The organism is Asaia bogorensis (assembly GCF_900465345.1).
Lineage (GTDB): Bacteria > Pseudomonadota > Alphaproteobacteria > Acetobacterales > Acetobacteraceae > Asaia > Asaia bogorensis_A.
Genome location: NZ_UEGO01000016.1, coordinates 1 through 57,671, shown reverse-complemented (window position 1 = coordinate 57,671; position 57,671 = coordinate 1). Strand labels below are relative to the sequence as shown.

Below are 57,671 nucleotides of genomic sequence, written 5' to 3'. Positions count from 1 at the left end.
GCGAAAGAACCCGCAATAGCCAGAGGCAGCGCCGATATCGGTCCGGCCGGCAGCGCACAGACCCAGATCCACACTGCCGGGCAGGGCGAGTTTCTGTCGTGGCGCGGCAAGGGCCTCGTATTGATGATCGGTGAAAAGCGGTGGTCGCCCCTCTGCATCGACCGTGCTGAGATGACAGGCGGCACAATTTCCCTTTTGCGGATCATTGAAGAGCGTCAGACCCTCGGCTTCATGGGGTGTCAGACGCGCCTTGCCCTCAAGCCAGGCATCATAGCGGCTGGAGTAAGGGTGAAAGCCGGGCGATTCGATCTGGTATCGTGCAAGGGCAAAGAGTGCCTCTGCGACCAGCATATCATCGGAGGCTGAGCCACCGACCAGCGCCATCAATGAATTCGTGTACGGTGCATGACGCAGGCGCTGCACGACATCAGCCTGCGTGGCGGCCATTTCGCGCGGATCGAAAAGGGGCCCCGCTGCCTGCGCCTGTAGCGTATCGGCCCGGCCGTCCCAGAACAATCCGCCCTGAGGCACGAGGGCCAGGGCAGAGGCCGCCGTGTTGCCTGCAGATTTGGCTGCGCGCGGCGTCTCTGGGCCTGCCTGCGCAGGAGCAGGGGGTGCGGCCTCGCTGGTGGCATCATCCGGCCCGACACTGAAGGGCGGCTGGCGCTCCCGATAGGTGAGAGACGGCACCGCCCTCACGCCCGCAGCCTGCATCGTCCGTCCACCGCGGGCAAATACACGGTCATCATCGGGCGCGTAATGAGCCTTTGGCACATGGCAGGAAGCGCAGGAAAGCTGCCCCGACCCCGAAAGTTTGGGGTCGTTGAACAGATCGCGGCCCAGTCGGGCCATCGCGGAAAGGGGCGCTGTCACCGGACGCAGAAGCGTGACAGGGCAGGGATTGCTGCCATCGGCACGTATGCTGCATTCAGGCGCGGCGCTTTGCGGGGCGGACAGGGCCAGACCGGGATGACAGCCCAGCATCCAGACGGCCCCGATCCAAAGCGGGAATACTCGCTGGATCAGACGGGCACGCCAGCCTTGCACAGGCCTTGGTGCGTCAATGCGGGATGCAGTGGGTGCAGGCGATTTTTCAGAAGACCGTCGGCGCATCATGTAGGATCGAGCCGTCTCTGGGGGCAAGATAGAGCGGCGACAGGTCAGGCTGTCCCTTGAAGTCGAACAGCGTATCGAGGTCGTTCGCGTCCTGATCGAATGATCCGCCACCAAGGCGCGCCCCGGCAAGCCAGTTATTCTCGATGAAGCGCAGGACTGAACTCTGGGTCAGCAGGGTATGGTCAATTGCATTGTGGCGTGCCCAGGGGGAAAGAACCAGAAGCGGCGTCCTCGTGCCCGGACCGCATCGCCCGTTGACCGGTTTGCCCTTCACCCCGGCAGGGGCAGGCGCGTTGCCACACTGGCCAGGGCCATCCAGCTGATCGGCCTGCAGGTCATGAGAGCTGTGCTGGGGTTTGACGAAGGCATGGTCATACCAGCCATCGGAGTCATCATAGGCGATGATGATGGCCGTGTCCTTCCATTCAGGACGGGACTGGATGAAATTGACCAGACGTACCACACCTTCCTGCTCGTCCAGCGGGTTGGAATAGCCCGCATGGGCATCCTGAAAGGCGGGAAGTTTGAGGAACGACACCGCAGGCATATGACCGGCGCGTGTGGCGGTGATGAAATCCTCGAGATCATACTGGTGGTTGGCGGGGTCTTTCGTCCTGCCATCCATGCCAAGCGTCTGACCAATGGCCGCAACACCCGAAGGGCGCAAATGTTTGGGATTGGCGGTGGAGGGATAATACTGGAACCAGTTGTGATGAGGAATGTAATCCACCACTGTCTGGGCGACGATGCTTGAATAGGTGGCGCGCTGGCACCCGGTTGTTCCGTTGCGGTTGCGGGCAGACAGGTCGAACCCGGCCATGAAGCCGCCCCAGCTTACACCTTTTGCCGTCAACAGATCACCGATATTGCGGCCTTCCATCCAGACCTGCTCACCGGGAAGCGAACAGACGTCTCCGCTGGGGTCGATATCGTTGATCATGGTCATACGCCCCTGATCATCCGCTTCCGTCCCGCCATTGCCTGACCCATCGGGGATAAAGGGCGAGGGATGCTCGCGTGTGCTTCGTTTCTCGGCCGAGGCAGTGATATGCAGACCGTTGGTCTGACCCGAAACGATTTCGAGCGCACCGGGTGTGGAGGGACCATAGGTATCGGTGAAGGCATTGTCGCTCATGGCGAAACGCTGTGCGTAGCGCCAGAGGGCGGTAACCGTGTTGCCATCAAAATAGCCCATGACCTGACCGCGCGTGGCGAAAGCCCCGACACCGCCGGGTGAGGCCCTACCAGTGTGAAGCGGAAACAGATCGGCCTTGCCGCCATTATAGGCCATCTGTTCGGCCGTGTAGCCATGATTCTGGTCGGCCGTGCTGGCCTGCGTCCGGTCCAGCCGGAAGGGCAGCGCTGCGTCCGCACCATTCGCCGGGTTGGTGTTGGGGTTATGGGTCAGAAGATTGGCGCGCAGAAGGGTATTAGCGGGCGGTGTGCCAAGCTGCGGCAGGAAAATCGGCTCACCTTCGAGATTGGCTGCCTGGGGATAGGTGGCGAAATAATGATCGAAGGAAACGTTTTCATCGAAAATGACGACCACATGCTTGATGGGTGTCCTGGTCTGGAATCCCTCCGCCGCATCGCGGACAGTCTGCGCCTGTGCCGGTTTCGCAACAAGGCTCGGGCTCAGGCAGGTCAGGGCAAGGAGGGCGGCGGCGAGAGAACGTGTCGGACGAGTCATGATCAACGGCGATAACATCTGTTCAGCGAGGAGAGAAGCGGCCTTTTGTCTGAAGCGTGGGGCCGGATGTAAAGCGGGTCACGCCTCAGGTCTGGTCATCCTCACGCAGGGGCTCTTCATCAAGAGCCATGAGCGCGCTGCGACGCGATTGCAGGGAAATGGCTGTCAGACGGTGCTCCCGCCATGCCGCAACAAGCGTCTGGCGCCAGCGATCTGAAGGGGCTGAGGATCTGTCGTGCTGAAGCTGAAGTTCCATTGACCTGCTCCTTTTCCAGAAGAGTGCCGGGTTACGGCGCCTCGATAAAGGATTCCCGAGAGCCGGTGTGTGACCGTTCCATGAATTCGCCGCGTCGGAATGTTGCAGGCATTCGAGGCCGGCCTCTGGAGATTTCCCGGTTGGGAGACGGGCGCTCCTCCCAACCTGAAAATGTCACATTGGAAAAGGTAAAAACCGTGTTGAAACCTAGTTAAATCCTGCCGAAACACCGGCGAAAACGCCAAAGCCGTCGCCGGGTTGAAACACCGCGAGCTGCTTGCCTGCGGCGATGTAGCCCGGCACGACGATCGAGGCGTAATGCGTGTTGGCGAGGTTGTTGAAGGACAGAAAGACCTGACGATGCTTGTGCGGCCATTCATATCCAATGGTGGTATTGAAGATGTGGTAGGACGGTGCGTAATAGGTGTCGTCATAGGAGCCTGAGACTTTTGACGAGACCTGCGTGTTGAAATTGGCATAAAGCCCGTTCCTCAGGTCGAGGCGTATTTCCCCCTGGTAGAAGTGCGCCGGGATACCGGGTAGGGCGTTATGGCCGAACACTGCGTCATGCCTGAAGTGGAAATCCTGCCAGGTATAGGACTGGCGCAGGCCGAGCTTGCCACCTGACCATTTGATGAGATCGGTTTCCAGCGAGGCCTCGACACCCTGATGCGTCGTCGGGCTGGCATTGGAGTAGGTCGCCGCACCGTAAAGCTGGGAGAGCGGCGTCATGACAGAAAGCAGCTCATTGCGTACGTCTGAATAGTAATAGGAGACGCTCCAGCGATTGTTTTTCCACTCTCCCCGTGTGCCGACTTCATAGGTCGTGGCGGTCTGGTTATCGAGCTTCACCCCTGACGCATTGAGGCCCTGCGCCGGGCCGGAGGTGTAGAGCGCACCCGACAGAAGCTGCCAGTCATTGGGCGGCTGGAAGCTGCGGCTGACATTGCCGTAAATCGAGGCATGGGGCGAAATCACGTAGCGAAAACCGCCACGCGGCGTAAAGCCGAGCCCGGAGGTCCCAACAGAGCTCTGCGTGGGATAGGTCACCTCGGTCGAACGCTGCACGAAATCAAGCGCACCGGCCGCCGTCAGCCAGAAATTATGGAAAAGCTCAAAATTGTTCCGTATGTGAAAGTAATTATCGGTGCCACCATAATTCGAATGGCGCAGCACGGTGCCGAAGGGGATTTTGGCATAAATGCCCGTATTGGTGCGCGACCGGTTGGTCTGCCACGCTTCCAGATCGGTATAGGTATCGATGCCGAACAGCGTTTCGCTCTTGTGGCCCCATGCAGTGTCGTTGCGGCTGTAACGCAGCACGCCCGCGACTGTCTTGTAGCCCCAGCGCTGGGCGGTCGCCGTATTTTGGATATCGATCGGCGCATCCTGATAATCGAAACCGAGTTCGAGCTTCGAGCGGTCATCGATACGGATCGTGGTCATGTCGCCATAGAACTTGCTGCCGGGCTGGATGCGATGCCCGTGCAGCGAGGCATAAAGCGCCTGTGCCTGTTTGGGGTTGGTTTCGATCTGGTCGCGGGTCAGATACCCCGGATAGCCGTTCTGCGTCTGGCGGTAGCGAAAGAAGAGACGTGTCGAGACATTGTCATTGAAGCGATAGCCGTAATTGGCATTGACGCCGAAGCTGCTCGCTGCTGTCTGGGCCTGATACCCGCCGCGATAGGATTTGGTGAGGCTGATATAATAATCGGACTTGCCGATCACGGCGCCAGAACTGATTTGCTGCTTGTTGTAATTGAAGCTGCCCGCCTCGACACGCGCCTGGAAATGATCGGCCGTATAGCCCGTGGGCGCCACGTAATTGATGGCACCCCCAAGCTGCAACCCGCCATAATCGAACGCATTCGCGCCGCGCAGAACCTCGGTGTACTGGATGCCCAGCGTCTCGAAAAGCTCATAGGGCGTGCCGGCAGGGGTGGTGACGGGCAGCCCGTCGAACATCAGCAGAATACCGGAGCGGAAGTAGTTGGTGCCCGTCTGGATGCCGGAGCCACGAATGGAGAGGCGCAACCCGTCGCCGCCGCCAGAGCTTTGGGCAAAGACGCCGGGCTGGAAGGCCAGCAGATCGGCATTGGTCAGATTGCGGCTGCGAAGGACTTCCTTCGAACTGATAACGGATACCCCACCCGGCACGGTTTCGAGCTGGCGGCTTGCTGCTGCGGCCGGGGAGAGACGATGCTGTGAAACGGTAATCGATTCCGCTTTGCCGCTGACAGCCTTGGCACCCTGGCGTCGGTCGGGCGTCTGGACGCCCCTTTTGGCTCGATCAGTGGTTTTTGCCGAAGCTGCGTGTGCTGAAGCTGACGGCGACTCAGCGCTTGAGCCAGGCTGAGTGGCCGTGTGACCGGGCTGCACGGGAGCAGGGTTGCGGCTCGGTGAGACGGCGGCAAATGCCGTCGAGACGGGAACAAGGCTCACCCCGGCCAGAAGGGCGAGGGAATGAGTGCCAAGCGTGTTGCGACGCAGGAGGGGCAATTCAGATCGGTGGCGGTGTTTCATAAGGGCGATATCCGGGGAGGGTGATGAATGAACTGGAGGGCGTGCGAGAAGGCGGACATCGGTCGCGTGAGGGAATAAACGGCATATTTTCGTTGTTCATTATTTCACTCATTTAGAATCGTTGAATTTGGTCGCGGATCGTCCGGGCGCAGAGGGAGAAGCCCTTCATGCCCGGAGGATGAAAGAGGGAGCGATCAGGGGGCCTGGTTTGAGTGGCAGAGCGTCTGCCCCCTGTTTTCGTCGCGTGTGCGATACAGGGCATGACGCAGGGTCGGGTCAGCATCGGCGTCATAGCCGAACACCTCCCATCGCAGCGCCATGTGCAGCGCAATGCCGAACAAGGGGGCAATCAGGATGACCCAGAAGATCTGCATACCGAGTGCTGTATAGAGCGTGGGCAGGGCCCACATGCTCAGTGTGCCACTGAAGCCTGCCACGAAATTGGTGAAGCCAATGCCTGTGCCGCGCAATTCGGTCGGGTAGCTGAGCGTCGGATAGACCATCTGCTGGCATCCTGGCCCGAAACCCTGAGCGAACAGGAAGAGGGCAAAACCGCTCATCACCGACACGATGCCCAGGCTGCTATGCGGCGTACCGGTTAGGGCAAGCAACAGGATGCCCGCCACCTGCATGGCATAACCGGCAAGTGTGATCGGTCGCGATCCGAAGCTGCGGGTCAGCCTGACGCCAAGCAGGCCGCCACTGAAGGCAAAGACCAGATTGAGCAGGATCGACACACCCAGCACTTCGGTGCGTTGCAGGTGCAACATGGACGACAGGAGCCCCGGCAGACCAAAGGCAATCGCTGCATAGGAGGTGGCGCTCACGATCTTCATGCCAATGACAAGCGTGGTGCGCTTGAGCAGGGGTTTGCGCAGCAGGGCAAACAGGCTGGGCGGCGTCTGGCGCGGCGGCGCTACCGTGATATGCAGAACTGGGTCCACCCCATGTGTGGCGCGCAGGATGGCGGCGGCTTTTTCCAGATCACCGTGGCGGGCAATCCAGAGCGGCGATTCACTCATGTAGCGGCTGCGCACCAGAATGATGATCAGGGCAGGGACCGCGCCAAAGCCGAGCGAGGCACGCCATAGCCAGTCCGGGTGGCTGGCGGGCACAATGGCGTTGAGCGCAAACACGAGTATGAAGCAGGCTGAGGAGGCCGCATACCAGGTCGGGCACCATGCGGCAGCTCGCCCGGCCTTGCTTCCCTTGCCTGAGAGTTTCGAGAACTCGGAGAGAAACGCCATGGCAACGGGCAGATCCATACCAACGCCAAACCCCATGGCAAAACGGGCCAGGATGAGAATGCTCGCGGTTGGTGCGGCGGCGGCAACAAGGGCCGCAATAACGAAGCATGCCATGTCGGCCATGAACACGGCGTAGCGGCCGATACGGTCGGTCAACCATCCGCCCATGATACTGCCAATAATCGTCCCTGCGCTCATGGCGGCCGCGACCATCCCGGTTTGTGAGCCGGTCAGGCCGAAATGCTTCTGCACATCGCCAATGCCATAGGAGAGGGTCGTCAGGTCATAGGCGTCAAGAAACACGCCGCCCAAAGCCAACAGCACGATGATATTGGCATGACCCTTGCCGCTCGGCCCGCGATTGATCAGGGCCGCAATATCATCGGCCGAGCGGATGATCGGGCGTTCGGGCGCATGAGAGGGGGCGGCACTCATGATCGGACCTCATCGGGCAGACGTTGCGTTGCAGGAGAGAGGAGGGCTGCGAGATGGCGGGCCACCGCTTGCGCGTTTTCGGTCACTTCGGGCAGGCCCATCAATTCGCCGAACGTGCCGCGTGACAACGGTCCCGCAATAAAGACAGAGTCCACCTTGTGGCCATCAGACAGCGCGTGATGATCAAGGCTGGTGTGCAGTCCAAGGCCAGTCGGGTCCGGGGCAAGGGCACCCTGTGCTGCGAGCGAGCGCAGCACAGGCATGTGTGCGACAATGCTTGCATGGTCGGGGCCGGTAGTATTGATCACGTGATCCACCACAAGGGGAAAGGAGGGCTCCCCCAGCTTTGTTCCGTCCCGGGGCTGGATGCGCAGGCGCACACCACCTTCCGAAATTTCTGCACTCACGAGGCGTGCAGCACGCAGGCTGAGCGTTTTATCGGCCAGACGCTGTGTGAGGATGGTGTCGATCTGCGGGGCAATGCGGAAGCGATGCACATCCCAGAAGGGGCGCAGGTGACGTATCAGTCGTCGACGCTCTGGAAGAGAAAGTGCCGACCACAGAACAAATCCTTGCTTGCGCGCGGCATCAATCACTTCGTGCCATGACAGATCGGCATGATCGCGTAGTGCCTGTCGCACATGGCGCAGCAGGCCCCTTGCGGTCGGGGCCGGCGCAATGGGGAGAAGTTCAGAGAGCGCCGAGGCCTCGGCAGCATGAGCGCGCGGTCGTAGCCCACGCCGCGAGAAGGCGACGATGGGTCCTTGATGGCCGCGTGCGGTCAGGCTGGCCACGACATCGGCCATGGTAAGGCCCGTTCCGATAATGGCCACGCGATCCTGCACCCCGATGCGCGACAGCGCGTCGTCACGCCACGGGTTGGCAATCACGCGTCGGTCGTGGGCGAGTGCCCTGAGTGGCACCGGCAGGGCGGGTGAGGGATGGGTCAGGGCGATGACAAGCCGTTCCGCCAGAATGGGCGGCCCATCGCTGAGAGCGATACGCCAAAGCCTGTCGCGCGTGATATCGAGCGCCTCGGCGCGGATATGCCGCAACCGCCCCGAAGTGATCTCGGGGGCAAGGCGTGCCGCGACATAACGGCCAAACTGCGCCCGTGAGGGGTAGAGATCGCCAGAGGGTAGAAAGGCGTCAGGATCGGTGGCGGACAGGGCATCGAGATCGAGCCATGCGCGGAAATCTCCCGGCACGCTGGTATCGAGACTCATGCGCGACGCGGGCACATTAATCCGGCGCTGCGGGTCCTGCGTGCCATAAGCGAGCCCCGCGCCAAGCTGGGCACGCGGCTCGATAATCGCCACCTGGCCGGCGGCGAGGTCAGGGCGCAGCCGGAGCAGGTGATAGGCCACCATCGCACCTGAGGCGCCGCCGCCAATAATGGCGACCGGGTAGGAGGGGGATGCGCTGCCCATTATGACGCCGCGACCCGTCCGGGCCTGTGGCTTCCGGCAATGGTTTCGCCAAACGGGCCCATATTGCTGCTGGCCTGCTTCGTACGCACGGGATGGGCGGTTGGCAGGAGCGGCAGCACAAGTTCACCGAAGCGATAGGCTTCCTCCAGATGCGGATAACCCGAAAGAATGAAGCTGTCGCACCCTGCGCGACGGTATTCGTCCATACGCTCGGCAATGGTGGCCGGATCGCCAACGAGCGCCGTTCCCGCGCCGCCGCGAACCAGCCCGACACCGGCCCAGAGGTTCGGGCTGATCTCAAGCTTGTCACGCCGGCCGCCATGCAGGGCGCTCATGCGTGACTGTCCCACGGAATCAAGCCGCGAAAAAACAGATTGCGCCTCGGCAATGGTGGCATCATCGAGTTTCGAAATCAGCCGGTCTGCCTCTGCCCAGGCCTCTGCCGTCGTTTCGCGGGCAATGACGTGAAAGCGTATGCCAAAGCTGACCTCGCGACCCGCTTTCGCAGCAGCCTCGCGCACACGGGCGATCTTCTCGCGCACAAGGGCGGGCGGCTCGCCCCAGGTCAGGTATTTCTGTACCCGTCTTGCCGCAATATCGATCCCGACATCGGAAGAGCCGCCGAAATAGAGCGGCGGGCCGTTTTCCTGATGGGGCGGAAAGAGCAGCCGACCATCCTCGATGCGGAAATGCGGCCCTTCATGGGCGATCGTCTCGCCACGCAGCAGGCGCGAATAGATATCCAGAAATTCGTCGGTAATGGCGTAGCGCGTGGCATGGTCGTGAAACAGCCCATCGCCGCCATTCTCGCGCGGGTCACCCCCTGTTACGACGTTGATCAGCAGACGCCCCCCGGACAGGCGGTCGAGCGTTGAGGTCATGCGTGCGGCGAGCGTGGGTGACTGAAGCCCCGGACGCACAGCCACAAGGAATTTCAGACGCTCGGTCGAGGTGACCAGCGCGGAGGCAACAACCCAGGAATCCTCGCAGCTGCGCCCGGTGGGCAGAAGCACGCCATAATAACCCAGCGAATCAGCAGCGCGGGCAATCTGTTGCAAATAGGGCAGATCGACCGCACGACCGCCCTCGCTGGTGCCAAGATAACGGCTGTCACCATGCGTGGGGAGGAACCACAGGACGTTGATCTTGTCCGGGGTCGTGTGGGCTGCACCACCATCGCCTGAACGCCCCCCGAAAGAGGTGCTGTCTGCCGGTGCGAACGGGAGGGAGAAAGGGGGGCGGGTCATGGCAGGGCGCTTTCTTTCTGCACGGTCTCTTGCCGTGGACTGGTCTGTGGTCCCGATGCGGATTCTGGCGTGCGCCGAGCTGGCTGGGACGGGCTGATGGGATGTGCGTCGGGCGCTGGCGGGGTGGCCCAGAAGGCCGGGGGCTTGCGATAGGCGGCGGCGGGATGGGTGTCGGGCAGGCGGTCACGCCCTGTCAGGCGATGGCGCAGCGTTTCACCCTCTGTCGGGGCAGGCGGCAGCCTTCCGCGGCGGCGCAATTCGGGCGCGATCAGGGTGGCGTAATCGTCCAGCGTTTCGTGGCTGTGATATTGCCGCAGATTGATGCCATCGATGCCGTCCTCATCGAGCCAGGTCTCGATGGCATCGGCAATCTGCTCTGGCGTGCCGGCGATGAAAAAGCGCCCCTCGTCAAAGCTTGCGATCTGCGCGAGCGCCGCGCCAACTGTCTGATCGGCACCAAAGCGACGCCCCATATTGCCCAACTCACGCCCGCTTTGAGAAAGGGCCTGACCGATGGTGAGCGCCGGGTCGAACTGCCGCAGGTCGATTTCAGCCTGAGCATGGACCAGTGCGCCCTCCACGGAATACAGAGCCCGGTAGCGCGCCAGTTTGGCCTCGGCTTCTTCGGTTGTGCGGCCTGCAATGAGACCGGCCATCACATAGAATTTCAGCTCTAAGGGATCGCGCCCCTCTGCTGCGGCCGCTGCGCGGGTGCGGGCGATATGGTTGCGCACCTCATCCTGTGTGCGACCGCCAATGAATACGGCCTCGGCATGGCGTGATGCCGTTTTCAGCCCGCGTGGCGAGCCGGTGGCCTGAAACAGAACCGGTGTGCGCTGCGGTGTGGGCTGCACAAGATGCGGCCCCTCGACACGGAAATGCGTGCCGTCATGATTGATGTGGCGCACACGACCGGGATCGCTGAAGCGATCACCTTCGCGATCCGCAATGACAGCCTCCTCCTCCCAGCTGCCTTCCCAAAGCTTGTAGAGCACTTCGAGATATTCATCGGCGCGGTCGTAGCGGCTGTCATGTTCCAGCTCGCCATCCAGGCCGAAATTGCGTGCGGCGTTGGGCAGGTAGGAGGTGACGACGTTCCAGCCCACGCGGCCATTCGTGAGCAGGTCGAGCGTGCTCATGCGCCGCGCAAAGGCAAAAGGTGGTTCGTAGGTGGTGGAAAATGTCGCGGCAAAGCCGAGCGTGGTGGTAACGGCGGCCATTGCCGGGATGAGCGAAAGCGGATCGAGATTCGGAATCTGCAAACCAAGACGCAATGACGCATCGAGCCCGCCAAACCGGTCATAAATGCCGATCACGTCCGCCAGAAAGATGGCATCCATCCCCGCAGCCTCGGCCTTGCGGGCTGTCTCAAGCCAGAACGCCATCTCGCCGAAACGATGGCGCTGGTTGCCTTCCTCGCGCCACATGCCGTGGACGATGTGACTGACGCAGGCCATTTCGAACAGATTGACGTGAAGGGTCTTGCATTTGCCGGACGGTACCGCGCCCTGCCGATCGGGGTGAGGTGCAGGGCTCATGCTGCGTTCTCCCGGTTTTTGTCTGCTGCAAGGCGGCGCAGCCCGTCGCGATAGGGCGTCCATAATCTGGTGCCGTTGAGCGCCACATCGCCCAGTTCGCGCTGACGCTGTGCGGCGGGATTATGCGAGGCCAGCGTGCGGGCATTGCGCCAATGCCGATCGAGACGCCGTGTTTCGGAAGTGGCCGAAGCACCGCCAACCTCGAACAGGGTCGTGGCAGCTTCCAGCGTCTGCTGCGCGATGATCTGCTGCGCCTTGAAGATTTCCTCCTGGGCCTTTTCGATGGCATCGTCGTCATGCTGGCCCGCAAGGAAGAGCGGCTCGATCTCCTCAAGCGCCTGTGCCCCGCGATCGGCAAGCACAGCAGTCGAGAAGGCAAGAGAAGACAGACGCCCCACGACGCTCTGCACGATTGGATCGTTTCTCTGGATCACCTTACCCGGTACGCCGAATACCCTCTCGCGCGGGCGGACAAAATCCAGCGCATCGCGCAGCACGGCCTGGGCGATGCCTGCGAGGGTCGTGTTGTGGAATTGCTGGTAATATGCCCCAAGGAAAGGCTGGCTCGGCGGGGCGTCAGATGGTGAGCGTTCCACAATCTGCCAGGGCTGCAGCGGAACCTGCTCGAAAATCGTGGTGCCGCTGCCGGTCAGGCGTTGGCCAAACCCGTCCCAGTCGTCCAGTCGGGTAACGCCGGGGGCGTCTGCAGGCACGAGCACGCGCACCCTGTCGTTACCGAAAGCCGCCCAGACAATAATCCAGTCAGCATAGAGCGTTCCGGTCGAGTAGTATTTGCGTCCGTTCAGCCGCAGTCCTTCATGGGCCTCGGTAACCTGGGTGGTGACGCTCGTCTCGTTGTTGCGCTCGGCCATGGCCGCGCCCAGAACCCGGTTTTCGCGTATCAGGCCGCGCCACCGTTCGGCATCCGGCAATCCGGCGCGCAGTGTTTCAACAAAGGCAAAATGCGCCCGGAAAATCTGTGGAATATTGGAGTCCGCGCTGGCGAGGTCACGCAGGACCCTGAAGCTTTGAGACAGGCTCAAACCTGCCCCGCCTGCCGCCTTGTCCAGACGCAACCGACCAAATCCGGCCTGAGCCAGAGTGGCAACAGCGTCGTGCGCAGGGGCTCTTTCACAGTCGTGCTGCGCAGCATCTCGAGCAATAACGCGAAAAACTTCTGTGAAAATCATGACAAAATCCCTACGTCAGGACTGAATTTCTTGAATTCAACAACCGAAAATAGTTGTTATATCGACATAACAGAATGGAATGATATTTTTTGTCAACGGTGAATCACGTTAAATGCGTTAATCACTATTATATATCGTTATAATACACAGCCGACGGTCAGGCGTCCTGCCGAGTCTGGCTGACCCGTTCCATGCACCTGTCGGCTCTTCCTGCGCTGTCGCGTGAGGGGTAGAAACGGGTCCAGTTGATGCAGCATGGCGAATAGCGGGGCAGGGGTGGTAAATGGCAGGCGAAGCTTATCTCGATGAATGGAAAGCAGCGCTCAGCCGGGCGACGGGTGCGCTCTATCTCGTCATGGTCGAATGTATTGCCCATGCGATCCGCAAGGGGGATTTGCAGGAGGGTGAGAGACTCCCCCCTCAGCGCGAGATGGCTGCCCGACTTGGCACCAATCTCAGCACGGTGACCCGCGCCATTGGTGAGGCGCAAAAGCGCGGCCTGCTCGATGCAACGGTCGGACGCGGTACATTCGTCAGGATCAACGCAGGCGATGGTTCGTGGCGTCAGACCGGCGCCAGCGTGATCGATCTCACCATGAACTCACCGCCTCTTCCCCGCGACCCGTCACTACAGGCCATGATACAGGGCGAAATCGCCTCCATATTTCGCCATCAGGATGTGCAGTCCCTGATGTCGTACCGCGTGACTGGCGGAACGCAGCAGGATCGCCAGCTTGGAATCAACTGGCTGGCCCCTGTTCTGGGGCGCAGGCGGGCAGGTGAATTGCTGATTGTGCCGGGCGCCCAGGTTGCGCTGTCGGCCATCATGAGTTCCCTCGTCAGGCCGGGTGAGGCGATTGTCACGGATTATCTGACCTATCCGGGCATGAGGTCGATTGCCGCCCAGTTTGGCTATGTGCTGCTTGGGGTCGATCATGATGAGGAGGGCATGAACCCCGAGGCGCTGGAGGAACTCTGCGCGCAGCACAGGCCCCGGGTTCTTTATTGCACCCCGACCCTGCACAATCCGACCACTGCCACATGGTCAGTCGCCCGGCGTGAGGCCATACTTGGCATCGCTAGACGTTATCAGGTGCAGATTGTCGAGGACGATCCCTATAGTCTCCTCCTCAAGGCGCCCCCACCGACGCTGGCGATGCTCGATCCGACGCGTGTCATCTATGTCGCCACCTTGTCCAAAGTACTCAGCCCCGGTTTGCGCACGGCTTATATCGTCTTGCCAGGAGCCGAGATGACGCGGCGCATCACTTCCGGTGTGAGGGCGATCTGTCAGGCCAAGGCCGGCTTACTCGACGCGCTTGTGTCGCGCTGGATCGAATCAGGTCTCGCCATGACCTGCCTGCGTAACATCCGGGAGGAGCTTACTCAGCGGCATCAGGTACTCAGGCAGGTCATGGGACATCATCTTCAGGACCGTTCGCCCAGCCCGCATGTCTGGCTGCCATTACCCGAATGGTGGACCAATGCGGATTTTGTCGCCTTTGCCCGGCGGCAGGGGCTCGCGCTGGTTTCCAGTTCGGTCTTCGCTGTTACGGGTCATTCTCCCCCGGCCGTGCGAATTGCACTTGGCAGCGCGCCTGACCTGTCCGGATTGAGAGACTCTCTCATTAACCTGCGGTCCGTGCTCGATTACAGGCCTGCGGCAGGATTTTCGGACATCGTCTGAAGGGAAACAGGAGCATCCGGACATCACGAAAAAGAGAGAAAAAGTTCTATATTTGTCAGATGCTTATGCTGAGCAGCGCAATTTGTCCTGCACGGTGCGCTGCATTGTATGGTGCAATATGGCCATATTTGGCGCTGGATTAGAAATTGTCTTTATTGTCCCGATATATGGGCCATACAATATTTTGCATTCCCGGTCAGTTTCCGCCATTGTTTCTGTAGGGCTTGCCTGACCGCGAAGGTTCCAGCACTTAGAGCGGCGAAAGGTAGGCTATGTTGAAGTCAGTTACGGAATGGCGCCGGAGATCCTAGGTTCTACCGTCCACGCTTCTCCGTCAGGAGAGAGAGAATGACAACAGAAGTCGCCAATATGTCGCTGGAAGTGAATGAACAGAAGGCGCAGCGTCGCCTGCGTTACCGCATGATCGCCATGGTCGTTGGCGTTTTCATGTTCCATGTCTGCCTGGCATGGGCCATCGCAGGAACGTCGGTCGATATGCAGGACCACTTCCACACGAATTACTGGGCTTTGGGGGCGACGCTATTTTGGGCGATCTATGCTGTCTACAATATGAGCGTTTCCTGAGGAGATCGAACTGCGTGGCCGTTTTTACGGGCGGCCATGGCACGCTCGTATACAGCGAGGTAGCGATCTATCATCCTGTCTCGGCAAAACAAGGTTTCTGCTTGCTCGCGTGGCAGGATCCGGGGAATGGCGAGCGCCATTCTCGCGGCGTTGGCTAGTGCATCAATGTCGCCGGGTGGCGCAAATCGTCCGCTTGTCTCGCCGATGATTTCGCGTGCCGCACCTTGATCGAACGACGCGACTGGCAGGCCGCTTGCCATGGCTTCTACGGCAATCAAACCAAAGGGTTCATCCCAGCACGGCGTGAAGAGCAGTAACGCGGCGTTTCGCAATTCGCGCGAAAGTGCTGCGCCCTCCAGCATACCTCCATAAGTTACCTGCTCGTCGAGTTCGGGCGAGATCTCCTGGTCGAAATAGGCTCTGTCTTCAAGATAACCGAACAGACGGAGAGATAGCCCTGCACGCTTTGCTGCGGCGATAGCGAAATGAGGCCCCTTGTTGCGCGTTATTCGCCCGCACCATATTGCATGGGGGCCTCCAGAGGCCTCAAAGGGCCAGCAGGCCAAGTCGACGCCGTTATGCACGACAACGCTTTGCAGAGGAATGGCCTGCCCCCACCATGAGATGTTCTGTCGGGCAGATGTCACTGTGACATGATGGGTGTCACTCAGCGTATCACGCACCACGCCGTGTATGGCGTCGAATGGCGGGACATGCAGAGACGTCACGCAAGGCAGGCCGGTGCGTTTTGCTTCCTGCATCACGAAGCGATGGAGGGAGTTGTTATGAACAATGTCATAGTGTCCCGAAAAAATCCGGTGGCGGGCCGCGCCAAAGGCCTTGTCGAGAACGGTGTAGAGCTCCGGATGGGGGTTCGTATTTTCCCAAGGGTAGTCGCGGTCATAGTGAACAGGCAGTAAGGGGTCGATCGTAAAGGCGGGATTGCTGTCACCCGCAGCGAAAAGCATGACGTCATGTCCCCGCGCCATCAGGCCTCGCGCAAGATGAAAACTATGCGCCTCCATGCCGCCCTTGAATGGTTCGGCAATCGGGTGGCGCGGATGCGCCACCAGGGCAATGCGGAGCGGGCGGTTCATGATGACGACCCGTCACTCAGCCGCGATGGCGACAGGGTTCACTGCGTCGGGGCGTAAAGAGCCAGGAGGTACTGGCAGGGGCGGGGCAGTTTCAGTCGGTCGCAGCGCAGCGAGAGCGGCCTCACGTGTTGCCTGACGCTGCTCAAGAATTCTGATGACCGAGGCCGTATTGGCATAGGGCTGATGAGCCTGCTGTCCTGTCAGGGCCAGATCGTCTGCATTGGGTGCACGCAGAATACGGATAGGCTGTCCGGGCGTGTCATCGATCAGCCCCATGAGCCGGAAGGCGTGAAGCCAGTGGCCCATGGTCCGGTAGCCCCATTTGCTCTCGAAAATCTCGGCGTTCCGAACAACCGTCTCAAGATGGTGAACGGGCGGCATATGATGCGTGTGGTGCTGATGATAGACGCGTGCGCCATTGACCCAGGCCAGGGAATTGCCAGCGAGAGTGAAACCCTTGGCAAAATCCGTGTCCTCACCGCCATAGCCGGTAAAGCCTTCGTCGAACCCGCCTGAACTCGCGAAGCGTGTCCCGCGAATGGCGAAATTGAGCGACCAGAAGCAGCGATAATCCGGGCAGGCTTCCACCCCATAAGCGGGTGGCCCGCGTCGGTCGGAATGGCGCTCGCTGACGGCTTCGAAAGCGGCGTAGGTCCAACCCTCATCATTTGCCCCAGCGGGGAGGTACATGACCTCACCCATCAGCAGCCCGTCGCAGGTTTCCAGCGCATCGCGATAATCCCGCAGGCAATGCGGTGCCGGGATACAATCGATATCGAGAAATACGAGAGCCTCACCGATGGCTTCCGATGCCGCGAGATTACGCGCGGCAGACAGATTCATCACCCCGGCAGGGGCAAGGATCTGACGCACGGGAAAATCCACCTCTGGCAGGTTTTCATAGGGCGTATCCTGCATCACGATAACGATGAATTCGTCAGGCTGGACGCTCTGGCGCGACAGACCGATCATCATATTGGCCAGATGGCTGGCGCGCCCTTTGGCAAGAGTCAGAACCGAAAGCGTGTTCATGGCAGGAAGCTTTCATGCGCGGTGGCGCCGGTCATGGTGGAAGGGGGCTCATTCCAGAGGCGGGCAATCAGGCTCTCAAGCCAGTGCGCAACGCCCTCGGCGGAACGATCATCTATGGCGCTGCGCTGGATGCCGGGCCGATGGTGCGCATAGGTCTCTTCCAGCGCTTTTGCCCAGGCGAGCGCCGAGGCAGGCATGTGCTGGCGTATGACGGCCATATGGGCGGCTTCGAGGCATTCGGCCTTGCGACGCTGTTCATCGAAATAGCGCCATTCCGGGATAGCAAGCCATGGCTTGCCGGCGGCGAGAATTTGCTGGCAGGTCGTATTGCCTGTGCTCGCAATGATGCAATCGGCCGCGGCTATATAGTCTATCGCGTTCGATACCCACCCGCGATGAAGAATATTGCCAGGTTCTGTTGCGTGCCAGTCGCGTTCCAGTGCGCCGATTGTGACCCACAGGGCATCGGGGCGGTGGCGTGCGCCGACCGTGATGGGGGCCAGAGTGAAACCCGATCCGCCGCCGCCCGTCATGACAAGAATCATCTCCCGGTCGGGGGCGATGCCGATGCGCTGTCGGGCCACTTCCTTTTCTGGCAGGATCTCGGGCTTGCCGAGGCCACCGGCAAAGAAAATCTGCTGTAGCCGTAAGGTCGTCCATTCAGGTTGTGCAAGCTGGGCCGAAAACGGCGCCAGCAGACCGACCGCGCCATCATAGGCAGCCTGATGGCCCTCGTCGTCACGGTCGCCGTGTTGCAGAATCTTGATATGCGGCACACTGCACAGGCGGCAAAGCTGGGCAATTTCGGCCGACACATCACAAATCATCAGGGCCGGGTCTGCCTCGACAAACCACGCCACAATCTGCCCCATAGCCTGCCGTATGCCGGGCCAGCCAAGCGGCGCACAATGCAGGGTGCGGGGCGTGGGCATATCTGCCAGCGCCGCGTTTTCCGCCCCGGTCGCTTCGAAAAGCGACGGAATGACGGTCAGACTGACATGGGAGGGCAGGTCAGGAAACAGATCGGCGCGGGCACAGAAAATGCGTACCGGACGCGTATCGGGCAGAGCGTTGATGATCGCGAGGCAGCGCTCGGCATGACCGCGACCCTGATGATGCACGAAATAACCAATAGGGCGTGTCATGCGGACCATCCTGACAGTTGCGGCTGGGTTGCGCTGTCAATCAGCTGGGAAAATGCAGGCAAGGGAAGAACCGATGGCGCGATGCTGCCTGGCGGCAAGACAGTAGTTGCAAGCCTGCGCGGGGCAGGGCGTGCCAAACGCTGACGCTGGCGTCCAAGCTTGCGGTAGAACGCGACAGAGTCTGCGGCGTAGTTTTCCCAGCCTAGGAGCGCCTGATGTCTGGTGGCTGACCCTGAAAGCCGTGCCCATAGTTCGGGCGACGACAGCAGATGGTTCAGCCTGTCCGTCAGGCTGTCTGATGAATCAGGTGAAAAGAGCAGGCCATGCCCCAGTCTGGCGATGATATCGACCGGACCGCCGCGATTTGTGGCAAGAACGGGCAGTGCGACCGAGGCCGCTTCGAGCAGGGTAAGACCGAAGGGTTCGTGACGCGCCGGATTGACAAAAACGCCTCTCGTATGAGCCGCAAACCGGTAAAGGCTGGCAACATCATGCGCCTCATGAGCGGCAGGTAGAGCGAACTGCGCCTCCAGCCCGGCTGCATGACGGATATGATGCAGTTGTGCAATTACACCGGCTTCTTCCGTGCCGGGTTGCACACCGGCATGTTGCCCCGCGAGAATGACCAGATTGGCGCGCTCGCGCAGGCCGGGAACACTTGCATAGGCCTGAGCCAGGAGGACAAGGTTCTTCTTCTCGACAGCGCGGGCGATTGCCAGAATGACGGGGCGATCAGGATGGGCCAGATGGCGGGCGATAAAGGTCCGTCCTTGCGCCGCGGGTGCGGGATCGAGCGTGGGGACGCCGGGTGTGATCTGGCGCAGACGTGAGCGGTTGAGCGCGACGCCGTAGCGGGGGATCTGGTGGCTCGCTTCATCGCGGGTTGAAACGATGATGCCATCGGCCTGAGCGATGGCGCTTCGCTCCATGGCGATACGTGCGTGCAAAGCCGGGCAGTTGCGCCCTCCCGCCTGCAATTTATCGATGCCTAGCGCATGGGGTGTGTAGATGACGGGAATATTCAGCTTTTGCGCAAGAGCGAGACCAAGCTGGGCAGCATCGGCAAAATGCACATGAATAGCGTCGTAACGCTGGTCCGGGCGGCTGGCATGGCGCAGCAGGGCTTCAGTCAGGTCAGGAAGGTCCGCAAGAGCGGCATCTTTTTCGCGGTAAGGCGAGGCAGGAGCACCGATGCGCTGGATCGTGATCTTGTCCGAGACACATTCGATTTCCTGATCGTGGATCAGACCAAGCGTTTCATTGCGAAACCGTCTCGTAATGATCGTGATGTGATCAACGTCAGGACGGGCAGCCTGTGCATTGGCCGCCTCGAGCACATAAGCGATATGACCGCCCGTATCAGGCGTAATTCCGTAGGTAACCGGGGGCGCGCGAAGACAGCCACCCAGCGCAATGTGAAGTATATGCACGCGTCACCTCGCTCATGGGGCGGTGTAACGTTTTCGGGAGAGAACGGGTTGCGCCGCTTAGGGACTCATTCCGCGTCCCATTTCCGCGTGTGGCGCTTGAGAGACTCTCGTTGAATCACGAGCGGTCATGCAAAGCCGACTACGCATGGTTGCTGACACCAGTCCCACGCTGCAGGGCGTCCGGCGAGGATAGGGATGTCTATGCCCAAAGGAGTGGGCGACAGGCGTCATGGTTCGAGCCTGTCGCATCACGGAAAATCAGTCCCGGTTGATCAGGATATCAATTGGTGGGCGGCCATTGAGATAACCCAGTGAGAAAGCACCGGCCTCGGGTGCGATGCCGTCATGCAGCAGGCTGCGCCAAGTGCCCTGAACAGGTAGCATCGTCTCGCTCAGGCCACGATGGTGGACGCACAGACCTTCATCCAGAGCCAGCCCCATTGTCAGCCGCGGCGCAATGATAAGGCAGGAGCCTTCCATCGTTTGCCGCTGGAAGGCAATCACATGCTCTGCCAGAGGGCCGGTGGCCATGAGTGGCAGATAACGCCCGGAGGCAAAGAGATCCGTGTTCTTTAGGCGAAGAGACAGAACGGTTTCGATCAATGCCTGCTTGATGCGCCCATTTCTCCACCCGGCGCTGCTCTGGGAAAAGGGCAGGGCTTCCTCGAGCATTGACTGGTGGCCGGGATAATCGACGGGGCGACGGTTATCCGGATCGACTAGGCTGAAATCCCAGGTTTCGCGACCCTGATAAAGGTCGGGAACACCGGGGCTGGCCATGCGCAGCAAGGTCTGGGACAGGCTGTTGAGCGTGGCGGCCGGGCTGATGCGCTCGACATAGGATGACAGGCCTTTGCCAAAGTCCCCGGTCATGCAGCGATGGGCGAAATCCAGGCAGGCTTTTTCATAGGCTTCGTCAGGATTGCTCCACCCGGTCTGGCTGCCGCCTTCGCGCAGCGCCTTGGTCAGATAGGCGTCGATACGTTCGTTGTAATCGCTGAAACCAGCCTCATTCAAGGGCCAGGAGGAAATCAGCGTCTGAAAAATGAAATAGGCATCGGCTGGTATGGGTGAGGGACCATGGGCAGTCTTTTCAAGGAAAGCCTGGCTCTGGTCCAGCCAGCGCCGCGCCGTTTCAGGCCAGTCGGCCTTGGGCTCGCTGAGAACCATGAGCCGAGCCCGCCCATCCTCCCCGCGCTTGTGGTCATGCGTTGCGGTGGTGAGAAGTGCCTGGGGGTGGTTGGCCAGACGCTCGATGTTCAAGCTGTGAAAGCTCTTCACAGGGGCTGCGAACCGATCGGGGCTGCAACCGACATCGTTGCGCGAGAGTAGGCGGGCATAGCGATAGAACGCCGTATCCTCACCTGCCTTGGCCGTGAGAGGCGCTGTGAGATGTTCGAAGCGTTCGAGAATATCCTGCCTTTCCGTCGTGTCGATCCGGGCATCGGCAAGGTACTGGCAAATCTGGTCCAGTATCTCGTGCTGATAGACGGGCAAAATCTGCTGTGCTGCAAGACGTGCCCTGTCGATGGCACGGAAATCGGCACCGGAATCACCGCCATCGGCGAAATAGCTGCGATAGACCGGAAAGACGGTCAGAAGGGCGCGCAGGGCAACGCCGATGGCGTGCGGAGTAAGGTCACGGCCGGAAGGGAACTGCCCCGCAAGCCGTGTCGTCAGTGCGTCGAAATCACCCACAAACGAGGTGTCGAGTTTCTCATGCCGGGCCGCGTGCTCGACGGTTTCGAAATCAGCTGGTCCATAGGCGGACCATAATTCGGTCAATGGTGCCTCGCCACGTGGGTCATGAAGGGCGAGATCAACCTGCTCGAGAAAATCGTAGCCAGTCGTCCCCGTAACCGGCCATTCCAGTGGCAGGATTTCGTTCTTCTGGAGGATCTTCTCGATGAAGAAAGGTGCCTGATCGCGTAGACCTTCCGGGCGTTCCCGCCGCAGGGTGTCCAGACGGGCGCGGAGCCTCGTGCAGTATTCCGCCGGGCGAGCGAGGCCATCAACATGATCCACGCGCAAGCCGTCGATCAGGCCTTCACGATAGAGCTCGAAGACGAGCTTATGCGCGTCATCAAACACGTCCTTGCGGTCCATACGCAGGGCCACCAGAGAGGTAACATCGAAAAACCGGCGCCAGTTGACCAGATCGCCTGCAACGCGCCACCAGGCCAGACGGTAGTGCTGCGCCTCAAGCAGGGCTTCCAGTCTCTCCCGCCCGCTTTTGCTGTCAGGGGTGATTAGCTCATTGAGTTTCGCAAGGGTTTCATCGGTCATGGCCGATGTCCCGACGTTTCCGGCCTCGGCAAGTAATGCGGCTTCGCTTTGTGCGGATAAAGGATAGAACTGATCGCCGTAATGGATGGCGAGATGGTTGGACGCCTCGTGAAGCGCGATCTTCAGATCACCGCTCCTGATGGTGTCATCGAGGGGATCGCCGAGAAAAGGCAGCAGCACCTTGCTGTGCAGCATCGGGCTGGCTGGTGACCAGTCGATGTCGAAATGCTGGGCATAGGCGCTGTCGCGCCCGTGGCGCAGGACATCCATCCACCAGTGGTTGGCGCAGCCGACCCCCATATGGTTGGGGACAATATCAAGAATAAGCCCCATGCCTTGGTCACGCAGCGCCGCAACCAGATTCTTCAGCCCTTCAATACCGCCACGATCACGGTCGATCGTGTGGCAATCGACCGTGTCATAGCCGTGCATGGAGCCAGGGGTGGAGGACAGGAGCGGCGATGCATAGACATGGCTGATCCCGAGTTTTCTGAAATATGGAACCAGCGGGATGGCGTCATTCAGGGTGAATTCACGATGAAATTGCAGCCGCAGGGTTGCTGTCAGAGGCAGATAGGTCATGCGCGTCACTCCAGTCCGGCCACTAGACTGCCGGGTGGCAGTTCTTCTACGGCGCGTCGCGCTGCCGAGCTATAAAGGAGCGTGGCAGGTTCGGAAATCTTGCAGGTTTCATGGTCCGAAAGATTGATGGCGATCGACAGGATTGATCCATCGTCGAGTTTCCAGCGCGCTAGTACCGATTTGTCGCCGATCACGCTGGCATCGAGGCTGTGCACATTCGAGAGCCTTGGCACGAGAAAGCGCTTGCGCAGGGAGAGGAGAGTATGGGTGCGGTCAAGCCAGATACGCCCATCCAGCGTGGCGCGCTCATCACGATCCGGGCGCGATTGGTCGAAGGTCGAGAGCGCGTTGGGGTCAGGAATGGTCTTGCGCTTTTCGGGATCCTGAAACGAGGCGAATTTAGCAAATTCCTTGCGTCGGCCCTCGCGCACGGCGTCTGCCAGTTCATTATGAAAATCGCAGAAGAAAAGGAAGGGTGTGGTGCAGCCCCATTCCTCCCCCATGAACAGCATCGGGACCATGGGGCTCAGCAGCAAAAGAGCATAGGCCGCATGAAGGGCTTCGGGCGCTGCGAGTGAAATCAGACGCTCGCCCATGGCACGGTTGCCGGTCTGGTCATGGTTCTGCAGGAAGAGAATGAATTTGGTTGCGGGCAGGTCGCCGCTCGGCATGCCGCGTTTCTTGCCCGAATACGGGTTCATCTCTCCCTGATAGGCAAATCCCTCATGCAGCACGCGGGCAAGTATGCGAGTGGGGTTATCGGCGAACATCTCATAATAGCCCTCCTTCTCCCTCGTGAGCATGACATGCAGCACGTTATGGCCGTCATCATTCCATTGAGCGGTATAGCCATCACGCAGAAGGCCTGCGTCGTTGTTTTCGTTTTCGAGAATGAGATGCACGTAGCGACCGGGCTCGATTGCCCCAGTGACGCGCTTGCGCAGCTTGCCGAACCACGCATGATCGGTAATGGCTGAGGCTGCATCAATGCGCACACCGTCAAACCGGAATTCCATCAGCCAGTAGAGCACATTGTCAATGAAGAAATCGGCCACTTCAGGCTTGGCAAAGGCAATGCCAGTACCCCAGGTGGAATTGTTGTCGTGATCGAAAAACGCTTCGGCGTATTCGTGCAGGAAATTCCCGTCCGGGCCGAAATGGTTATAGACCACATCCAGCAGCACCATCATACCTTTGGCATGCGCCGTGTCGATGAGCCGCTTCAGTGAATCAGGGTCACCATAGGCCTGCGTCGGGGCGTAGGGCAGGACACCATCATACCCCCAGTTGCGCGTGCCGCCGAAGCTGTTGACGGGCATGATCTCGATGGCCGTGATACCCAGCGCCTTGAGTTCGTCCAGACGATCGCGCACGCCATCAAAACCGCCGAGCAAGCCGGCATGGAGCTCGTAAATGACAGCTTCGACCCAGGGGCGGCCAGCCCAGTTCCGTGTTTTCCAGATATAGGAAGACGGGTCTGTCACCACGCTCGGACCATGCACGCCATCCGGCTGGCTACGACTGGCCGGATCGGGAACGGCAAGATCGTCGCGTACGCGATAACGATAGCGGGCACCTGACGGACATGACGTTGTCAGGGTGAACGTACCGTCAGATTCGGCCTGCATGGGCAGGGGCGCCTGGTTTTCCAGTTCGAGGCTGACGGCCTCGCATGACGGTGCCCAGAGCGCGAAACGTGTTGTTCCGTCACTCTGGGGGGTGGCACCAAAACGGGTCTGGTAGAGATACGCTTCTGGCATTGGTGCCTCCGGTCGGGGAAGGGTCAGCCGTGTTTCGGGACGAGATACAGAACGGCGAGAGGAGGAAGCGTCAGGACGAGTGAATGTTCCATGCCATGAGCAAATTCTTGCCGCGCCATGACGGGATTGTCATGAGATACGCCAGAGCCACCCAGCTCGCTGCGGTCGGTATTGACGCGTTCGACCCACGCCCCACCACATGGCACGCCGATGCGATACTCGTGGTGGACCACTGGCGTCATGTTGCACACGACGAGAACAGGGTTAGCCCCCGGAGCCTGACGCAACCAGGCGAAAACCGTATTTTCGGTATCGTCTGCGATGATCCATCTGAAACCGTCATGGTGGTAATCATGAGCGCTGAGCGCGCGTTCCTCGCGATAGACCGCGTTCAATAGGCCGACCGTATCGTGCATACCCTTGCCAAGATGATCGTGCAGACGGTTCCAGGCGAGTTCACGGTCATTATGCCACTCTTCCCACTGGGCGAGCTCACCGCCCATGAAGAGCAGCTTCTTGCCCGGATAGGCCCACATCAGGGCGTAATAGGCGCGCAGATTGGCATGTCGCCGCCAGTCATCACCCGGCATGCGCGACAGGAGGGATCCTTTGCCGTGCACGACCTCGTCGTGAGACAGCGGCAAAATGAAATGCTCGGTATAGGCATAGACCATGCCAAAGGTGAGGTCTGACCCATGATAGCGCCGCCATAGCGGATCCTGCTGCATGTAGCGCAGCGTGTCGTGCATCCACCCCATATTCCATTTGAAGCGAAAGCCCAACCCACCGACCTCAGGAGGCGCAGTCACACCCGGCCAGGCCGTCGACTCCTCGGCAATCAACGCAGCGTCATGGCAGTAATCGCGTATGATTCCGGAGAGCTCGCGCATGAAATTCACGGCCTCCAGATTTTCACGGCCGCCATAGACATTGGGACGCCACTCGCCTTCCTTGCGGCTGTAATCGCGATAGAGCATGGAAGCCACCGCATCGACACGCAGGCCGTCGATGTGAAAATTTCTCAACCAGTAGAGCGCACTGCCGGTCAGGAAATTGCGAACTTCCGTACGCCCGAAATTGTAGATGAGCGTGTGCCAGTCCTGATGGTAGCCCTCCATCGGGTCAGAGTGCTCGTAAAGATGCGTGCCATCGAACAGGGCCAGCCCGTGGGCATCTGCCGGAAAATGCGCCGGTACCCAGTCCATGATGACACCGAGCCCCGCTTGATGGCAGCGGTCCACAAAGCGCGCGAATTCGGCGGGCGTGCCATGGCGCGAGGTTGGCGCATACATGCTGAGAGGCTGGTAACCCCACGAGCCCGAAAAGGGATATTCCGTGATCGGCATCAGCTCGATATGGGTGAAGCCGAGCTCGGTGACATAAGGAATGAGCTTGTCACCCAGATCATTCCAGCTCACATAGCCGGTCGGGCTGTTCAGGCGCTGCCATGAAGGCACGTGCAGTTCATAAATCGAGATCGGTGCCTCGAGCGACTGCCGTGCCGCGCGCTGCGCCATCCAGTCCTGATCCTGCCAGTCATGCTCGAGCGGTGGGGCCACGATGGAGGCTGTGGCCGGGGGGAGCTCGGCATAACGGGCATAGGGGTCCGCTTTGGCGGGCAGAATAACACCCCCTTGTGCCATGATCTCGAATTTGTAGCGCTCGCCAGACCCGATGCCCGGAACGAACAGCTCCCATATCCCTGCGCTATGGCGCAGGCGCATGGCATGACGACGCCCATCCCAGATGTTGAAATCACCGATCACCGACACGCGATGGGCATTGGGCGCCCAGACGCTGAATCGCACACCCGATACGCCGTCGATCTCACAGATATGGGCGCCCATAATCCGGTCGACATCGCGATGATTGCCCTCAGCAAAGAGGTAGAGATCAAGATCGCCAATCAACGTGCCGAAGCTGTAGGGATCGTGTGTTTCCTGCCAGCCATCAGCCCACAGAATGCGCAGGCTGTAGCGTGTGGAGGTCGCGGCTATGGTCGCCTTGTAGATGCCGCGCTCATCGATGCGGTCCATCTTCTTTTCGAGCGGGGGCTTGTTCTTGCGTTCAGCCAGCAGCCTGACCTCGACGGCATCAGGATAGAACACGCGTACGACCCCGTTACGCCCTTCGCGATGGCGCCCGAGGTACGAGAACGGATCACGGGCGCGCCCCTCCACAATCTCGTCGATCAGGTGCTGCTCCTGAGGCTTGCTGGCGTTGATCGCGGGCTTGGACGTTTCTGTTTCAGTCATGGAAAGTACGATCTCGCCTCGGCAATATGCAAGGATTTGAGGCTCTGCGGACCGGATGGCCCGAAGAGGGAAGGGAGAGAGTGCAGGCGGGGTAGCTCAGAGGCCAGTGCCGAAGCGCGGGAGATCGGTACGCCCAAGTCCGGGATTGCGTGGCCGGCTCTGCGGCATTCTGGCTGTACGGGTGAAGGCGCTGTTGGGAGCAGAGGGCGCGCCGATATCACTCAGTCGTGGCGCGATCTCGCCTTCTCCAATCGATCTGGCGGGTGCGCGGCCCGCCATCTCCAGCAGGAGACGCGCATAATGGGCGGCTTTCCCATGCCAGGAGACATCATGCAGCGAGCCATTACGCTGCAGGCGCGCCCATACCGACTTTTGCCTGTATAATTTCTGCGCATGACGGATGGCCCGATAAAGTGCATCACCCTTAGTCGGGGAGAAGAGGATACCGTTCGCTACACCTTCCTCGATGGCAGCCGCATTGGCGTCGACAATGGTATCGGTCAGCCCACCTACCCGTGCAGCAATCGGCACGGAGCCATAACGCAATGCATGAAGCTGTGTGAGGCCGCAGGGCTCGAAGCGCGATGGAATGAGTGATGAGTCCACTGCCGAGTGAAGTCGATGACCAAGCACCTCGTCATAGCGCAGATGACAGACCAGATTGCGCGGATAGCTCAGTTGCAGGGAACGGAAACTCTGCATGATGTCACTATCGCCGACACCAACTACGGCGAGTTGTATGTTGGCCTGAAACAGGCGGGGAGCAATCTCGGCGAGGATATCGACGCCTTTTTGCCGTGTGAGGCGGCTGACAATACCCAGCAACATCGCATTGGGATCTTGCGGCAAGCCGAACTCTGCCTGGAAAACACGTTTATTGGCGCGGCGACCTGCAATGTCACCTATTGCATACGGGAAGATGACCGCAGGATCGGTAAGGGAGTTCCAGTCATGCAGGTCGATACCATTGAGAATGCCGTGAAGGTCAGCGGCGCGGGCACCCAGCAGGCCCTCGAGACCCATGCCGTTCTCGGCCGTCTGTATCTCTTCTGCGTAGGTCGGTGACACCGTTATCAGCTTGTTAGCAAGCTGCAAACCAGCCTTGAGATAGCCGACCTTGCCATAGAATTCGACGCCATCGACATTGAAGGCGTGGTCGGGCAACCCGATGCGTGTCAGAACCTCGCGCGGAAAAAGGCCTTGGAAGGCCATGTTGTGAATGACATGCGCAACAGGGGGTGCCCGAAGATTGTCATAGCGCAGATAGGCGCTGACCAACCCCGCCTGCCAGTCATGTGTCATGACAACATCGGGCTGCCAGTTCGCAAGGCACCCTTGGGCGATGCAGGCTGCCACGCGCGAAAGCACAGCAAAACGCATGTCGTTGTCAAACCAGTCCCGCCCATCGGGACCCAGATATGGCCCCCCCGGACGATCGTAGAGTTCACTTGAATCGATGACGTAAAGATGCTGCCCCTGAGCCGTGCCCTCCCACAGGGTTACGCGATAGCCCAGCATGTCGTTGAATACATAGGCCTGCACTTTCTGCGTGAGGGCTCTCATTACTGCTGGATAGCCGGGCAGGATTGTTCGTGTGCGCACACCGTGATGACGCAGTGCCGTCGGAAGCGAAGCAGCTACATCCCCCAGACCTCCCGTTTTGACAAAGGGAAACATTTCTGCGGTGACAGAAAGCAGCTGCAAATCTGTCGGAAGCGCAACGATCTGTTCTGAGGGCATGACGAGCCTCGTTTTGTGGGGCGAAGAAGAAATTGCAGAGCCTTTTGGGATGCTAATACTTATGAAACGCTCCGCATCAGAAATCGTTAATAGCTCGCGTTTATGTTATCGGCACTTTCTCGTTCCATAGCGTTAGGCCCCTCGAACCCGGGTGCAGATAGGAAAAACGCCGGTCTATCGGGTCAGGATGGAAAGAAACCCATGAGTGATTCTTTTGCTAAACGCCTGAAGGAAGGAAGCCCGGCCGAGAGAGGCGCCGTCTATGACGGCAAGGGCGTCAATTTCGCAGTATTCTCTGCAAATGCTGAGGCAGTTGAAATCTGCCTGTTCGACCAGAACGGCGAGAAGGAAACAGACCGGATCCGCCTGCCGGAATATACTGATCAGGTATTTCATGGCTGGATTCCCGACCTTCGTCCCGGGCAGCTCTACGGCCTGCGTGTGCATGGCCCTTACGAGCCCGATGCCGGTCATCGCTTCAACCCGAACAAGCTCCTCCTCGACCCCTATGCACGTGAGCATTTTGGCGAGATCGAATGGAATCCCGCGCTCTTCGGCTACCAGATCGGCCATGCCGACAAGGATCTGAGCTTCGATGAGCGTGACAGCGCAGCTTACATCCCGAAATGTGTGATTACCGATCCTGCCGCTCAGAACCTGCGCCCGCTGGGAACGCGCTGGTCAGATACGGTGGTGTATGAAACCCATGTCCGGGGCTACACCCTCAATCATCCTCGCGTTCCACGGCGCCTGCGCGGCACCTATGCAGGGCTGGCCAATCGCCATGTGATCGAGCACCTGAAATCGCTTGGTATCACGACAATCGAATTGCTGCCCATCCAGAGCTTCGTCGCTGATGAGTATCTGGTGAACAAGGGCCTTACGAATTACTGGGGCTACAACACGATCGGCTTTTTTGCCCCCGACACGCGCTATGCTGCGGATCAGGATGATGCCCTGACCGAAGTGCGTCGCATGGTCGCCGCCTACCACGAGGCGGGCATCGAGGTGGTCATGGACGTGGTTTATAACCACACCGCAGAAGGCAACGAACTCGGCCCGACCCTCTCCTTCAAGGGGCTGGATAACGCGACGTATTACAGGCTCATGCCTGACAATAAGAGATTCTATATTAATGATACCGGTACGGGTAATACGTTCAACCTGACGAAAACTGCATCATTACAGTTTGTCGTTGATAGTCTGCGCTACTGGGCCAACGAAATCGGTGTGGATGGCTTCCGCTTCGATCTTGGCACCATCCTCGCGCGCGAGGTTGACGGGTTCGACAGTCAGTCGGGCTTCCTGCGCATTTGCCAGCAGGACCCGACCCTAACCCATCTCAAAATGATCGCCGAGCCCTGGGATATTGGTCCTGGCGGGTATCAGGTCGGCCAGTTTCCTCCCGGCTGGGCCGAATGGAACGACAAGTTCCGTGATACGGTGCGCGATTTCTGGCGCGGTGAGGCCAAGGCTGATGTGTTGGCGCCGCGCCTGCTTGGCAGCCCTGACCTGTTCAACCATCTGGGTCGTCAGGCCTGGGCCAGTGTTAATTTCCTTACGGCTCATGACGGCTTCACGCTGTGGGACTGCGTCTCGTATAACGAGAAGCACAACGAAGCGAATGGAGAGGACGGCAAGGACGGCACGTCGGATAACCGCTCATGCAATTACGGCGTGGAGGGGGAGACCGATGATGCAGCCATCAACGAAGTGCGCTGGCGTCAGTGCCGCAACATGATGGCGACCCTGATTTTCTCGCAAGGCACCCCCATGATCGTGGCGGGGGATGAGTTCGGCAGAACCCAGGGCGGCAACAACAATGCCTATTGTCAGAATAACGACATCTCCTGGGTTGATTGGCGTCTCAGTGAGGGGGGGGCTTGTCTTTCCAAATTCACCACGCGACTTCTCGCGCTTCGTCGACGCTTCCCGATCCTGCGTCGCGCCCGGTTCCTGACCGAGGCCTATAATCCTGAACTCGACGTTAAGGAACTGACCTGGATCAGCGCGTCCGGTGGCGACATGCAGCAGGATGAATGGTCGCTGGCGCAGTGCTTCGGGCTCATGCTGGATGGTCGGGCCCAGCCCAGCGGTATCATGCGTCGCGGCGCTGATGCCACGCTCTTGCTCATCCTCAATAGCTGGCATGATGTGGTGGAGTTCACGTTGCCCAAGGCCGAAGGAGACGAATGGAAGCTGCTGCTGGACACCAACCGGCCAGATGACGGCGAGGCGCTGGAATCCGAGCTGTTTGAGCAGGAGCAGGTTTATACCGTGACAGGGCGCTCGGTTCTTCTGTTCGAACTGATCACCAAACCTGAAGCAAGCTGAGCCTTTTCTGGCCTGGAAACTGATGATGGGCGGTGCCCTTGGAGCGTCTGTCCATCATCAGTGTTTGTATGTGTCAGCGTGGCTGTGGCGAAAGGCCTTGCCATCCTGCGCAATCATACAGGCATGTCACGATTATCGGCGATAGCCTCCATCGAGAGATAGGAGGTGACGGTGTCCAGCTCCACCTTGCTGATCAGCATCTGATAGATGCGGTCGAACGCGTTCATGTCCTTGGCGACGACCTTGAGCATGTAGTCATAATCACCCGCCAGACGGTGGAAATCCACGATATTGGGTATTGCCAGAACGGCCTCCCGAAACTGGCTCAGCCATTCGCGTGAGTGGTAGCGTGTGCGTACCATCACGAATACCGTCACACCTAGCCCTATGGCCGTTTGCGACAGCCGGACGGTCTCCCCCTCGATCACACCGCTGGCTCTGAGCGCATTTAGACGGCGCCAGCAGGCATTCTGCGACAACCCGACTTTCTCGGCCAGCCCCCGCTGGGAAAGCGATGAATCCTGTTGCAGGGCTCGGACGATAGCGCGGTCTATTTGATCCATGAAATCGAGGAAAACAGATCATTTGATAGAAAGAAAGCAGAATCTGCGATGAAATAGGGTGAGTTTTCCACCATTCCATCGCTCTATCCTGTGCTCATCCGACCACAGGAGCCTTTACCATGCTGAACCCCGATACCTGCCTCGATGATTTTGCCGTTTCGCTGAAGGGCGAAGAGGGGCTGGCAGGGCTTCGCAAAGGGGTCATTGGTGAGGGTGTGCCTGTGCCGGGGCCGTTTGGCGATCATCCGCTGCTCTATGCCGATTACGTGGCCTCGGGGCGCGCGCTTCAGCAGGTTGAAAGCTTCGTCCTTACGCAGGTTCTGCCCTACTATGCCAACAGTCATACCCAGGCGTCCTATTGCGGGCGCATGATGACAAGGCTGCGTGCCTCGGCGCGCGCTCATATCGCCCGGCTCTGCAAGGCAACGGAGGCATACAGCGTTGTTTTCACCGGCTCAGGTGCGACGTCAGGCATCAACCGTCTCGTCAGCCTTATGGGCATTACACGGGCCGTCGCTGAAGGCAAAAAACCGCTCGTTCTGATCGGGCCTTACGAGCATCACTCCAACATTCTCCCGTGGCGCGAAAGCGGGGCGGAAATCATCGAGATTGGCGAGGCCGTGCAGGGTGGGCCTGATGTGGCGGAACTCACCCGTGTGCTGGAAGCCCTCACCCCGGGACGACTGGTGGTGGCAGCCTTTTCCGCAGCCTCTAATGTGACCGGTATCCTGACCGATGTCGCGGCCATCACGACCCTGCTCAATGCGCATGGCGTGCGTTCGGTCTGGGACTATGCAGGCGGCGGGCCGTATCTCGCCATCGATATGGCAGCAGGCACGCCAGCCCAGATTGATGCGGTGGTCGTATCGCCCCACAAATTCATTGGCGGACCCGGCGCTTCAGGCGTGATGATCGTTCGTGACGCCGCTGTGGCCATCACACGCCCGAGCCTGCCCGGTGGTGGAACGGTGCGTTTTGTCTCACCCTGGGGGCATGATTATTCCGATCGCGTGAGCGACCGTGAGGAAGCGGGCACACCCAATGTGGTGGGCGATATCCGGGCGGCGCTGGCATTTCTGGTGAAGGACGCCATCGGTCAGGATTTCATGGATGAACGTCATGCCGAACTGCGCGCGCGGGCGCTGAAGGCATGGGGCGACGTGGCAGAGATCGAACTGATCGGCGCCTCAGCCGACAAGCCGGCTCTGCCCATCTTCTCCATGCGCATCCGCGATCATCAGCGCGGCGGTCATATCCATCAGCAGCTTTTTACTCGCTTGCTGTCCGATTGCTACGGTATTCAGGCACGTGGCGGCTGTGCCTGCGCCGGGCCCTATGCGCATCGTCTGCTCTCCATCGATGAGCCTGCCTCGGCAATCCTGCGCCGCGAGATCCTGTCGGGTCATGAAATCGAAAAGCCCGGCTGGACCCGGCTGAACTTCAGCGTTCTGATGAGCGACGAGAAGGTGGATCGGGTCATCAACGCGGTGGCGACGCTTGCGCGACAGCCATACCCGATGGCCGATATCTATCGTTGTGACGAGCAGACAGCCCGCTTCGAAGCGCTTTCAGCCTGAAGGGCAACCTCTGCGGGGGCGCATAAGGCAAACCCTGTGTCCCGCCAGGCTCTGGCCCGGCGGAATGGCCGTCAGGATATCAGGCGTCCTCTTCGGTCTCGTTCTGGGCAATCTGAAAGGCCCCGGCATTGAGCTTCGAGGCGGCATGATGCCCGAGCGATACCGCGCCAAGGCAGAGCACGGCTGAAAGAATGATGTTGAGCATGGCGCGGCCCCATGCATCGGCACGCATCAGATCCAGAGTCTGGAGGCTGAATGACGAGAAGGTGGTGTACCCTCCGCAAATCCCGACCATGACAAAGAGCCGCATGTTTTCCGAAACGGGAAAGCGGCCATGGGCGAGCGTCAGCGTACCGAAAAAACCGATGACGAACGACCCGACCGTATTGATGGCCAGGATCGTACCCCACGGCATGGAGCGGCTATAGGGCGCGGTCGCGACAGAGACGAGATAGCGCCCCAGCGTGCCAAGGGCCCCGCCGAGCATGACGAAAAGACAGGCGGTGAAGGACATGAGAGAGAATAGCTCCGGTCTGGTTCGTCGGGATCACCGCCTTATCATAGGGTGGCCGAGGCTTACAGGGCTGTCTCGCGCGGCATGACCTTCCTGAGCCGGTACAGGCCCAGTGTCTCGATGCTTGCCCCAGCGCCTGTCGCCTCAAGCTTGAGGAAGCTGAGCGGGTTGGCCGGAAAGAGCAAGGCAGTTCCTACCGAAAGGCCACCATTGGCGAAGACCTCAAGCGTGCAGGCATCAAGCACGAGACGTATGTCGAAATGGCGGTCATCGGCATTGAGAGGGGTTGAGAACTGCCCGGTAAAGAAAGGCTGCTTGAAACCATTGAGATCGGCTCGGTCAATCCAGAGCTGACCGCTGAAGGCGTCAAAACCGATGGTCAGGTTTTCGCCCATATCATTGCCGAACACGATAACGAACCGGCCCGTGCGCCCCTTGTCCCCCAGCGGCAGATTGGGGGGCATCTGGTCAACGGTCGCGTTCAGGACCAGTTCGAGCGCCACGCATTGCGGGAGGGGTACCGAGGCACTGGCACCGGCGGCCAGACGCTGGCAGGTGAAAGCGATGGGCGCTTCACGCAGGGTTTCCAGCCCTCTCGGGGTTTGGGCGAGGCGCAGCCAGCCGGCTGAGTCATGGCGCAGTGTCATGAGCCGGGGCAGGGTCATGCAGCCGCGCCAGCTCTGGGTCGGAAGTTCCTGACAGTACTGCCAGTTGCCCAGCCAGGCGATGGAGACGGCCTGCCTGCCTGGCATGTTCTGGTAACACTGAAGGGCATAGGCATCCTTGGCGAAATCCGTCAGCCCGATCACGGTGTCATCGGGGGTGAAGCGACTGCCATCGAAGCTGCCAACGAAATACTGGGTGATGCTGCCCCCCGTTGGCCCACCGGGATTGACCGAGATGAACAGAACCCAGCGTGACCCGCCGCCTTCAACGGGAATCTCGATCAGATTGGGGCATTCATAATCGACGCCATACAGGCCGGACGGACCAAAATCGCTGAGATGCACCCAGTGCCGGAGGTCGATGGAGGCGTAGAATGCAATCTGATGCAGGCGTGACTTTGCAACCACCATGACCCATTGCCGGGTGGGTTCGTGAAAGATCACCTGCGGATCACGAAATGAGTTGCTGCCGATATCGAGCACCGGATTCTGGGCGATATCATGGAAACTCTGTCCCCCGTCCTCACTGATCGCCAGATACTGTGACTGTTTCCTGGGGGTGGCGCGGGTGTAGAGGGCAACCAGTCCACCTTGCCCCTCCTTGAACAGCCCTGAACTGTTCTGTGCGTCCAGCACGGCGCAACCGGTAAAGGCCTCGCCAGCAGGCGTTTCATTGAGCGCAATCGGCTGATCCTGCCATGACAGCAGATCCTTGCTCGTCGCATGGCCCCAATGCACGTGACCGGCATAGGGGGCAAAGGGGTCATATTGATAATAAAGATGAAAAATCGACCCATCATGAACAAGCCCGTTGGGGTCGTTCATGAAACCGCTCTCGGGTGAGAAATGGATCGTAGGGCGATAGAGGGCATCGCTTTGCGTGCGAATGACCGGATGGGCGGTGGCTCCCGGCTGGTCGGCAGGGGAGGGATGCGAGGCGTTGGGCTCGGCCTTTCTTTCCTTGTCCGGTGCCTTGGGTACCGCCACAGGGCCGGGCGCAGCCTGCGCGAATGCCGCTCCCATCAGGCCACCACCGGTCGCTGCAAGCGAGGCAAGGGCCCGTCGGCGGCTCATTCCGGGGAAAACGGGACGCTCGGTCATCAGAACTCTTTCTGTCGGCATTGGGGGAAGGCCGGGGCGCAGCCCGATGGGAAATCAGCATAGGTCAGCCATGACCCAGCGCCAAACGCGGTCGCCACGGAGTACCCCGCTCCAGTGCCGTGCCAGCTCGCAAAGGCTCACTCCCAAATCGAAAATCACGGAGTGGTGTTCTGTTCACGCAAGAAATCATCATTTTTTGTGAAGAACAGACCTATTTCATGAGATCGTGTCGTTATATCTAACAGTTCTGTCATGTTCGCGTATCGCTGGAGCATGTCGGGATCTGCAAGGAATGACGAGATGGCACAGGCACTGGTTCTGGAAGAGCGTGGCAGACTGTCCCTGCGGGACATTGCCCTTGATGACACGCTTGGCCCTGATGATGTGCGTATTGCCATCCATACGGTCGGGATCTGTGGGAGCGATGTGCATTACTACACGCATGGCGCTATCGGGCCGTTTGTCGTGCGCAAGCCCATGGTGCTCGGGCATGAGGCCTCGGGGACAATCACTGCGCTGGGCAGCCGGGTTACGGGGCTGAAGATCGGTGATCGTGTGTGCATGGAGCCGGGTATCCCCGACCCGCAATCGCGTGCCTCCCGTCTGGGGCAGTATAATATCGACCCTGCCGTGCGCTTCTGGGCAACCCCACCTGTGCATGGTTGTCTGACCGCCTCTGTCGTGCATCCAGCGGCTTACACCTACAAACTGCCTGATCGTGTGAGCTTTGCTGAAGGGGCAATGGTCGAGCCGCTGGCGGTCGGCGTTCATGCCTGCGTCAAGGCACGCCTGCAGCCCGGCGACGTCTGTCTGGTTACAGGGGCAGGACCAATCGGAATCATGACTGCGCTTGCGGCGCTGGCCTCCGGGGCGAGCCGGGTTTTCATCAGCGATTTCTCGGCACCCAAACTCGCTATCGCCGGACGCTATGCCAATATCGTCCCGATCAATCTGGCCGAGGCGAAACCGGCCGGGCGTATTGCTGCCGAGTGCGGTGAGGGATGGGGCGTGGATGTGACCTTCGAGGCGAGCGGGTTCGAGGGAGCCTATCAGGACGCACTGGACTGCACACGGCCTGGAGGGCGTCTGATACTGGTCGGTATGCCTCCCAGGAAGGTCGCCCTTGATATCGTTGCGGCGCAAGCCAAGGAGCTGAGCATCGAGACGATCTTTCGCTATGCCCATGTCTATGATCGTGCCATTGCGCTCATCGCTTCTGGACGTATCGACCTCAAGCCACTGATCTCCGGCAGCTATCCGCTTAGCGAAGGTATTGCGGCCTTCGAGCGAGCGGCGGATGGTAGGCCGGACGACGTCAAACTCCAGATCACCCTCTGATCTTCTGCACAGGCGAGGCACGTCTCATGTCGTATCTCAATGGTATTTCCACCGGTCATACCTCTCCTGGGCAGAATGGACGAGGGGTGCAGAACCCTGCCATTCTGGAGTTGATACCTGAGCAGAAGACCGGCAGTTTCCGTTGGCATCAGCATGATTATCCGGCAGCCATTGCCTGCTGGAACTATCATCCGGAATATGAGCTGCATTTGATCACACGCGGCGCAGGCCGTGCGATGATTGGCGATTACATTGGTGCTTTTTCAGCGGGTCAGCTTGTGCTCATCGGGCCGGATCTCCCTCATGTGTGGTTCAGTCCCCTTTGCGAAGGCGAAGTGCTCCAGGGACGCGACGTGGTGCTTCAGTTCAGCCAGAGCTGGATTGAAGGAATGATTGCGCTCTGCCCGGAGTTGTCAGGGCTGACGCGCATGCTTGCAGAGGCGGTTCATGGGCTGGAATTCACTGGCGTACAGGCTCTTGCCCATGCCGAGGCGCTCGTTGCGATGGGTGCGCAAAGCGCGGGTCAGAAACTCGCCTCTTGCGTGTCCCTTATGTTTGCGTTGTCGCAATCGCCCTGGCGGCGTCTGTCTACCGGGCGCGATCGCCCTCTGCCGGGTGGGGTCGGGGTTTCGGGTGCTGCGCGCATCAACCGTCTGGTGCGTCATCTCCTGACGACCGATCCCGCTACAATCCGCCACGAGACCATCGCCTCATCCCTCGGCATGACGCCTTCGGGTTTCTCGCGCCAGTTTCGCGCGGTGACGGGTGAGACTTTCATGAGCTTTGTGCAGAAGCTGCGGATCGGTCATGCCTGCCACCTGCTCGCAACAACCTCAATGGCGGTGACTGATATCTGCCGAGAGGCAGGGTTCAGCAATCTCTCCAACTTCAATCGCGTGTTTCTGAGTCTGCGCGGCTGCACACCGCGTCAGTTTCGCCAGCAATCGCAGCAGATCACCGCGCCTCATCTCTTGGCGCATCCCCGTACCCTTGGCGCGCCGGGCGCGTCGCCTGCAGGAGGCATGAGCCTGTCATGACCGATCTCTCCACCCGTTTTTCGCTCAAAGGCAAGGTTGCCGTCGTCACCGGGGCTTCGCGCGGGCTAGGTGTCACGATCTGCGAGACGCTGAGCGCCGCAGGGGCTGATATTGTCGCCATTGCCCGCGACGAGGCGCTTCTGGATGAGACGCGCGCGCTCGTTACCGCGCAGGGGAGGACCTGTCTCGCCATTGCAGCCGATCTGCTCGATGCACGAGCGGCAGAGCAGGCTACCGCCCGCATGCGCAGCGAAATCGGCATACCGACGATCCTCGTCAATAATGCCGGGATGAGCATACCGAAATCGCTCAACGAGCAGAGCGTCGAGGAATGGGATTCGATCCTCAACCTCAATCTGCGGGCGCCCTGGCTCATGGCGCGGGCGCTGGTGCCGGGCATGATCGATGCCGGGGGGGGCAAGATCATCAATATTAGCTCGATGGCCAGCAGCGTGGCGCTGACTGATCACGGCCCCTATGTAGCGTCCAAGGCCGGTCTGAATGGCCTGACCAAGGTGATGACCGCAGAATGGGCGCCACATAACATCCAGTCCAATGCTGTCTGTCCCACCGTGGTCTGGACGCCCATGGGCGAGCGCGTCTGGGGTGTGGGTGACAAGCTTCAGCGCTTTCTCGAAAAAATTCCCGCGGGTCGCGTCGCCACACCTCAGGAGGTGGCCGACCTGGTGCTCTATCTCGCTACCCCTGCCTCGGGGATGATCAACGGGCAGGAGATCTTTGTCGATGGCGGCTACACCGCCATCTGAACCGACAGGACCGGTCGCCTCGACCGGTTGAGCCCGGTCAGGGCGTCGCACCAACAGAGCCTGTGCCCCGGATGACAGGGCATGGAAAACTGCACCGGGCAGGGAATGCCCCATTTCGATACGAGTTCAAAATGAACAAGTTTCTCAAGACGCTTCTCGCCTCGACCCTCGTCACCGGGTCTGCGCTCTCTTTGGCTCCCGGCAAGGCGTATGCCGCCGAACCGCTCAAGATCGGCGTGTCCTTTCAGGAGATGAACAACCCTTATTTCGTAACTATGAAGGACGCGCTCCAGGATGCGGCCAAATCCATCGGAGCCACACTGATCATCAGCGATGCGCATCACGACGTGTCCAAGCAGGTCAGCGATATCGAGGATATGGTGCAGCAGGGCGTACAGATCGTCCTGATCAATCCAACCGATTCAGCGGGCGTTGCCTCCATCGTAAAGACCGTGCACGACAAGAATATCCCCATAGTCTCGGTCGATGCCCAGGCCAATGGCCCCATTGATACCTTTGTCGGATCGAAGAACTACGATGCCGGTTTCAAGGCTTGCACATATCTGGGCCAGACTATCACCAAGGGTGATGTCGGTATCATAGATGGTATTCCCGTGGTGCCGATCCTTGAGCGCGTAAAGGGATGCAAGGCCGCCCTGGCGAAATTTCCCGGTATCAAGATCGTGAGCACGCAAAACGGCAAGCAGGAGCGCGACCAGGCTCTGACGGTGGCTGAGAACATGCTGCAGGCCAATCCCGACATGAAGGGCATTTTCAGCGTCAATGATAATGGCTCGCTGGGTGTGCTGTCGGCCATTGATTCGAGTGGGCATGACGTCAAGCTTGTAAGCGTGGATGGCGCGCCCGAAGCGATCAAGGCCATTGCCAAGCCCGGCTCGCATTTCATCGGCACGGCCGCGCAATTCCCGCGACAGCAGATCCGTCTCGCTTTGGCTATGGCGCTTGCCAAGTACTGGGGTGCAGTGCCGCCCGCCACAGTGCCCGTGGATGTGGAACTGGTCGACGCCAAGGGAGCAAAGACTTTCAGTTGGTGAGAGTGAGGCGGGGCTGAGCCTCTCTTATTACCGATCTTGAGCACCTATTGGGGGCGGCAAGGCATCATGACAGAAATACACTCTTCTTCTGCCCTGCCGCTCCTGAAGCTGCAGGGCATCACCAAAAGTTTTCCCGGAGTGAAAGCGCTCAAGGGCGTTTCACTGGACCTCATGCGTGGTGAGATTCATGCGCTGCTGGGTGAAAATGGCGCTGGGAAATCGACGATCATCAAGATCATAGGCGGCATCCAGCGCCAGGATGAGGGCGAGATGCTGCTCGATGGCGAAGCCTGCCATTTCACGAGCTATCGCGACGCCATCGCGCGCGGCATCGGCATTGTGTTTCAGGAATTCAGCCTGGTGCCCGATCTCGACGCGATCGATAATATTTTTCTGGGGCGAGAAAGGCGCAATGCGCTCGGGCTGAGCCGCCGTACGGCCATGGCGCGTCAGGCGGCTGGCCTTTTTGAACGCATCGGCGTGCAGATCGACCTGACCGTTCCCGTCGGACGGTTGAGTGTTGCCGAGCAGCAATTCGTGGAGATTGCCAAAGCGCTCTCGCTCGATGTGCGCATCCTTATTCTGGACGAGCCGACAGCCCCGCTGACCCCCAACGAGGCAGCACTGCTTTTTCGCGTCATGCGGCAGCTGCGCGATGAGGGCATCGGGATTATTTTCGTTTCGCATCATCTTGAGGAGATCTTCGAGATCTGCGATCGCATTACCATTCTACGGGATGGGGCGAATGTCGGCCTGACCCCAGTCGCGTCCTGCACCATGGATTATCTGGTCGAGATGATGGTGGGGCGGCGTATCGAGAACAGCTTTCCGCCCAAGGCCAATACGGCCGAGCGCAGCGTATTGCTGACAGCGCGCCATCTGCGCAGCCGAGGCGATGCAGCCATGAGCGATTTCGACCTTCACACAGGCGAAATTCTTGGTTTTGCCGGGCTGGTGGGCTCGGGCCGTACAGAGACCGCTCTTGCCCTGATCGGAGCGCTGCCCTGTCCGGGCAAGAGCGTGACCATGCATGGGCGTGGCGTCACCCTGTCCGATCCGGCGGCGGCGCTCAAAGCCGGGATCGGGCTTCTGCCTGAAAACCGCAAGACGGAAGGCCTGATTCTGCCATTCAGTATACGCGACAATATCTCGATCAATAATCTTCCACAGTATACGCGGCGTACAGGACTGATCGACCGGCGCAAGGAGCATGAGAAAACCGCCTCTCTCATGCGCGCCCTGCAGGTTAAGGCCCCGGATGCCGAGACGGCAACCGTCACGCTCAGCGGCGGCAACCAGCAAAAAGTGGTCATCGCGCGCTGGCTCAATCGTCGCTGCCCGATCCTGATCTTCGATGAACCGACGCGCGGAATCGATGTCGGGGCCAAAGCGGAAATCTATCGTCTGATGCGGGACCTGACCGGGGAGGGCTTTGCGATCATCATGATCTCATCAGAACTCCCCGAAATCGTCGGGATGTGCGACCGCGTCGCTGTTTTTTATCGTGGCGCCATCTCGACCATTCTCGAAGGAGACGCGCTGAATGCCGAGGAGATCATGCGTCATGCCACATCAAGCGGTACAAAATCCGTCGGACAGGGATATGCCTCTCATCAGTCCGCCGGGTCGGGAGCGTCGCTCCATGCGTGACTCCCTTGTGGCGCTATCACGGCGCTCGACCGCGTTTTTGCCTGCCATGGGGCTCATCGTGGTCGTCATCGGCATGATGTTTCTCAACAGCCGCTTCCTGTCGCTGGGCAATCTGGAGAATATCGGCCGTCAGGTCTCGATCAACGCCATCATTTCGGTTGGTATGACTTTTGCGATCCTGACAGGTGGGATCGATCTGTCTGTCGGTGCCACTATGGCTCTCACAGGTACGCTCACCGCAGGGCTACTTGCCAGCGGGGTATCAGGCGTCGTGGCCATCCTCGCGGGGATTGGAGCAGGCATGGTGTTCGGGCTCGGCAACGGGCTGTGCATTGCCGGTCTGCGTATGCCCCCCATCATTGTCACGCTCGCCTCAATGAGCATCGCGCGCGGGCTGGGGCTGATTTACACCAATGGCTATCCGGTTACCGGTCTGCCCGATTGGTTCGGCTTTCTGGGGCGTGGCACCATTCTAGGGGTGCAGACCCCTATTGTGATCATGGCGCTGACATTTGTGGTGGCCTATGTGTTGCTCGAGAAAATGCCGGTTGGGCGCTATATCTTCGCCATCGGCGGCAATGAGGACGCCGTGCGTCTCTCTGGTATCGATGCGCGTCGCTACAAGGTCATCGTGTATCTCATAAGCGGTGTGACAGCAGCGATTGCGGGGATCCTGCTCAGCTCGCGCCTCATGAGCGGCCAGCCCAATGCCGGTATGGGGTTCGAACTCGATGCCATCGCTGCCGTTGTGCTGGGCGGGACGGCGATTTCTGGCGGGCGCGGCTCGATCATTGGCACGCTGATCGGTGCGCTTCTTCTGGGCGTGCTCAATAATGGCCTCAATCTCATGAATATCTCGCCCTATGTGCAGAATGTCATCAAGGGCGCGATTATCCTTCTGGCTATCTTCATCAGCCGCCAGACCCGTCCTGCTGTACGTTGAGCGTTGGCAACTGCTTCCGCCAGCTTTCCCTATTCCCATTTGAGAAAAGGGTCCGGTAAATCGGCGTAACGACCGGGGTCGAAAGCGCCGGTATCGGGCGGTGTGATCAGGCACGCGTCAAGCGCCTGACGCAAGGCGGCCTCGTTCAGGTTGGCACCGATAAAAACGAGCTCCTGCCTGCGGTCGCCATAGCAATGGTCCCATAGCGCATCGAGTGTTTGCCGCCATTCAGCATCATTCGGCCAGTCTGCTGCAGGGATACTCACCCACCAGCGCCCGGCGGCCTGGTTGCGCGCCAGCGAGCCGGCAATGCTCAGCTCGCCCACCCAGTCGGGGCGGGTTGCCAGCCAGAAATACCCTTTGGCGCGCACAAGCCCCGGCCATGAGCGGGCGATCAGTGAAGCGAAGGCTTCCGGCTCGAAGGGTTGTCGGGCGCGATAGACGAAGCTGGTCACGCCATAGGCGTCGGTCTCCGGCGCATGCATGTGCGGGTGATAGAGTTCCTGAAACCAGCGGGCATGGCGATGGGCCCGCTCGAAATCGAAAAGGCCGGTATCAAGCACCTTCCGCGAGGCAAGACGGCTCTCCGAGGTTTCGATCATCCGGGCCTCGCTATTGAGGGCGTTGATGATGGAGCGTGCGACCCGGCGCTGCGCCTCGCTTGCCGTATCGATCTTGTTGAGCACGATGACATCGGCAAATTCGATCTGCTCCGTCAGGAGATCGACAAGGCTGCGGTGGTCATCCTCGCCAGCGCTCTCACCCCGCTCATGCAGGAAATCGGTGGAGGAGAAGTCATTGAGCAGATTGACCGCATCGACCACCGTCACCATCGTATCGAGCCGCGCCACGTCGCTCAGACTATGCCCTGCCTCGTCACGAAACTCGAATGTGGCGGCAATGGGCATAGGCTCTGCAATACCTGTTGACTCAATCAGCAGGTAGTCAAAGCGATCAAGGGCGGCAATGCGGCTGATCTCCGTCAGAAGGTCGTCGCGCAGGGTGCAGCAGATGCATCCATTGGTCATCTCAACGAGATTTTCCTTTGCACGCGTCAGATCGCTATGGCCAGCGCGAATGAGTGCGGAATCGATATTCACCTCACTCATGTCATTGACGATCACCGCTATCCGCAAGCCTTCGCGGTTATGCAACAGATGGTTCATCAGCGTGGTTTTTCCTGCGCCGAGATACCCTGAGAGGATGGTCACCGGCAGGCGCGTGTCACGGTCTCCCTTATTGGTCGCGAGGGTTTCGGCACTCTCGCCGAACAGATGAGCGGGGGAAAGGCTGGATGAATCGGACATGAGGCGCTCGGGCAAGGGAACGGGGAAGGATTGAAATCTTTGCTAGAACTGTTATGTTATAACATAACTTATTCTGAGGGCCACCCATGATTGATTCTTGCCCGACGCGACGTATCCTCGCCTTCCGTAAAAGCCCGCTGGCGGTCACACTCCCTTCCGGCGACCTGACGACGCTGCCACTGGGCTTGCACGCAGAGGTGCGCGATGCGGCCTATCGCTACCTTGCGACCCGTCCCGCCGTGATTGTGCTGCGCGGTACGCGTGATGAACTGGGGGTGAAGCTGGCCGATGCCATGCAGGGCACGTTCGACGCCTTGCGCGAGGATATCATGTCGCTTGTGTCGCTCTACGCGGATATGACGGGGCACTCTGTCATGCGAGTCAGGCTTGAGCGGATCGTGACGGATAGCTGCCGAAAATTCCATGTCGATCACCTCGCCTTGCGGCTGTTGCGCAGCTATGTCGGGCCGGGCGTGCAATGGACACGCGATGACGGCGCCCATATCGAGGATACCCCACCAGGGGCGGTTGTCCTTCTGGCAGGGACGGCCCATCCCGACTGGTCCGATCAATGCACGGTGCGACATCGGTCTCCACCGATGACAGCGGCACAGCTTCAGGTCGGGGGGAGGCTGCTGCTGACGATTGACGAGACCGTGCTGGGGCATGAAGGTCTGATTGATGCCTGCTGCGAAGAGGACCATGACATAGCTGATCGCGGCCTGACCCCGCAGGACGGGTACGCGCCGGACGACGATGCGGGGTTGCATGTTCGCCATTGAGAGCTGGCCCGACGGGCAGGATATGCTGCACGGGATGGCTTCCCTGTCAGGCCAGGTTCCCCATGTCCGCGCCGGTAATCTGGAGGACACACTGGCAAGCCTGACCCGTCAGGATCTCGATATGGTCATCTGGACGCGCCGACCTCCACAGAGCTGGGTGGAGGCCATGAGAGAGGCCTTGCCGCCTCTGGAGCCGCTCTCGCTCTCAGGAACGGTCGAACAGGTGATGCAGGCGGCTCAGGCTCTTGTTTCGGATGAAGGATATCCGGAATTCCTGGCAGAGGACCTTGCCCATTGCGCCTCGCTTGCCGCGGCTCTCTCAGGATCGAACCGGATCAGTCTGGTTCTCACCACGGGCGTGGCCGGGGGGCAGCCTGAGCCGGGAGGGCGTCTGTCGCTGTTCTGCGCCTATGGTCATGATGAAGCCGGCTGGAATTCGGGCGAGCCTTTCACAGGTCCGCGCCTCACCCGGTTCGCGCCGTTCAGTTTGGCTTTCATGCCAGTCCGGGATGAAAGCCGGGTGAGGATCGATCTGGACAAGGCCTCGCTCGGCGTCGTGCTGTTCCTGCGTGCCGACTGAGGGCCCAGCGTCAGGGGGTGATCAAAGCGAGATCTTTCCCTGACGATGCAGTGTCTGGATGCGGTCGGCGGTGCGCAAGGCAATGGCGGTAATGGTCAATGAGGGATTGACGCCCCCTGTGGTCGGGAAAATCGACCCGTCGCAGATCCACAGATTGGGGACGTCCCAGCTGCGACAATCGGCATCGACCACCGATGTTTCTGCCGTAAACCCCATCCGCGCCGTTCCCGCCAGATGGTTGGTATCGTTTTCCTGACGCCAGATATCTTGCGCGCCAATGAGTTCGAGTGAGCGCTGCATTTCGCCCAGAGCATGCTGGATCATGACCTTGTCGTTATCCTGCCAGCCATAGGTGATACGTGTGATGGGCAGGCCGTACTGGTCTTTCTCATCAGCCAGCGTCACGCGGTTATTCATGCTGGGAAGCATTTCCCCTACCATCTTGAGGCCGACCTGATGGTTGTAATCCATCATTTTCTGGCGCAGCGCCTCGCCCCACAGCCCGCGCGAGGATGAAACGGCAGAGGACCATTCCAGCGGGAGGGGACCCTGGGCCATCCAGCAATACCCGCCAAAGAAATCCTTCTTGTCCTCATAGTTCCAGTGCTCGGTGATGGTGAGAGAGGGCGGACCCTTGTTCCAGCGCACCGTCTCTTTCATCTTGCCATAAACAGCCTGATTGGACTGCACCATGAGGTTGCGCCCCAAATAACCCGATCGATTGCCGAGCCCTTGCGGAAAGCGGTCTGTGGCCGAGTTGAGCAATAGCCGCGGCGTCTCGATGGCATAACCGGCAACGATGACCTGTTTCGCCTTCTGGAAATGCCACGTCCCTTCGCGATGATAATGCACACCGGTCGCGACACCCTGCGCATTGGTCTCTATGCGTCCCACCATGGCAAGATCACGTATCTCGGCACCGGCCTTCAGGGCACGGGGGATATAGGTCACAAGCTGGCTCTGCTTGGCGTTGGTCGAGCACCCGACACGACAGAAGCCACGATAAACGCAAGAGGGGGAGTCGCCGCGCGGTGCCGAGACCGTGGCGAGAGGCGTTTCAGACCATTGATAGCCCATTGCCTCGGCACCACGCGCCAGCCACTCCGCCGCGCCGCCAAATTCATGTGCACGATAGGGATAGCGTGGCCGTTTTGGCCCCCAGGGGTAGGAAATCGGCCCGGCAATGGCGAGGTCGCGTTCGGCCTTGTCGTAATACGACCACATCTCGCGCCAATCGAGCGGCCAGTCGACCGCATAACCCATCTTGGTGCGCGACTGGAACCATTCGGGCCTGAATCGTAATGAAACCATAGCGAAATGGACCGTCGAGCCGCCAACAGCCTTGCCGCTGTTATTGCTGCCCATCTTGATCGGATTTGCCCCATCGATCAGACGCTCATCGGTCCAGTAAAGCTGGCTCTGACTGGTCTCGTCAGAAGCAAAATCCTCAAGCGGCCTGAAATACGCACCTGCATCGAACCCGATGACCGAGTAACCCATCTCAGCCAGACGGGCGATCAGGGGACCGCCACCCGCCCCAGTGCCAATCACCACGAAATCCACCGGCTCATTCTGCGCATATTCGCGCATGGGCACCCATTCGCCCTTGCGAAAGACATCGGGTGCGCGGCCATCGATGGCGCGTGGTGTGAGCAAGGGATTATCGGACATGGCGGTTTTCCTTGCGCACTTTCTCTACCGTTTTGGGCGTGGCTTCGATCGCCTCCCAAGGGTCGCGGCGGTCATTCTGCATACGGACGTAGCCCCGTGGGCTTGCTGGACCCCCAAACCCGATTTCGCTCCAGGCGGTGGGATGGGCGTAATAGGCGGAAAGGATATCGGTCAGCACATGCCCATTGAAGAAAAGCTGCATCTGCTCAGCGCTCCATCCGGCATGGCCCAGACGACCGGCCCCGGCCTCGCGCATCAGGTTTTCCTGATCGGCGGCGGATAGACGGTGGAATGAGGCGTCGTGGCGTGCGCGGGCTTCGGCTTCGAATACCGCCAGGCCGCTCTTCCATGTTTCGCGCTGGGGGGGCAGGGCTGCATCGCGAAAACCGGGGCGCTCATCCTTCAGCAGCTTCTGGTCAACATAGGCAGCAAGCGGAACGGGCGGGCGATCATTCGGCTGGGGCATAACCCTGTCGCAAAGGGCGCAAAGCGTCAGCCATTCCGCCTGCTCCAGAAAGCGCGCCTCACGTGGTACAGCGAGGCGCTCGTCAATCACGCGGCGCGTTGCATCGTTCCATGAAGGACCGAGGCGCTTATTGAGCACATCATAACCCGGATAGCGCTCAGACATCGCGGTCATCCTCCATCAGATCGAGCGCCGCCAGCCCGGCAAGGGCCAGTCCGGTGAAGGCGGGCGGGGCCGGGATAGGGGGGCCATTGAGTAGGTTCTGCTGGATGTTGCGCCAGCCATCCATGTCACGCCCGACGCCGATCGCATGGAAGACGGTGCCGGACACACCCATGATGGCGGTAGCGCGCAGCCACCAGCGTGTCAGGCGGCGGTCCGTCCGGGCATCGCCCAACGCGGCATGCGTGATGGCCACGGCAGCGGCAGGCGGCATGGCAACAGGCAGGACCATGAACGGATCATGGAAACTGCCGCGGAAGTGGAGCAACCCGGCCTCACCGGTCGTGCCGACCATGCCAGCGCCGGTAACCGCGCCGATGACGCGCCCCGCGGGCAGGCCGAACAGTTTCGGCACGTCGCCCGGTTTTGTCTCGCGCACTCGTTCAGAAAAAAAACCGAGAAGGCCAGAGAGCCCTATGGCCATGGGCGCACCGAGCGGTGCCCCGTAAAAAAGGTTTTGCCAGATGAATCGTCCCGGCTTCTGGACGACATTCCAGATGTGAAACCCGGTGCCTACCAACCCCACGAGCCCTGTCAGGGCATAAACCCCGTCACGGACCAGATGCGAATGAGCGCGTCTATCCGCCGTGCCATGCGCCGAGACGGCGAGGGCGAGGGCCGAGGTAACAAGGGGGGTGTACATCGCCTTGTTCGCAAAATCGCCCCGGTAGTGCTCGACGGCACTGTCGAAAAGAACCGAAGCGGCCAGTGTGCCGGCGGAACGGTTGAGGCGTCTCGCAGCGAGATTGGCGCGATCCGCCGAGGGAGGCGGCTCGGCCGCAAGGGCGGGAAGGGCGGATTTTCGTTTCATGCGCCCGCCCCGCGTTGCGGCAGCGAAGGCCGCCGCTGTGAGCGCGCCGGTCAGGCCGAGGGCCCAGCCAACCGCGCCACGCGGGCCACTATAACGCGGCATTCAGGATTTCTTCGAAGGCAGGAACGTGGCCAGCATTTCCTTCGCTGACCCGCGGATCACATCGAGCAGTTCCGGTTCGGTCGGCAGGGAAGAGAGGAAAGCCTTGGCCTGTTGCAGGGTGATGTGCGGTGGCAGGGGCGGCACGTCGGGATCGGTGCGAGCTTCGAGGATAACAGGTCGATCCGCGTTCAGGGCCTCTTCCCATGCACCGGCAATTTGATCGGGGTGATCGACCAGAATACCCTTGAGGTCGAGCAATTCGGCGTATTTGTGATACGGGAAATCGGGAATGGATTGCGTGGCGGTCGTCTTGCCCTCGCCAAGCTGGACGCGTTCTTCCCATGTCACCTGATTGAGGTCCTGGTTGTTAAGCACGAGAACGATCAGTTTAGGATTTTCCCATTGCTTCCAGTATTTGGAGATCGTGATCATCACGTTCAGGCCATTCATCTGCATCGCCCCGTCGCCCATGCAAGCAATGACGGTCCGTTCAGGAAAGGCCATTTTCGCGGCGACCGCATAAGGTGTGCCAGCCCCAAGCGAGGCAAGGCCGCCCGAGAGCGAGGCCTTCATGCCACGACGGATTTTCAGATCCCGCGCAAACCAGTTGGCGACCGAGCCTGAATCGGCGGTGATGATCGCGTTTTCAGGCAAACGGGGTGACAATTCCCAGAACACGCGCTGCGGGTTGATCGGGTTGGCGTCCGTCATGGCGCGGGCTTCGAGAACCTTCCACCACGTTTCGACCTCCTTCTCGATTTTTTCGCGCCAGCTCCGGTCGGTCTTGCGCTGCAAAAGCGGGATCAGGGCGCGCAGTGTAGCGGCGCTGTCGCCTTGCAGGCAGACTTCCATCGGGTAGCGCAAAGAGAGGTTGGAGCCGTTGATGTCGATCTGCACGCCGCGTGCCTGACCCGGATTGGGCAGGAACTCGCTATAGGGATAGGCCGATCCCACCATCAGGAAGGTGTCACATTCCTTCATCAGGTCCCAGGAGGGTTTGGTGCCGAGCAGGCCAAGTGAGCCGGTGACATATGGCAGTTCGTCTGGCACGGCGGCCTTGCCCAGAAGCGCCTTGGCAATGCCGGCGCCAAGCAGGTCAGCAATTGCAATCAGCTCATCCGTGGCTTCCAGTGCGCCTGCGCCAGCCAGAATGGCGACTTTTTTGCCGGAATTCAGAATTTCTGCGGCGGCTTGCAGGCCATGCATTTCCGGAACGGGGCTGATGACCGTCTCGCCAATGCCGGTATGAGTAAAGCCATGTGCGACAGGGGCTTCCTTGTAGGGCAGCTCCTGCAGGTCGTTGGGGACGATCACGATGGTGGGGGCACGTTTGTCGCGGGCAATACGCACGGCGCGATCAATGGCGTGCCTCATCTGCGAAGGTTCGGTAACGGTGACGATATATTCCGAGCCGACATCCTTGCAGAGCGATTGCAGATCGACTTCCTGCTGGTAATTCGACCCGATACAGGTGCGTGCCTGCTGGCCCATGATGGCGACGACGCCCACATGATCGAGCTTCGCGTCATAAAGTCCGTTGAGCAGGTGAATGGCCCCCGGCCCCGAGGTGGCGAAGCAGAGCCCGACCTGACCCGTGAACTTGGCGTGGGCGGATGCCATGAACGCGGCCATTTCCTCATGACGCACCTGAACATATTCCACACGCCCGGCATCGATTTCGCGCTGAAGCGCCACGTCGATACCGCCTGCACCATCACCCGGATATCCATAGGCCCTTTTCAGCCCCCATTCCTGAAGGCGTTTCCACATGAATTCGCTGACATTCATGGACATGGCTCTGATGCTCCGGCGATTGGCTGTGTGCCGAAGCAACGTCGCGTCAAGCAGGAATGTTCATTTTCATACTTTGTAAAATTATTTTATATTCATGAACCGGAATGATCAGAATTCGCTGTTTCCTGCGTTATCCAATGCTGAAAACGGGTTGGACCGGGATGGCGCTCATAATGTCACTTTAACGTGATAAGGACGCTTAAGGCCCACGAGCCTCCGGCCCCGTTTCTGTTCCATTGCCAGCGTATCAGCGCGAACCCTCGGGAGATCTCTTCATGTCCATCACGGCCAAACGGCGTTTGAAAGATATCTATCAGCTCACCGATTTCGAAAAGGCCGTCAAACGCTATCTGCCCAAGGCTGTGTATGAGTATGTGCGCAATGGCGCCGGGTCGGAAATAACCCTCCGCCGCAACCGGGCCGTCTTCCAGCGCTATCTGTGGCGGCCCTATCGGCTGCGCGATGTGTCCAGTCTCAACACCAAGATTACCCTTCTGGGCGAGACCTATGACCAGCCTTTCGGGTTCGCCCCGACGGGTGGTGCCGCCATGACCCGTTATGACGCAGACCGTATCGAGGCATCGACCGCGCGCCGCCATAACCTTTTCTATGCGCTTTCGGCCAATTCGCTCACACCTCTCGAAGAGATCATACGCATCAATCCCAGGGCCTGGTTTGCGGCCTATCTGCCCAGCGATATGGGCATCATCGATGGCATGATCGATCGTGTGCAGGAGGCGGGCTATCCTGTTCTTCTCATCACTTGTGACGTGCCTGTGCCCGCGCAACGTATTGCCGAGACACGGGCAGGCTATTCCATGCCAATCCGGCCCAATCTGCGCGCTACGCTCGGTGGCATGGCGCATCCTGGTTGGACCTTCGGCACGCTGGGCCGCACGATCCTGCGTGATCGCAACCCGAAGATCGTGAACATCCGTCCCCAGGGTGGGCCGGGCCTCTTCTCCAATGAGATTGCCGCTGTTGGCGGGTCGCCTCACTTCACCTGGGACCATATCCGCCACATCCGGTCGCGATGGAAAGGCAAGCTCGTGCTCAAGGGGCTGTTGCGTCCGGAGGATATTGCTGAAGCGGCCCGGATCGGGGCCGATGCGGTTGGCATTTCCGATCATGGTGCCCGTCTGCTCGACTCTACCATCGCCCCGCTTGAGGCTCTTGGCGACATCAGGCAGGCAGCGGGCGATATGGCCGTGATTGTCGATAGCGGCTTTCGTTGTGGCGGTGATGTGCTCAAGGCCCTTACGCTTGGCGCCGATGCGGTCATGCTGGGGCGTCCGTTCCTTCAGGCCTGTGCGCTGGCGGGCAGTGCCGGGCTCGACAAGGCCATTTCCATTCTCAGCACCGAAATCAGCCGGGATCTGGCCCTGCTGGGTGTCACGGGTCTGGAGTCACTCAAGGAGGATTTGCTCAAGGATCTGGGCGATGTCCGTTTCGCCGAACAGGCGACGGAAAAAACCTGACCGATTGGGCAGAGGGGGTATCGGAACGCGGGGCAGCTTGTGTCATGATCGCGCCCACCTCCCACCCCTGGCGTGAAAGACTGGGCTATGAATGCGACCGAACGCGGCATACGTGAGCAGTTCTCCTTCTGGCGGGCGCTGTCGTCTCCCGGTTCTTCGCCCGAGCCCGGTTTTACCCATGTGGTGATTGGCTGTGGCACTTCGGTGCATATCGCCGATAGCATTGCCTGCGCGCTGAACGAGGCCGGATTTGCCGCGCGTGCGGTGCCGGGCAATGAGTGGACGCGTCGTGCCTCATCCTATGTACCGGCCGGGACACCCACCCGTATGCTGGCGCTGTCGCGCAGTGGTGAGTCAACCGAGACCGTGGCAGCCGCCGCAGCAGGCCTCAGGGCAGGGCTTGATGTCTTGGGCGTTACCTGTGCGCCCGGCAGCGCCCTGACGCGCGTTTCGAGCGAATCCTTCGAGGCTGAGACCCACCCCGAAGAAGGGATCGTGATGACTGCCTCGGCCAGTCTGATGCTGATGACGGGCCTGCGCTATGCCGGGCTGTCCATTACGCCTGATACGATCGTCGCTGCCGAGGCTCTGCTAGAGGCTTCCGACCCGCATCTTGTCTCATTGATTCAGGGCCGCTCGCATTTCGTGTTTCTTGGCGGCGGCGCCTATTACGGCGTGGCCCGCGAGGGGGCGCTGAAGATGCAGGAAATGAGCCTTAGCCAGAGCGAGGCGCATCATCCGCTTGAATATCGTCATGGCCCGACCAGCCTGATCGATGAACATTCCTTTGTGGTCATGCTCTATCATCCTGATACCCGCGAAGAGGAAGAGCAGGTAGCGCGTGAGGTGATAGAGAAGGGAGCGGTCGTGCTTGGCCTTGGCGGTCTAGGTACGGTTTCCCTTTCCGTAGGCGGCGATCAGGGCGCGGGGCCGCTGGTATGTCTGCCAGTGCTGCAACTTCTGGGCGAGTACGTGGCGCGCGCCAACGGGCTCGACACGCTGGCACCGCGTCATCTGACCAAGGTCGTTACATTCGACGCCTGATCGGTCGATCCCAAGCAGGGTGCTCTTGGCCCGTATTGCATCCGATGGGGCAGCCATCCGGCCAAGGAGGGGGCTGCCGCAGGCGTGTCTGACACCGATGGCACGAGCCTATGGCAACCCGGACGGTCGCCAGACGCTGGGAGCGAGGAAAAATCATATTCCTCGCCCAGACCTGCCGGAGCCGATCGATGCGCGCACCCATCGCCTACCACCCCGACATCGAGAAAGGCTCGACAGATGAAGGGGCCACTCACGAGCAACTGCGTCGGACATTCCGGCGCATCATTACGGCGACGCATCGTGATATCGGCACGGCTTCGCGCGGGGTTCATGCCAAGAGCCATGCCCTGCTTGAAGGGACATTGCATGTGGCGGCCAATCTTCCGCCGGAGCTTGCGCAAGGGCTTTTTGCGATACCCGGTGCCTATCGCCTGACGGCACGGCTTTCAGCCATACCGGGCGATCCGCTGCGCGATGCCGTTTCAGGTCCACGTGGCTTTGCCCTGAAAATTCATGACGTGCCCGGTCCGCTGCTGGAAGACAACAAGGGGGTGGCGGTACAGGACTTCCTGTTTGCCAACGGTGCCGTTTTCGGGGCACCCGATGCCAGGGGATTTCTTAAGAATCTGCGCGTGCTGGCGCTGACAACCGATCGGGCAGAGGGCGCCAAAGCGTGGCTTTCGCGCACGCTGCGCCTGATGCAGAGACTATTGACGCGCTTCGCCAGGCCCAGTGCCACGCTTGCTGCGCTGGGTGGATTCACACCCACTCATCCGCTGGGCAACCGGTTTTACTCGCAGGTGCCGGTGCGTTTTGGTGATTATGTCGCGAAGCTCGATCTCGTGCCTGAGTCAGAGAGCTTTCGTCGGCTGACGGGCCGTTTGATCGATATCGATCATGATCCGGTTGCGATACGTCGGGCAATCAGGCGCGTCATGGCGCAGGAAGGTGGGCGCTTCAGCCTGCGTGCGCAGCTTTGCCGCGATGAACAGCGGCAACCTGTCGAGAATGCCGCAACAGAGTGGAGCGAGGCTCTCAGCCCTTTCCACACTGTGGCAACGCTCGAATTTCCGCCGCAGGATAGCTGGAACGAGGCGCGATCATACCAGATTGATGAATGTCTCTCGTTTTCACCTTGGCACGGGCTCGAGGCGCACAGACCGCTTGGCAATATCATGCGCGCCCGACGGGCGGCTTATCCTTTCTCTGCGGGATTGCGGTCCAGGCTAAACGGATGCCCGATGAAGTTATTGCCGTGAAGGACGGTTGATCGTGCGTGTGTAATCGAAGCGTTCACCATGCGAGCCTTTATCCAGGCGATAGTGGGGATCGTCTGGTATAAGTGCTTCGGTTATTGTTCTACTGATTTTTACGACAAAACATTTCTTTCGTTTGATTGCAAAAAGTTCACTTTGTCATAAAACAGTCATTCAACTGACTTATTGGGTCGTTTATAGCATCGCGCATACGGTCCAGAGGCAAAGTCAGTCAGATTCATGCGCGCGCGTTCCCTCACTTCCCTGCTGCTTCTATGCGGCGTTGTCATGCCGGAAACCGGTTTCGCCGCGGGGCAATCAGATGACATCGCCGCTCTGCGCCGTGAGATGCTTGAAATGCGGGCGCAGATGCAGGGGCAGATCAGCGATCTGCGTCGCGAACTGGCGAAGGAACGCACGCTGCGCCGTCAGTCGGAACTTGCGCAAAACAAGGCGGTGTCTAACCGTCATAGTCGTGTCACCGGCGTTGTTGGCACAGCCAGCTCTCATGATGTCGCTGATGCGCGACCGGGTTTGCATGTGACATCCGATGGGCCGCAGCATACCAAGCTTCACAAAAACGCACCTGGTGTTCTCACGGCATCAGCCGGGGTGGGCGGCGCTGTCGCGCAAACTGCTCGCACGGTTCAAACCTCGGCGTCTCCTTCTAGACCGGGGAGCGGGACCATATCGCCGGGCACTGCATCGCCCGGCCCTGCGAACAATTCTGGAGGGGAAGGCATTCAGCTGGCCGCGGCCCGGTCACATGGGGAGGGCAAGCCCTCTGACCCACAGGTAGCTTATGATACCCATCTGATCCCGCCGCCCGATCATGGTCTGAACATGTCACTGGCCGATTTCCGCCGGGCCACGAAATCTGCTGAAACGGTCGATATCGGCGGAATACGGATCGGCTTTCCTGCCGGGCGTCCGACCATCGCATCCAGTGACGGGCTCTATGCCTTTTCGGTGGGGCTGGTCATGCATCTGGATATTGGCGGTTTTCCGTCAACGGGCGGTACGGCTCAGGGGCAGACCGGTCGTTTCCCCAAGATGAACGAAAATGCCCGTCGCCTGCGTCTGCCGCTGACATGGCGTTATGGCAATCTTCTGGCCAACCTTACGCCAGAATGGGGGCGCACGGTCGACGGAACGGCTGGGCTCTATGAAGCCAATATGGTCTATAGTGGCATCCACAATTCGCAGTTCACCTTTGGCTATTATCAGCCGCGCGTGACGATGCAGGATTCAGAATCGTCCAACGGCTTCATTCTGATGGAGCGTGCCTCGATTTCGGAAGTAGTGCGTCTGATTGCTGCGGGCGATACCCGTATGAGCCTTGGTGGGCGCACGCATGAAAAGCGCTGGTATCTCGGCGCTTATCTGACGGGTCAGACTTATGGTGATCGCACCAATGACCCCACGGTGTCCGACAGCCAGATGGGTGGTTTGCTGCGTGTGGCAGGTCGCCCGGTGGCAACACCCAATGTCGATCTTCACCTTGGTATGTCCTCCACCATGTCTTTCAAGCGCAACCAGACATCGCAGGGACGTGTCCTCTCGCTCAGCGATCGTCCTGAGACACGCCTGACCAATGAGCGTCTCGTTTCTACCGGGACCATCGCCGATATCGGCAAGGTCTGGGCGATTGGTCCGGAAATCGCCCTGCGCTACAAGGCCGCGCTCATTCAGGCGGAATATTATCATATCGGTGTCGACCGTACCGCAGCTGCAAGGGTCAAGGGTCCTGCGCCCAATCTCGGCTTTGACGGCTATTACGTGGCAGGCAGCTACACCCTGTTCGGACAGCCGCGACGCTACAGCCCCAAGGATGCCGCGTTTTCATCACCCGCCCCGAAAGAGGATTTCGATATCTGGAACAACAAATGGGGCGCGCTCGAACTGGTCGGACGCTGGAGTGTGCTTGATTTCAACAGCAATCTGCGCGGCGATGCGCCAGCCTCGGTGACGGGTGGGGTGCGCGGTGGCACACAGACCGTCTGGTCGGGCGGGCTGAACTGGTACATCAACCGCCATTATCGCATCCAGCTGCAATACAGCCATATTGATGCCACGAGCTCCCAGACGGTCGGTACGGTCAATAACAAGGGTCGTTCGATCAACGCTGTGGGAAGTCGTATCCAGGCGGCTTTCTAGGTTTCGTCCCGCGATCGGGAGGGGGGGCGAATCCCGTCGAAATGGAGGCAGAATTCCAAGGCCGGCTAATCATCATTGCTACCGCCGATGACCTAATGCGTGAATTCGGCGTCTTTGGATCAGGGGTCATTGCCGTTGGTAAAAGCAGAACCGGCAATCCTCGGTCTGAGACCGCGGGGGACCAGAAAAGGCCAGGTCATCAATCCGGAATTCCAGTGTCCCCGCCAGGCTGTTCCGATATGATCCTTGGCGGGTCAGCGTCATTATCCTGAAGCAGTGTAGCCTGACGCAGTGATGAGCCGCCATGCCCATCGGTAACGATGACTGTCGCCACCAGACTGGTGGCACGGCGTTGCGCGCTGCCTGAGGCCGCAAGCGCCGTAAGATTTGCGCGGGCGAGCGCGCGTCGCACAACCGGGTCAGATACCGGGGCATGAAGTTCCTCCGGCTGAACGATTGAGAAATGCGGTTTGACACGAGATAAAAGCGCAAATGTCATGCCAGGCACGAGGACCAGCTCGCTTACCGACTGAAACGGTGCATGCGGCGGCAGATAGCGTAATCCCAGGGCAAGATAGCGCTGTCGCTCATTCGGGTCCGGCGCCTGGGCCTGCCTACGCCATGAAACCATCTCCCGGGCGATCATTGCCGCCTGATCGGGCGTTGCACCGCATTCCACGAGTAGCGCAGCAAGAAGTGGCAGGGGGGCAGTATTGGGATTGATCGTGGCGGCCTGACTTGTGAGGCTTATACTGAGCTTCAGACCATCAATCCAGCTGACATGCGACGTGCCATCGAGTGGCCAGCGTGTGGCGACTGGCCCGCTTTCGTGAAAGACTGCGCTGGCGATACCGCCTTCAGCGAGGGTCTCCATACGGGCCGTGTCGCGCAGCAGCCGTGTTTCACGCAAGGCCGAGCCTGCGCTGGCGATGGTCATGGCCGTCAGCAGTGAGAGCCCCGCCAATGCCCAGAGCACGATCACCAGCGCAAAACCGCGATCCTGTCTTTCCGTTGCTGACTGCCTTGTGTTCACCGATCCAGACCGAGTTTCTCGCGCAGGCGTTTTTGCGGGTCGGCGCTGCCGGTCGTGTGCATCGACTTCATCTCGTCTGGCACATCGGCAGCATTGGGGTGGGTATCGCGCAGATCTTCCATTAGGTTCACGGCATCGCGCTGGTCATGGATCACATGGGGTGTGATCAGGATCAGCAATTCGGTACGTTGACGACTATTATTCTGGCTTCCCGCCAGAAAGCCCAGAACCGGGATGTTCTTGAGCCAGGGGATACCGCTATTGGCGCGGGATGAGTTCTCGGTAATGAGCCCGGCAAGCCCCACTGTCTGCCCGTCCTGCACGACCACACGCGAATTGACCGAACGATCATTGAAAGTGGGATTGGCCGCGCTGCTGGTGTTGCTGGCTGCATTGGAACTGACAGAGCTCACCTCCTGTGACACATCCAGCGTGACGAGGCCGCTCTGGCTGACATGGGGGGTTACCTCCATGATCACGCCGGTTGGCTGATAGGTGAACTGGTTATAGACGGAAGTCCCGATTGTGCTGGATTGCGAGCCGATCTGCACGGGTACCAGCTGCCCGACCTGAAGCCGTGCTGCCCGGTTATCCTGTACCATGAGCTGGGGCGAGGATAGCACATGCACCGTGGTCACATTTTGCAGGGCATCGATAGCAAATGGCGCACCGCCACCACTTGCCCCGCCGATGATGAAGCCGGGCAGGGTGTGGCTGAAAGCAGCAGTAGCGAGTGTGCCGGCCGTGATGGTCTGGCTGTTGGTGCTCAGCACGCCATTGATGCCGCCGGATTTGAAGAAGAACTGCGTGCCGTATTGCAGGGCATCATTGAGCTGCACCTCGGCGACAACAGCGTCGATACGCACCTGAAGCGGCATGACGTCGATACGGCGCAGCATCTGCTCGATCGTATCGCTTTCCTGATCCGTGGCATGAACCAGAATGGCGTTATGCTGGGCGTTCGAGAGGATACGCAGTGTGTCGGTATTGTGGTCTCCGCCGCCTGAGCTGTCGAGCCCGCCCAGAAGCGGGTTGTTGAGAGACGCATTGCCGCCAGCCTGACCTGCAGGGGCTGCCGTGTTTTGCCCTGTCTGACCAAAGGTGTTCGTGCCGGTGCCCCCCAGACCTCCGCCCAGACCACCCCCCGTAAGGC

General features: G+C 59.9%; 43 protein-coding genes (1 of these 43 running past the window's edge). 16 read left to right on the top strand and 27 right to left on the bottom strand.

Translation table 11 applies throughout. The features are described 5' to 3' along the window. From ED655_RS08390 to ED655_RS08355, 9 genes are all read right to left on the bottom strand, one after another. Positions 1-984: the 5' portion of a cytochrome-c peroxidase gene (locus ED655_RS08390; protein WP_240993579.1), read on the bottom strand. The gene continues 321 nt to the left of window position 1, outside the view; only the first 984 of its 1,305 coding nucleotides appear in the window; its start codon is at positions 982-984; its stop codon lies beyond the left edge, outside the window. Between the two features lie 109 nt (positions 985-1,093). Continuing rightward, positions 1,094-2,806, bottom strand: coding sequence for a phospholipase C (locus tag ED655_RS08385; protein WP_205836011.1), 1,713 nt, complete (start codon positions 2,804-2,806; stop codon positions 1,094-1,096). An 85-nt stretch (positions 2,807-2,891) separates the two neighbouring features. Continuing rightward, on the bottom strand, positions 2,892-3,062 hold the full coding sequence (locus tag ED655_RS15515) for a hypothetical protein (protein ID WP_162993444.1): 171 nt from the start codon (positions 3,060-3,062) through the stop codon (positions 2,892-2,894). Between the two features lie 207 nt (positions 3,063-3,269). Next, on the bottom strand, positions 3,270-5,585 hold the full coding sequence (locus ED655_RS08380) for a TonB-dependent receptor family protein (RefSeq protein WP_122049786.1): 2,316 nt from the start codon (positions 5,583-5,585) through the stop codon (positions 3,270-3,272). A gap of 194 nt (positions 5,586-5,779) precedes the next feature. Continuing rightward, positions 5,780-7,267, bottom strand: a complete 1,488-nt coding sequence (locus tag ED655_RS08375; protein WP_122049785.1) for an MFS transporter — start codon at positions 7,265-7,267, stop codon at positions 5,780-5,782. Continuing rightward, the gene (locus tag ED655_RS08370; protein WP_122049784.1) at positions 7,264-8,697 is read right to left on the bottom strand and encodes an FAD/NAD(P)-binding protein; all 1,434 of its coding nucleotides are present in this window, start codon (positions 8,695-8,697) and stop codon (positions 7,264-7,266) included. The genes ED655_RS08375 and ED655_RS08370 overlap by 4 nt, the downstream gene beginning before the upstream one ends. Then, entirely contained in the window at positions 8,697-9,944 is a 1,248-nt protein-coding gene (ssuD, locus tag ED655_RS08365) for an FMNH2-dependent alkanesulfonate monooxygenase (protein ID WP_122049783.1), read from the bottom strand. Before ssuD ends, ED655_RS08370 begins: the two co-directional genes overlap by 1 nt. After that, positions 9,941-11,401 (bottom strand): NtaA/DmoA family FMN-dependent monooxygenase, encoded by a 1,461-nt coding sequence (locus ED655_RS08360; RefSeq protein ID WP_122049846.1) that lies wholly within the window; start codon positions 11,399-11,401, stop codon positions 9,941-9,943. The genes ssuD and ED655_RS08360 overlap by 4 nt, the downstream gene beginning before the upstream one ends. 77 nt (positions 11,402-11,478) lie before the next feature. Next, positions 11,479-12,672, bottom strand: coding sequence for an acyl-CoA dehydrogenase family protein (locus ED655_RS08355; protein ID WP_122049782.1), 1,194 nt, complete (start codon positions 12,670-12,672; stop codon positions 11,479-11,481). Between the two features lie 283 nt (positions 12,673-12,955). On the opposite strand from ED655_RS08355, the gene ED655_RS08350 reads away from it, so the two are divergent. Together ED655_RS08350 and ED655_RS08345 are read left to right on the top strand one after the other, a co-directional pair. After that, the gene (locus ED655_RS08350; RefSeq protein WP_122049781.1) at positions 12,956-14,359 is read left to right on the top strand and encodes an aminotransferase-like domain-containing protein; all 1,404 of its coding nucleotides are present in this window, start codon (positions 12,956-12,958) and stop codon (positions 14,357-14,359) included. A gap of 348 nt (positions 14,360-14,707) precedes the next feature. Then, positions 14,708-14,944 (top strand): hypothetical protein, encoded by a 237-nt coding sequence (locus ED655_RS08345; RefSeq protein ID WP_122049780.1) that lies wholly within the window; start codon positions 14,708-14,710, stop codon positions 14,942-14,944. On the opposite strand, the gene ED655_RS08340 is transcribed toward ED655_RS08345, so the two are convergent. The 8 genes from ED655_RS08340 to glgA all read right to left on the bottom strand — a co-directional run bounded on the left by ED655_RS08340 (position 14,923) and on the right by glgA (position 28,271). Further along, positions 14,923-16,041 (bottom strand): glycosyltransferase, encoded by a 1,119-nt coding sequence (locus ED655_RS08340; protein WP_122049779.1) that lies wholly within the window; start codon positions 16,039-16,041, stop codon positions 14,923-14,925. The two genes, ED655_RS08345 and ED655_RS08340, sit on opposite strands and share 22 nt — an antisense overlap. A 12-nt stretch (positions 16,042-16,053) precedes the next feature. Further along, positions 16,054-17,073, bottom strand: a complete 1,020-nt coding sequence (locus tag ED655_RS08335; protein ID WP_122049778.1) for a glycosyltransferase family 2 protein — start codon at positions 17,071-17,073, stop codon at positions 16,054-16,056. After that, entirely contained in the window at positions 17,070-18,218 is a 1,149-nt protein-coding gene (locus ED655_RS08330) for a hypothetical protein (RefSeq protein WP_122049777.1), read from the bottom strand. The genes ED655_RS08335 and ED655_RS08330 overlap by 4 nt, the downstream gene beginning before the upstream one ends. Continuing rightward, positions 18,215-19,648 (bottom strand): glycosyltransferase, encoded by a 1,434-nt coding sequence (locus ED655_RS08325; RefSeq protein WP_122049776.1) that lies wholly within the window; start codon positions 19,646-19,648, stop codon positions 18,215-18,217. Before ED655_RS08325 ends, ED655_RS08330 begins: the two co-directional genes overlap by 4 nt. 258 nt (positions 19,649-19,906) lie before the next feature. Next, positions 19,907-22,516 carry a malto-oligosyltrehalose synthase gene (treY, locus tag ED655_RS08320; RefSeq protein WP_122049775.1) on the bottom strand — a complete coding sequence of 870 codons (2,610 nt, stop codon included), beginning with the start codon at positions 22,514-22,516 and terminating at the stop codon, positions 19,907-19,909. 5 nt (positions 22,517-22,521) lie between these two features. Beyond that, entirely contained in the window at positions 22,522-24,276 is a 1,755-nt protein-coding gene (gene treZ, locus ED655_RS08315; protein ID WP_122049774.1) for a malto-oligosyltrehalose trehalohydrolase, read from the bottom strand. Positions 24,277-24,299: 23 nt separating this feature from the next. Then, positions 24,300-26,531: a 1,4-alpha-glucan branching protein GlgB gene (glgB, locus tag ED655_RS08310; RefSeq protein ID WP_122049773.1), complete on the bottom strand. Its 2,232-nt coding sequence runs from the start codon at positions 26,529-26,531 to the stop codon at positions 24,300-24,302. A 96-nt stretch (positions 26,532-26,627) separates the two neighbouring features. Beyond that, on the bottom strand, positions 26,628-28,271 hold the full coding sequence (glgA, locus tag ED655_RS08305) for a glycogen synthase GlgA (protein ID WP_122049772.1): 1,644 nt from the start codon (positions 28,269-28,271) through the stop codon (positions 26,628-26,630). 201 nt (positions 28,272-28,472) lie between these two features. Here glgA and glgX point away from each other — a divergent pair, with 201 nt between their 5' ends. Next, positions 28,473-30,605 carry a glycogen debranching protein GlgX gene (gene glgX / locus ED655_RS08300; RefSeq protein ID WP_122049771.1) on the top strand — a complete coding sequence of 711 codons (2,133 nt, stop codon included), beginning with the start codon at positions 28,473-28,475 and terminating at the stop codon, positions 30,603-30,605. A 113-nt stretch (positions 30,606-30,718) separates the two neighbouring features. Here glgX and ED655_RS08295 read toward each other — a convergent pair whose 3' ends face one another. Further along, positions 30,719-31,168 carry an Lrp/AsnC family transcriptional regulator gene (locus tag ED655_RS08295; protein WP_062165155.1) on the bottom strand — a complete coding sequence of 150 codons (450 nt, stop codon included), beginning with the start codon at positions 31,166-31,168 and terminating at the stop codon, positions 30,719-30,721. A 119-nt stretch (positions 31,169-31,287) separates the two neighbouring features. Here ED655_RS08295 and ED655_RS08290 point away from each other — a divergent pair, with 119 nt between their 5' ends. After that, on the top strand, positions 31,288-32,745 hold the full coding sequence (locus ED655_RS08290; RefSeq protein WP_122049770.1) for an aminotransferase class V-fold PLP-dependent enzyme: 1,458 nt from the start codon (positions 31,288-31,290) through the stop codon (positions 32,743-32,745). A gap of 79 nt (positions 32,746-32,824) precedes the next feature. On the opposite strand, the gene crcB is transcribed toward ED655_RS08290, so the two are convergent. Further along, positions 32,825-33,259, bottom strand: coding sequence for a fluoride efflux transporter CrcB (crcB, locus tag ED655_RS08285; protein WP_023979964.1), 435 nt, complete (start codon positions 33,257-33,259; stop codon positions 32,825-32,827). Positions 33,260-33,321: 62 nt separating this feature from the next. Beyond that, entirely contained in the window at positions 33,322-35,025 is a 1,704-nt protein-coding gene (locus ED655_RS08280; RefSeq protein ID WP_122049769.1) for a glycoside hydrolase family 32 protein, read from the bottom strand. Between the two features lie 300 nt (positions 35,026-35,325). Here ED655_RS08280 and ED655_RS08275 point away from each other — a divergent pair, with 300 nt between their 5' ends. From ED655_RS08275 to ED655_RS08250, 6 genes are all read left to right on the top strand, one after another. Then, positions 35,326-36,363, top strand: a complete 1,038-nt coding sequence (locus ED655_RS08275) for an NAD(P)-dependent alcohol dehydrogenase (RefSeq protein WP_122049845.1) — start codon at positions 35,326-35,328, stop codon at positions 36,361-36,363. A 26-nt stretch (positions 36,364-36,389) separates the two neighbouring features. Further along, a complete protein-coding gene (locus tag ED655_RS08270; RefSeq protein WP_122049768.1) occupies positions 36,390-37,400 on the top strand; it encodes an AraC family transcriptional regulator in 1,011 nt (336 codons plus the stop codon). Beyond that, positions 37,397-38,167: an SDR family NAD(P)-dependent oxidoreductase gene (locus ED655_RS08265; protein WP_122049767.1), complete on the top strand. Its 771-nt coding sequence runs from the start codon at positions 37,397-37,399 to the stop codon at positions 38,165-38,167. The genes ED655_RS08270 and ED655_RS08265 overlap by 4 nt, the downstream gene beginning before the upstream one ends. A 131-nt stretch (positions 38,168-38,298) precedes the next feature. Then, positions 38,299-39,222, top strand: a complete 924-nt coding sequence (locus ED655_RS08260) for an ABC transporter substrate-binding protein (protein ID WP_122049766.1) — start codon at positions 38,299-38,301, stop codon at positions 39,220-39,222. Between the two features lie 66 nt (positions 39,223-39,288). Further along, entirely contained in the window at positions 39,289-40,872 is a 1,584-nt protein-coding gene (locus ED655_RS08255; protein ID WP_122049765.1) for a sugar ABC transporter ATP-binding protein, read from the top strand. Further along, entirely contained in the window at positions 40,865-41,815 is a 951-nt protein-coding gene (locus ED655_RS08250; protein ID WP_122049764.1) for an ABC transporter permease, read from the top strand. Before ED655_RS08255 ends, ED655_RS08250 begins: the two co-directional genes overlap by 8 nt. A gap of 29 nt (positions 41,816-41,844) precedes the next feature. Here ED655_RS08250 and ED655_RS08245 read toward each other — a convergent pair whose 3' ends face one another. After that, positions 41,845-43,122 (bottom strand): GTP-binding protein, encoded by a 1,278-nt coding sequence (locus tag ED655_RS08245; RefSeq protein WP_122049763.1) that lies wholly within the window; start codon positions 43,120-43,122, stop codon positions 41,845-41,847. An 86-nt stretch (positions 43,123-43,208) separates the two neighbouring features. Here ED655_RS08245 and ED655_RS08240 point away from each other — a divergent pair, with 86 nt between their 5' ends. After that, the gene (locus tag ED655_RS08240; RefSeq protein WP_122049762.1) at positions 43,209-43,904 is read left to right on the top strand and encodes a DUF1826 domain-containing protein; all 696 of its coding nucleotides are present in this window, start codon (positions 43,209-43,211) and stop codon (positions 43,902-43,904) included. Then, complete coding sequence (locus ED655_RS08235) at positions 43,891-44,484, top strand: DUF1826 domain-containing protein (protein ID WP_162993443.1); 594 nt, start codon at positions 43,891-43,893, stop codon at positions 44,482-44,484. The genes ED655_RS08240 and ED655_RS08235 overlap by 14 nt, the downstream gene beginning before the upstream one ends. A gap of 21 nt (positions 44,485-44,505) precedes the next feature. Here the strand turns inward: ED655_RS08235 and ED655_RS08230 are convergent, their stop codons facing one another. From ED655_RS08230 to ED655_RS08215, 4 genes are read right to left on the bottom strand one after another with little or no spacing between them, the layout of a single operon-like run. Further along, positions 44,506-46,155 (bottom strand): GMC family oxidoreductase, encoded by a 1,650-nt coding sequence (locus ED655_RS08230; RefSeq protein WP_122049760.1) that lies wholly within the window; start codon positions 46,153-46,155, stop codon positions 44,506-44,508. Next, positions 46,145-46,786 (bottom strand): gluconate 2-dehydrogenase subunit 3 family protein, encoded by a 642-nt coding sequence (locus tag ED655_RS08225; protein ID WP_205836010.1) that lies wholly within the window; start codon positions 46,784-46,786, stop codon positions 46,145-46,147. The genes ED655_RS08230 and ED655_RS08225 overlap by 11 nt, the downstream gene beginning before the upstream one ends. Next, positions 46,779-47,756, bottom strand: coding sequence for a hypothetical protein (locus ED655_RS08220; RefSeq protein WP_122049758.1), 978 nt, complete (start codon positions 47,754-47,756; stop codon positions 46,779-46,781). Before ED655_RS08220 ends, ED655_RS08225 begins: the two co-directional genes overlap by 8 nt. Further along, entirely contained in the window at positions 47,757-49,544 is a 1,788-nt protein-coding gene (locus ED655_RS08215) for a thiamine pyrophosphate-requiring protein (protein ID WP_122049844.1), read from the bottom strand. 281 nt (positions 49,545-49,825) lie between these two features. On the opposite strand from ED655_RS08215, the gene ED655_RS08210 reads away from it, so the two are divergent. The 4 genes from ED655_RS08210 to ED655_RS08195 all read left to right on the top strand — a co-directional run bounded on the left by ED655_RS08210 (position 49,826) and on the right by ED655_RS08195 (position 55,485). Beyond that, on the top strand, positions 49,826-51,028 hold the full coding sequence (locus tag ED655_RS08210) for an alpha-hydroxy acid oxidase (RefSeq protein ID WP_023979472.1): 1,203 nt from the start codon (positions 49,826-49,828) through the stop codon (positions 51,026-51,028). Positions 51,029-51,115: 87 nt separating this feature from the next. After that, positions 51,116-52,072 (top strand): SIS domain-containing protein, encoded by a 957-nt coding sequence (locus ED655_RS08205; RefSeq protein WP_122049757.1) that lies wholly within the window; start codon positions 51,116-51,118, stop codon positions 52,070-52,072. 188 nt (positions 52,073-52,260) lie between these two features. Next, positions 52,261-53,331 carry a catalase family protein gene (locus ED655_RS08200; RefSeq protein ID WP_122049756.1) on the top strand — a complete coding sequence of 357 codons (1,071 nt, stop codon included), beginning with the start codon at positions 52,261-52,263 and terminating at the stop codon, positions 53,329-53,331. A 237-nt stretch (positions 53,332-53,568) separates the two neighbouring features. Next, complete coding sequence (locus ED655_RS08195) at positions 53,569-55,485, top strand: OprO/OprP family phosphate-selective porin (protein ID WP_122049755.1); 1,917 nt, start codon at positions 53,569-53,571, stop codon at positions 55,483-55,485. Between the two features lie 199 nt (positions 55,486-55,684). On the opposite strand, the gene ED655_RS08190 is transcribed toward ED655_RS08195, so the two are convergent. Together ED655_RS08190 and ED655_RS08185 are read right to left on the bottom strand one after the other, a co-directional pair. Further along, positions 55,685-56,518: a type II secretion system minor pseudopilin gene (locus ED655_RS08190; RefSeq protein WP_162993442.1), complete on the bottom strand. Its 834-nt coding sequence runs from the start codon at positions 56,516-56,518 to the stop codon at positions 55,685-55,687. Further along, positions 56,515-57,671 (bottom strand): type II secretion system protein GspD (locus ED655_RS08185; RefSeq protein WP_408735663.1); only part of this gene is annotated, 1,157 nt, incomplete at its 5' end. The genes ED655_RS08185 and ED655_RS08190, both read right to left, overlap by 4 nt.

Bases quoted from the DNA above. Each gene is read 5' to 3' on its own strand.
- ED655_RS08385 (WP_205836011.1), bottom strand. From the start codon at position 2,806: ATGACTCGTCCGACACGTTCTCTCGCCGCCGCCCTCCTTGCCCTGACC.
- ED655_RS15515 (WP_162993444.1), bottom strand. From the start codon at position 3,062: ATGGAACTTCAGCTTCAGCACGACAGATCCTCAGCCCCTTCAGATCGC.
- ED655_RS08380 (WP_122049786.1), bottom strand. From the start codon at position 5,585: ATGAAACACCGCCACCGATCTGAATTGCCCCTCCTGCGTCGCAACACG.
- ED655_RS08375 (WP_122049785.1), bottom strand. From the start codon at position 7,267: ATGAGTGCCGCCCCCTCTCATGCGCCCGAACGCCCGATCATCCGCTCG.
- ED655_RS08370 (WP_122049784.1), bottom strand. From the start codon at position 8,697: ATGGGCAGCGCATCCCCCTCCTACCCGGTCGCCATTATTGGCGGCGGC.
- ssuD (WP_122049783.1), bottom strand. From the start codon at position 9,944: ATGACCCGCCCCCCTTTCTCCCTCCCGTTCGCACCGGCAGACAGCACC.
- ED655_RS08360 (WP_122049846.1), bottom strand. From the start codon at position 11,401: ATGGCCTGCGTCAGTCACATCGTCCACGGCATGTGGCGCGAGGAAGGC.
- ED655_RS08355 (WP_122049782.1), bottom strand. From the start codon at position 12,672: ATGATTTTCACAGAAGTTTTTCGCGTTATTGCTCGAGATGCTGCGCAG.
- ED655_RS08350 (WP_122049781.1), top strand. From the start codon at position 12,956: ATGGCAGGCGAAGCTTATCTCGATGAATGGAAAGCAGCGCTCAGCCGG.
- ED655_RS08345 (WP_122049780.1), top strand. From the start codon at position 14,708: ATGACAACAGAAGTCGCCAATATGTCGCTGGAAGTGAATGAACAGAAG.
- ED655_RS08340 (WP_122049779.1), bottom strand. From the start codon at position 16,041: ATGAACCGCCCGCTCCGCATTGCCCTGGTGGCGCATCCGCGCCACCCG.
- ED655_RS08335 (WP_122049778.1), bottom strand. From the start codon at position 17,073: ATGAACACGCTTTCGGTTCTGACTCTTGCCAAAGGGCGCGCCAGCCAT.
- ED655_RS08330 (WP_122049777.1), bottom strand. From the start codon at position 18,218: ATGACACGCCCTATTGGTTATTTCGTGCATCATCAGGGTCGCGGTCAT.
- treY (WP_122049775.1), bottom strand. From the start codon at position 22,516: ATGACCTATCTGCCTCTGACAGCAACCCTGCGGCTGCAATTTCATCGT.
- treZ (WP_122049774.1), bottom strand. From the start codon at position 24,276: ATGCCAGAAGCGTATCTCTACCAGACCCGTTTTGGTGCCACCCCCCAG.
- glgB (WP_122049773.1), bottom strand. From the start codon at position 26,531: ATGACTGAAACAGAAACGTCCAAGCCCGCGATCAACGCCAGCAAGCCT.
- glgA (WP_122049772.1), bottom strand. From the start codon at position 28,271: ATGCCCTCAGAACAGATCGTTGCGCTTCCGACAGATTTGCAGCTGCTT.
- glgX (WP_122049771.1), top strand. From the start codon at position 28,473: ATGAGTGATTCTTTTGCTAAACGCCTGAAGGAAGGAAGCCCGGCCGAG.
- ED655_RS08295 (WP_062165155.1), bottom strand. From the start codon at position 31,168: ATGGATCAAATAGACCGCGCTATCGTCCGAGCCCTGCAACAGGATTCA.
- ED655_RS08290 (WP_122049770.1), top strand. From the start codon at position 31,288: ATGCTGAACCCCGATACCTGCCTCGATGATTTTGCCGTTTCGCTGAAG.
- crcB (WP_023979964.1), bottom strand. From the start codon at position 33,259: ATGTCCTTCACCGCCTGTCTTTTCGTCATGCTCGGCGGGGCCCTTGGC.
- ED655_RS08280 (WP_122049769.1), bottom strand. From the start codon at position 35,025: ATGACCGAGCGTCCCGTTTTCCCCGGAATGAGCCGCCGACGGGCCCTT.
- ED655_RS08275 (WP_122049845.1), top strand. From the start codon at position 35,326: ATGGCACAGGCACTGGTTCTGGAAGAGCGTGGCAGACTGTCCCTGCGG.
- ED655_RS08270 (WP_122049768.1), top strand. From the start codon at position 36,390: ATGTCGTATCTCAATGGTATTTCCACCGGTCATACCTCTCCTGGGCAG.
- ED655_RS08265 (WP_122049767.1), top strand. From the start codon at position 37,397: ATGACCGATCTCTCCACCCGTTTTTCGCTCAAAGGCAAGGTTGCCGTC.
- ED655_RS08260 (WP_122049766.1), top strand. From the start codon at position 38,299: ATGAACAAGTTTCTCAAGACGCTTCTCGCCTCGACCCTCGTCACCGGG.
- ED655_RS08255 (WP_122049765.1), top strand. From the start codon at position 39,289: ATGACAGAAATACACTCTTCTTCTGCCCTGCCGCTCCTGAAGCTGCAG.
- ED655_RS08250 (WP_122049764.1), top strand. From the start codon at position 40,865: ATGCGTGACTCCCTTGTGGCGCTATCACGGCGCTCGACCGCGTTTTTG.
- ED655_RS08245 (WP_122049763.1), bottom strand. From the start codon at position 43,122: ATGTCCGATTCATCCAGCCTTTCCCCCGCTCATCTGTTCGGCGAGAGT.
- ED655_RS08240 (WP_122049762.1), top strand. From the start codon at position 43,209: ATGATTGATTCTTGCCCGACGCGACGTATCCTCGCCTTCCGTAAAAGC.
- ED655_RS08235 (WP_162993443.1), top strand. From the start codon at position 43,891: ATGTTCGCCATTGAGAGCTGGCCCGACGGGCAGGATATGCTGCACGGG.
- ED655_RS08230 (WP_122049760.1), bottom strand. From the start codon at position 46,155: ATGTCCGATAATCCCTTGCTCACACCACGCGCCATCGATGGCCGCGCA.
- ED655_RS08225 (WP_205836010.1), bottom strand. From the start codon at position 46,786: ATGTCTGAGCGCTATCCGGGTTATGATGTGCTCAATAAGCGCCTCGGT.
- ED655_RS08220 (WP_122049758.1), bottom strand. From the start codon at position 47,756: ATGCCGCGTTATAGTGGCCCGCGTGGCGCGGTTGGCTGGGCCCTCGGC.
- ED655_RS08215 (WP_122049844.1), bottom strand. From the start codon at position 49,544: ATGAATGTCAGCGAATTCATGTGGAAACGCCTTCAGGAATGGGGGCTG.
- ED655_RS08210 (WP_023979472.1), top strand. From the start codon at position 49,826: ATGTCCATCACGGCCAAACGGCGTTTGAAAGATATCTATCAGCTCACC.
- ED655_RS08205 (WP_122049757.1), top strand. From the start codon at position 51,116: ATGAATGCGACCGAACGCGGCATACGTGAGCAGTTCTCCTTCTGGCGG.
- ED655_RS08200 (WP_122049756.1), top strand. From the start codon at position 52,261: ATGCGCGCACCCATCGCCTACCACCCCGACATCGAGAAAGGCTCGACA.
- ED655_RS08195 (WP_122049755.1), top strand. From the start codon at position 53,569: ATGCGCGCGCGTTCCCTCACTTCCCTGCTGCTTCTATGCGGCGTTGTC.